This window comes from Microcoleus sp. CAWBG27 (assembly GCF_020883145.1).
Lineage (GTDB): Bacteria > Cyanobacteriota > Cyanobacteriia > Cyanobacteriales > Microcoleaceae > Microcoleus.
Window position 1 is genome coordinate 1 of sequence record NZ_JAHREU010000044.1, and the last position, 57,671, is coordinate 57,671.

A 57,671-nucleotide genomic window follows, 5' to 3' on the forward strand; every position below is an offset into this window, starting at 1 on the left:
GACTCTTTGTTATTCTAAATGTGAGGAAATGCTCAAGCATTCTATTAAATTATTAATACATTACTTGAAGTTTGACGATATTCCCATTCCTGGAGCATTCATACCTTGATTCAGCAACGCCAAAAAAAAGTAGCAAGATACCATCAACATATCAGTGACAGTAGGAAGGATTTCCATTTCAAAACCGCCCATCATCTCTGTAATCAAGCAGGAATGATATTTGCTGAAGATTTGAATGTCAAAGCAATGGCAAAAGAGATGCTCTGCAAGCACACTCTAGATGGGGGATTTGGACAATTTCTATCTATTCTGGAATATGTTTGTTTCAAGAAAGATGTATTTTTCTTAAAGGTAGATAAAAATGGTACATCTCAAACCTGCCCTCAGTGCCAGACTCATACAGGAAAGAAGCCTTTGAGCTTAAGAATTCATCAATGTCCTGAGTGTGGATATGAAGCAGATAGAGATGTAGCAGCAGCGCAGGTAGTAGTCCAGCGTGGGCTTGCAGCGGTAGGGCATACCGTCAAGATGCTTTCAGAGGGTAAAGCTACTAGGCTCCCTGTGATGAAAGAATCCCCGTCTCTTTAGAGCGGAGAGTGTCAACTTCTAGAGCCTTTGAGTGCTTTTGTAAAGTTTTGACGGTAAGGCTTATTAAAAATTAACGCGGGCCACAGCAGCGACAGTTTCAGCCTATTTGCAAAACTTTTCTCGAAGTTAGTGCGATCGAAACCATTCCAAAATTTCCAAATACCGCCGCCGTAAGCGACTAGCAACACTAATCCAATTAACGGTTCCATTAAATAACCCCCTAAGCGAGTGATTGGATTTTTCGTCAGCGAGCCTGTATCGCTATTCTTAATCTATCATTTTTCAACTGCTCTGGTGCAGAGATACGCCCTTGTAATTCTACCTTCAGCTAGAGACTTGAAAATCCCCGATCGCCACAGACTGAAAAATATAGCAGAAGGAAGAAGGAAGAAGGAAGAAGGAAGAAGGAAGAAGGAAGAAGGAAGAAGGAAGAAGGCAGAAGGCAGAAGGCAGAAGGCAGAAGGAGGAAGGAAAAAACAAGAAGCAATATTCAGCAAGGGTTTTAGCAATTAAGAACGCTTCAGTCGTCGGGTGCGGTTGCTATAAAAGCCAAGAAGATACCTTTCAGGGTGCAAGATGGAGGATTTACGCAACATTCCCTACAAATCGGAGTTCGATCGCGCTATTTCTCAGATCCCGCCCAAAAGTTGAAATCGCTGGCTGTTGGGGGACGGCTTCCCTTTCTTGGATTTCTGAGACGTGGGATAACTCAAAGATAATTAACACTGATAGTTAGTACCCCACAGGTTACAGCAGGCAAGCTTTTTCTAGCGGACAATAACGGTAGAGAGGTTTCTAAGTAAGGAGGATTGTTTATGCGTGCTGTGCTGATGGCTGGGGGGTCGGGAACGAGGCTCAGACCCCTGACGTGCGATTTACCCAAACCGATGGTGCCGATTCTGAATCGCCCGATCGCAGAACACATTATCAATTTGCTAAAAAGGCATAATATTACGGAAATTATTGCGACGCTGCACTACCTTCCCGATGTCATGCGCGAATATTTTACCGACGGGACAGACTTTGGCGTTCAAATGACCTACGCTGTGGAGGAAGACCAACCGCTGGGTACGGCTGGTTGTGTCAAAAATATTGCGGAATTGCTCGATCGAACTTTTCTGGTCATCAGCGGCGATAGCATCACAGACTTCGACTTGACAGAAGCTATCAAATTTCACCGCAGCAATAAATCTAAAGCTACGTTAATTTTAACTCGCGTTCCCAACCCAATGGAATTCGGGGTAGTAATTACGGAAGAAAATCACCGGATCAGTCGCTTTCTGGAAAAGCCTTCTAGCAGCGAAATTTTCTCCGATACCGTCAATACCGGCACTTACATTTTAGAACCGGAAGTATTGGACTACCTGCCCGCAAATCAAGAGTGCGACTTCTCGAAAGACTTGTTTCCGCTGCTGTTGGAAAAAAACGAGCCGATGTACGGTTACATCGCGGAGGGTTACTGGTGCGATGTGGGCCAGTTGGATGTTTACCGGGAAGCTCAGTACGACGCGCTGCGGGGAAAGGTCAATCTGGATCTGAGTTACTACGACGAAGTTCGATCGGGACTTTGGGTAGGTCAAAATACTTTTATTGACGATAGCGCGATCGTCGAAGTACCTGCCATGATCGGCAACAATTGCCGAATTGGAGCCCGAGTCAAAATTAACGCCGGTTCAGTCATCGGAGATAATGTGACCGTCGGGGCTGACGCTAACATCAAACGTCCGATCGTCTGGAATGGAGCAATTATCGGCGAAGATGCTCATCTCAGGGCCTGCGTGATTTGCCGCAGTACCCGCGTAGACAGGCGCGCCCACGTCCTCGAAGGTGCTGTAGTCGGTTCGATGTCCATTGTCGGAGAAGAGGCGCAAATCGGCCCTTCCGTGCGAGTCTGGCCGAGCAAAAATATTGAATCCGGCGCTCTGTTGAATCAAAATTTAATTTGGGGAGAACAAGCTAAACGGAATTTGTTCGGCCAGCGGGGCGTTCAAGGACTGGCCAATGTGGATATTACCCCGGAATTTGCCGTGAAATTGGGCGCGGCTTACGGCTCAACATTGAAACCAGGGGCTTCGGTATCGGTTTCTCGGGATCAGCGCAGTATTTCGCGGATGGTTTCGAGATCTTTGATTGCGGGTTTGATGTCGGTGGGAATTAATGTGGTCAATTTGGAATCGACGGCAATTCCGATCGCGCGGACGGTTTCGTCTACGATCTCAATTGCTGGTGGCATTCACGTTCGGATTTCGCCCGATCGCTCCGACCACATTTTAATTGAATTCTTCGATATCAAAGGCATCAATATCACTAAAGCTGCGGAGAAAAAAATCGAGGGCGCTTATTTTAAGGAAGATTTGCGTAGGGCTCTGATTCCTGAAATTGGAGATATGTCGTACTTTAACCAAGCACTCGACGTTTACAACCGGATGTTTGAGCGGCAGATGAATGTTGAGGCAATTCGCTACAGCAATTCTAAGGTAGTGATCGATTACGTTTATGCGGTTTCCGGAGCAATTCTGCCGCAAATGCTCGCCAAATTCGGCTGTGATGCGGTGGTACTCAATGCCAGTCTCAAGCAGACTTCTCTGAGCAACGGAGAACGGGAATATTTGCTCGACCAACTCGGCCGGGTGGTAAAAGCACTCAGCGCTAATTTTGGCGTGCAGGTGTCGGCGAACGGCGAACAGCTCATTTTGGTAGACGAGTCGGGAATAGCGATTCGTGGGGAAATGCTGACGGCGCTGATGGTAAATTTGATGCTGACTTCCCATCCCAGAGGTACAGTAGTAGTACCGGTGAATGCGTCTTCTGCGGTGGAGGCGATCGCCCGTCGCTATCAAAGCAAGGTAATCCGCACTAAGGCAAACCCAACTGCATTGATGGAAGCCTCTAACAGGAACCCGAATGTGGTTTTGGGCGGTAGTGGCAATATGGGTTTTATTTTCCCGCAATTGCATCCGGGGTTTGACGGAATGTTCTGCATTGCTAAAGTGATAGAAATGATGACGATTCAGGAGCGATCGCTCGGACAGATCAAAGCGGAACTTCCCCGCGTCACCCACCGCAGTTACAGCGTCCGCTGTCCTTGGACGGTAAAAGGTTCGCTCATGCGGCATTTGGTAGAAACTCATTCGCCCGATCGTTTAGAATTAATAGATGGAGTGAAGATTTTTAACTACAGCGACGACAATTGGGTATTAGTTTTGCCCGATGCTAGCGAACCCACCGTTCATATCTTCGCCAACAGCGAGGACAGAGATTGGGTATCCGAAACTTTGAAAGAGTACCGCGCCCTCGTTCACGATTTTGTGACCCAAAGCGAGGCGGCGGTTCGACAAGATAAATTTGGGAATAGTTAATTGGTTATTTGTTGGTTGTTATTGGTTACTGGTTATTGGTTATTGGTTATGGAATTGGTTATTACTAATCGGTGATTAATTATTATAATCAATAACCAAAAACTAACAACTAACAACTAATAACTAACAACTAACAACTAACAACTAACAACTAATAACCAATGCCCAATGCCCAATTCCCAATGCCCAATGCCCTGTTTGGCCAATGCCCAATTCCCAATGCCCAATTCCCATTTAAGTTATGAATAGCTGCATTTTAATGGCGGAAATAATTCAACCACCGCAACTCCGTTATACTCCAGACAATCAAGTTCCAATTGCTGAGATGCTGGTGCAGTTTCCAGGGTCGAGACCTGAAGATCCGCCAGAACATTTGAAAGTGATAGGATGGGGCAATTTAGCTCAAGAAATTCACGAAAAATATCGCGAGGGCGATCGCGTGATTATTGAAGGGCGGCTGGGTATGAATACGATCGACAGAGATGGTATGAAAGAAAAGCGCGCTGAACTGACAGCCCAAAGAATTTACACTCTCGGCGCCGATGCGATGAGCGCTGCACCCGCAGCTAGAACCGCCCCCGAACCCGCTCAAATTCGCGACAGCGCCCCGGCTAATGTGCCGAGCAATGTGGTTCCCATGAGTTCCCGAGGTCGCAGTTCTAACAACGCTCCAGCCCCTGCTAACCGCCCGTCTAGTTCTGATTGGAACTCGCATCAGTCTTCTGAGTCCGATCGCAAGCCTGGTTCCTCAACCGAAGCTGACAATCCAGATTACGATCCGATTCCGTTTTAAGAGCCGACGGCGAATAGAGCCGACGGCGAATAGAGCCGACGGCGAATAGAGCCGCGTCTACACAGGCAAAACCCGCCTCCGCGGGTTGAAAAACGGGTGGTTAAATTTACGTTCTTTTCTTCAGTCTGCGGAGGCAGACTTCGTTTTTGTAGACGCGGTTTCAACCGCCGTCCTCGTTTTTGTAGACGCGGTTTCAACCGCCGTCCTCGTTTTTGTAGACGCGGTTTCAACCGCCGTTTGATCCGATCGCACAATTTCCCGATCCGATCGCACAATTTCCACCCCAAAAACGCGAGCAAACTCAGCAACAACGATCGCCCTAACTCTATCGAGTTCAATTCCCGGTATAAATTGCTCTAAACTGCCAACCGGTCGATCGGGAATCCCGCAAGGTACAATTTGCCCAAAACCTGACAGATCCGGGCAAACATTCAAAGCAAAACCGTGCATAGTAATCCAGCGACTGACTTTAATCCCGATCGCACCCACCTTGCACCCATCCACCCAAACCCCAGTCATTCCCGGAACCCGCGAACCCTTCAGCCCGAAAACTTCCAACACACTCAACAGCACTTCCTCCAACTGTCGCAAATACCAGTGCAAATCCTGCTGGTGGCGGCGCAAATTTAAAATCGGATAGCCCACCAACTGGCCCGGACAATGATAAGTCACCTCGCCGCCCCGCTCAACTCGGTGCAACTCCGCATGAGTTTGGCTTGGATCGAACTTCAGAAATTCCAACTTCGATCCCAGCCCCAAAGTGTAAACAGGCGGATGTTCCAGCAAAATCAGCACATCAGGCAAATCAGGATTGTCCCGGCGTTCTTGCACCAGTTTTTGCTGGACTTCCCAAGCTTGGGAGTAGGGTACTTGTCCCCAATCGAAGAGCAAGCACGGTTCAGGGATCAGAGGTTTATGGCTGAGAGGGGAAAGCATGAAAAAAATCAAGAGTGTTTTTACGGAATATTTACGCAGTTAAAATCAAGAATTGTCAACAGATAAAAAAAGATTTGTAAGATGAGTGTTTTCTAGAATACATAGTGCTATTGTATAAACTATACCCACGTTAGAGAAGGGAGGGAGCTCTATGAAGCTTGTTATCCAGGGTAAAAATATAGAAATCACCGATGCGATTCGCGAGTACGTAAATCAAAAGGTTGAAAAGGCAGTCAGCCATTTTCAAACTTTGACGACGGAAGTGGATATCCATCTATCGGTGGCTCGTAACCCCAGGATCAATCCTAAGCAGACTGCTGAGGTGACTATTTATGCTAACGGCAGCGTGATTCGGGCTGAGGAAAGCACGGAAAGCCTGTATGCTAGCATCGATTTGGTAGCAGACAAGATAGCTCGTCAACTGCGGAAATTTAAGGAAAAACGCCACGACAACAAGACCCAGAGTAGTGTCAAAACAGTTACGGCAGTTGAAGAACATCCTGTAGTAGCAGATTTGATTGGCGATCGAACTCCCGAACTTCCAGCCGAGGTAGTCAGGACAAAGTATTTTGCCATGCCTCCGATGACTGTGCAAGAAGCCTTGGAACAATTAGAGATTATCGATCACGATTTCTATATGTTCCGTAATGCGGAAACAGGCGAAATTAACGTACTCTACCAACGCAAGACTCACGGCGGCTATGGAGTTATCCAACCACGAAATGCCAACGGTAACGGGCATAGCAAAAATGGCAAAACTGCCGAAAGCGCAGCACCTGAAAAATCAGTTGCTGCAAAAGGTTAGATAATTGCTATCAGCAATAGAGGACTAAAGTCCTTACTACAAACCAAAGGTTCGTAGTGAGGACTTCAGTTTTTGCTTTGTCTCTGTCTCACTCTTCCTCTGTGTTCTCTGCGCTCTCTGTGGTTAAATCATTCCGATCCAATCATATCTAACTTTTAATACTTTCCAAAGTTTTGAGAGATTCCGAAACGTGCGCCTTAAAATCCAACATCGAGTCAAAAATATGCTTGACAACACCTTGCTTATCAATGACATAAGTCACTCTACCGGGCATAATCCACATGGTAGCTGGAACCCCGTACAATTGCCGAACTTTATTGCCTGTATCGCTCAACAATGTGAAAGGTAATTGATATTTGGTGGCGAATTTTTGGTGAGACTGCTGCGAATCATCGCTAATCCCAATTACTTCTGCACCTGCATCTTTGAAAACTTCATAACTATCACGAAAAGCGCAAGCTTCCGCAGTACATCCGGGCGTGTCATCTTTGGGGTAAAAGTAGACGATGACATTTTTTTTGCCTTTAAAATCCTTGAGACTGACTGATGAGCCAGTTTGAGATGATAAGCTAAAATCCGGTGCGATGTCTCCTACTTTGACAGTCATATTTATTTAACTGAGTTTTTTGCTTTTTAGTTATTGTACAGTAGTTAGCGGAAGAGGATTTTCAACGGCAGATGGGTTAATTGACATTTTTTGATAAAATTAAGTTGAGCACGTTTAACTCGTTGGAACTCAACAGGTACTTATCTGTGAACATCTTAGCTCGACTTTGCTCTAAACTGTAGCTTCTAAACACGATAAACGGGAATTCGCGATACTTATGCCCGATCGGCATTACACTGTCTATAGGATAGGTCGATCGCACATAAGCCGACAGAATATCCCGAAACATCCGATCCTCCGGTTCCTCCAGCCTCGTGCCTGCAAAATACTCCTGCATCTGGTCCCCGCTGACAAAAGCAAACAAAGGTATAGCATAATAGCGATCGAACTGCTGACTCTGTTGCTGGAAATACTGAGTTTTCTGCAAATCGTCGTTCAGAAACTGCAAAAGCTCGATCGCACCACCCCTAATAGCCGATTTTACATTCTCAGGAGAAGATTTGCTATCCCTAACCATCTCCATTTTTTTCAGCAACTGATTCTCCAAACATTTCCTAATTTCCCCATTCAGTCGCATCTGATAGTTTTCATCTAAACTTGTATCAGCCAAAGGAACTAATAACAAACTCCCCAAAACATGACCAATCTCTAGATTCCCATAACCCAGCAAACCCTCAAGAGGATTGCACATCTGCAAAAAATAACGATTAAACTCCTCCCGCATTTCCAGGTAAGAATTGCCTTTTTCACGAGACTTATCAGATTTTTTAAGAACAAACTCCCCACGGCTCAAAAGCTCCTCCAGCCCCTCATAAACCTCCTTAAAAAATACATTTCCTGGGCGGCTGCGATGTTCACTTTTCAATGCTTTAATCAGACTAGAAATCTTACTACTAAAAGTATCGCCCACAGCCGAAATCGACTTTCCACCAATCGGAATCATCAAAAATTTTTCCCTACCCAAATATCCATATCCCAAAATCCGCGTCATCACCGCCGTCTTCAGAATTAGCAGCAAATTCAACAAACTCAACTTGCTTTCCTGTAGCGAAAGTTCCGCATCATCAGCATAGTAAACTGCTGTATCAGATAAGTAAAAAACCAACTCCTTAGCTTCACCATCCAGCGTATTACCATCATCATCTTCCCCACGCCCCCGATAAATAACTTGGATCGCCTCCATCAGATTTTTCTCAATCTGAAAGCGGGGAATATCTACTAAAATATGCTTAGTTTTCGGGAAAGACAAGCCGCGACTTCCCGATGCAGTCATGAAGATTACTTTAACTTTATTTTTGCACTTTTGTATTTGCTCTTTTTCCTCTTCCGAGATATTCGCGTGGACTTCCAGATAATCGGTATAGCGATTAAATTCTCGCTCATTTTGGATTTTATCAATCAACTGCGCCAATCTTTGCTTATCCTGAATGTAGACGATAATTTGTTCAACTCCCGGTATTTCTAACCGCTGATTGATATCCTCAATTATTTGAGATTGTACCCGTTTTTGTAAATCATAATTTAGTTTTAAAGAAATATCTTCAGTGAATTTGACAGCCTCTACAAACACCTTGTAAGTTATCTCTAAACTGCTGGCGGGATAGGAGTTAGTATTAATGACTTTAGCAGCTAACCGTTGGAATTCAAAAGGAGTAACCTGTAGTGGCGGGATTGTATCAGAATATTTTGGTAGCTTTTTGAAATAAATTTTATCCGGTTCCGGTGACGTGTCATTGAGGTGTTGTTTAATCACATCCGAGTCAACAATCGAAGCATCTGCTACAATAATTTTAGTGTTAAAACCATGTTTTGAGTTGTGCAACTTATATTTGTTAAGCAGCCTACGAATTCCATTCAGAAACTCAACGCCGCCGTCGTCTCCGGTAATTTCATCGATCATAATAAAAATGTGTTTGATGCGGCTGGATATTTCTTGCATTTTAGGAGGAATGACTGCTTTTTCCCCCTTGTTGTAAGCATCTTGAAATATTTTATCTAAATGCTGAAGGGTATTTTTTCCTGTTTCTGTCACCTTCAAAGACTGAATGGAAACGGTAGCCACGATATTGTTCGATGTCTTCTGATTGATGAGCGAATATATTCCCTCACAAACGCTATTTAGCACTCCATTCGTTTTACCAACCTTAGGTTTAATTACGGTTTCTCCTTTCCTTTCGAGTTGGGGATTGTGGTATTTCTTCCGCTGAAATTCTGCGCTGTCGTTGATGAAGTGGACAGTTTTTTGGTAAAAATTTTCGTGATAGTTATTGGCTGCGTAGTTGACGGTACAGTGTCCAGAATTGCTGTTGATGATATCGGCGTTGCTGTTGATACAAAACAATCTATCGTCGCACAACAAACCAGTTTTTTTATCTATGAATTTTTCGATGATATCTAAGTTGACTTGCTTGCGGGGACTGACGTAAAAGAACAAGAAACCGTCGTTTATATGGGTTTTGAGGAAATTTGCGATCGCAGTTGTTTTCCCAATTCCCGGATTCCCAGTCAAAAATAGGTAAGTTTCGTCAGATTCTAGTGCTTTGACAATTAATTGAGCGTGAGCATTTCTGAGGTGTAATCCGCGATCGATTTGCAAATCATCTGCCAATTTATCTGATATAATATCAACGGAATTGACAAAGTTATCGATCCGCTCTGTATGACAGACAGTTGTAGCAGTTTTACCAATCGTCAACAAATCGCTGACAAACTTTTTGCCATTTTGAAAACTGCGAGTCGCGTTGAGTTGGATCGCATCTAAAACTTCACCGCGAGCAGCGTTAATTTCTTTATCTTTCGCTTCCTGCTGGTAGATTTTGGCACAATTCGCCAAGATGTCAATTTTATCATTGCGGAGGGAAATTGCGCTAATTGTGCGATCGCTATAACCGACAACATTCAACAAAACCTCAGCACCATCAGGAATCATAGCAGTTGTTTGCAGAAAACCGTAGAAGCTGTGAGCATAGCTACCAGCCTGAATCAACTTAGCGCTTTCCTTATCCTTATACTTAAAAGCCGTAAAATAGCGTTTTAAATCCTCCGAAAAATCAACACCTAATGTGCTCGTATCGATTCGCAGATTAGAAAAAACACTTTTCGATCGCAAATAGCTAATTTCTCTGAGCAAAGACTTCCGCATCACCTCTATTTCATCCAAATTTACCGCCTCCGAAGCTAACGGAGGAGTAAACACAGACAAATCAACGCAGAGAATTCTAAAATCCTGACCATTTTGCAACAAAATCAGGGTATCAGCTTGCAAAAACTCGCCTTTTTTCTTGTAGCGGCGGATGTAGGAGTTAATCTCATCGTCTGATAAATTTGGTTTCGCAATTTTAAACTGAGATAATAGCTCCTTAAACGCGGTGTCATCAGTCTTATCGTAGGTTCTGATACTGTTAGCATAACTAAAACTGCACTGACAATACAGAATTTTTAGCAGATGCAAATTTTCGCCTGTAGATTTGACGTACTCCCGGAAGAAATTCAACCCGCTAAAAAAGCCTTTTTGGACAAAAAACAGACTCCATTTCTCAACAATTTTAGCATCCAAACTACCGAGCAGATTAGCTTCCCTGATTATTTCGGCTGTCATTTTTGGCAATTGGAGGTTCTGCAAATCCCAACGGTAACAATCCCCGAAATTGTGAGCTATATTTTGCCGCTGAATATATGCCAGAATCCCGATATTGAATCCCACCTCAAACAACCGTCCAAAATCTTCACCAATCATGATTGGTACCTCCTTCACCGACAGTCAATACTTCTCTTACCTTATTCAAAAAAGCCAGAGAATTAAAATCCGCGCTACCGCCAGCATGACTAAATACCGACAAAGCACCAACCGACTCATCACCGATAATCCGCTCGTAAGGGTCAAGTTTTAAACTAATATTGTGACGGGCTTCATACCGAGAAAAATGGAATATAGTTAAATAGTGCAGTATGGTATCTTTAATTGCACCGTCATAAATTAAGCCTTGGTGAATGTCTTGGTCATCCAGAATGCCTTCGTATATATGCAATAGCGTCGAGTAGGAAATCACGCCGTTGTAAAAATTCTTTTCCTCCTTAACTTTTATCCCGTTAAACAAGTTGAAAAACATCACAGCTTGCTGGCTGGTATCTGAAAACAAGTTTTCCAGCTCCATCGCATCGTGAATATAAAAGGATTTTCCTTTATCGCCTAGGAAGCTACGCACATAGTATTTGTCAAAAAATATCGGATAAATCTTGATATCTCGCCTCTCTCCCTTCAAAGTTCGGAGCAGTTTTTTGGACATGAAGGACAATTCCTCATCTTCCTCTGTCTGAGTAATATGCAGCGTACTCATGTAAGGTGCTTGCGAAATATATGCAAAATTCCGATATCCTTGCTGATAAAGCTGACTCATTGCATCTTCAAGGATTAACGGCTCAGAATAAAGACGGCTGACACTGTAATTTTCGGAAAGTGTTTTCAGCATTTCGACTTGCATTGTGCTGTCGTCTAGGCGATTGATTCCGACAACTTCTCCGATTAAGCTGGCTTGTCTTTGAAAGCGGTTTTGATTGCTTCTTTTCGCATCACTATCTCGGCTGGAAACCACAATAATTGCTAGCTTGTCTAACTCGGGAGCTAGCTGTACATTGTCGTGGAAGCGAAACTTTTTAGGAAGGATTGAATACAGGGAACTCAAGCCGTTACGAATTGTGTAACCATTAGGCGTTTTTTTAATCCGAAATCCTTGAGAAGTTGAGCGTTGTTTTTCACTCAAAATATGAGACAATGTTTTAGAAAGATTTGCCATAAACACTTCTGACGGCGAAGGATTTTTTTTGTCACCTTCGTGAAGTCTCACCATCGGAATAAATAAGTTGTCCGCAGTATTTTCGAGCAATATCCTCAGACAGATATAGGAGAGCAGTACCATGGTAAACTTATAGACAAAAATTGCCGCAGGTTGTAAACCTTTATCACCGCCATCTAGTCGTCTGTCGTCATAGGGAAATACAACTAATTTTGTCTGAAAATGTTTCTCGTAGATGGCTCTAGAACGAGGGGCTTTAGGCGCAGAAAGTACAGGCAAAATATCAACGTCTTTGATATTATATTCCATGCTGAAATTTTGGCGTTCATCAGTCGGGAAATACCGGACATCTTCGATGCTGATATTGACTGGTAGCTGACAAATAGATTTTTCATCGACACTAGGTTCTTTGACGGTAATATAATGGAGCGTTTGCTTATAATTTCGCTCCATAATCTCGTTGAAAAATTTACCATACTTCAAAATATTGTCAATATCTTCTACCAGACCTATTTTGAGGTTTACGTGTCGCGTTTCTGTGCGGCTTGGCAAAATTGTCTGTCGCTCCAGAAAGCCTCTCAGCATTTTTCTCAAATGCGTAATTTTGTGTTTTATATTAAACTGATTAAGCCCTTTAATAAAGTTGCGAAAAAGCTCTTTTTTTGCCTCATCATTAGAACCTTCCAAAACTGGCAATACTCTTTGTTCAAATATGGCTCTTGGCTGATGATTTAGTTCAGATTCCGGGTTGTAATTTTGAGCTAGTGGGTCATTGCGGGAAGCAAGCACAAAATAGTAGAGCAATGCTATTTTTAACAGTTTGCGGACGAAGGTTTCGGGATTATAATCCTCAGCAAATTCTGCTTGATGTTCTTCACTATCTGGATTTAGGAGATTTAGATTATATTCAAATACGTCCTTTCCACCCCGCGCTTGCACTGAGTTATCAAATTTGATTTTGAGCCCAAAGATAAACTTGCGTTCGTTACGAGAATTATCTGTACTTTCTCCCAAGTAACCTGCTACAATCGGAATAATTGGCAGTGCATCTAAAAATTCGGATCGGGCAAATATCTCGCGGTAATTAACTCGGACACCACCATAATTAACTTCGTAGTTGCCATCGGATTTATTTGGGTCGTTGATGTATTCTTCTATCAATCTGAGGCGGCGAATCAAGTCTTCTAAATAGATGATGCCTACAGTATCTGTACTGCTAGCGCGGATGTGTTCTAGCAGGTATTCCAAGTAAGTAATCTTGGCTTCTTTTTGGATTTTTCCGATCGTTTCTTTGTCTACCAGTCGGATTAATTTGTGGAAATCAGAGTCAGGATTTTTAACCATCTCATCAAGACGATGGTTTAGTTCTTGCTGGTCGTCGTTACTCTCGGCATTTTCATTGATATAATTTTGCAAACCCTGCTTGAGTTCTTGTGCAAAAATATCAGTATTGCGGACGGTAACGGTCAATTTATGCAATTTTAAAGCTGCATTGCTTCCAGCACCTCGGCTTTCTAAAGTTAGCCTTTCTTTTTCTAAAGAAGGGTGGCGGGTGCCAAAATCGTATTTAAAGCCTAATTCTTGGCCGTTTCCCCGAAAAGATGGTGAGTCTAAGGGGCTAATCAAATTAGCGACAAAGCTTTCGATAGAAGTGTTTGAAGGCAGTTTTAATTCTAAATGTTGCCGCAAACACTCTCTAATATGTCTGACTTGACTGCCAAAATTCTCTTCAATTTCCGGCGGTAAGTTAACAGTGGCAGAATCTGCTTGACGTTCTAAAGAACCCAAGGGTTGCCGCACTTGCTTGCGGGAAACATCCGCAGCAATAGCATCAATATCAATTAGCAAGCGGCGGCGGTCTTCTGATACGCTAAACGGGTTTTGAGTCTGCAAAACTTCTAAAATTTTGTCCAGCAAATCGCCGTAGTCTAGTGGAACTAAATCGTCGTCGCCTAGTCTTAAGATGTTCACCCTGTTAACTCCTTTAAAAAGCTTGAATCCACTCTTTAATATCGTATTCTGTCCAAACCCCATTTACCCAATAAGGATCGGTTTCAACTAATTCTCGCACAGCCGCCTCACTTTCTGCTTCGTATATTGCAAAAACTTTGGTTAAGTCTTTGGTTGGCCCGATCGCACTTAATACTCCCGATTCCTTCTGCTTAGCTAATCCGGCTAAATGAGCATCTCGAAATGGAGCACGTTTTTCGAGGACGTTTTCGCAGTAGCTTCCCCACATTACATATTTGGTCACGGTTTTGAGCCTTGGATGAATTTGTTTAAAATTTATTGTACAATAAGTGTAGCAGGATTTGATGATTTTTTTTAGGATAAGATTTTTTAACCGCAGAGACCGCAGAGGGCGCAGAGGAAGAGGGGAAAGAGAGGGGTTTGTTGGCTTGTCTGTAGGTTATAATACTAGGATATTACTAAATTCATAGAGGAGCAAGCTATGACTTTATTAGACGTTCGCCTGTTGACGGTTCAAGAATATCACCTAATGGCGGAAATTGGGATTCTTGATGAAGATGAACGAGTAGAATTGTTAGGAGGACAGATAGTTAATAAGGCTGTCAAAAGTCCACCACATTGTGCAGTATTGAAACGAACAGTAGAACTAATAAAAAAAATTTTTGGGTTCTTTGGTATTAATCTGCCTCAATAATCCTGTTCGGTTAAATGATAACTCGGAACCGGAACCAGATCTTGCTCTGGTTGTACCAGATCCACTTTATTATGAAGAGTGTCATCCAACTCCGTCTGAAGTTTATCTGATTATTGAGGTTGCGGATACTACGCTAAGAACTGATTTGGGGATAAAAGCGACAATTTACGCTCTGTCAGGAATTGCAGATTATTGGGTATTAGATGTTTGCGATCGCCAACTTCATGTATTTCGAGAACCGAGTCAAGATGGTTACCAAAGTATAGCAGTTCTTGGGGATGATGCGAGTATTTCTCCTTTGCAATTTCCTGATGTTTCATTTATGGTTCGGGATATGTTGCGGCCTTTAGTGACGAATTGAGTTTCCCGGCGGTTGGAAACCGCGTCTACACAAACAAAACCCACCTTCGTGGGTTGAAGAAAGTTCCCAGGTATAGCCGTAGGGTGCGTCGCCATCAAAAATCCCTCACTAAATATCGAAAATCTCATGGCTACGCACCCTACAATTAGCTTCTCAAACTAACGCCGAATTTCTCGACTAAAACATCGCGCACTTTTTGTTGTGCTGGTTCGACATCGGTTTCGCTTAATGTTCGATCGCCCGATCGATAAATCAACCGAAATGCTAAACTACGTTGTCCCGCCGGTACGTTTTCCCCGCGATACTCGTCGAAGAGTTCCACGGAATCGAGCAAGCTACCCGCCGCCTGCTTCATCGCGCCCTGCATCTCAACTACTGGAACTTCCACGGGTGCGAAAAATGCGATGTCTCTGTCAGAAGCCGGGAAACTCGAATAACCTGCGAATTTGCGAGTCGAGTTGTTCGATCGACCTAATTCATCCAACAACACTGCTAAATCTAATTGAAACACGTAAACCTGTTCCGGCAAATCCTTTTCTTGCTGCAATTGCGGGTGTAACTGTCCGAAAACTCCCAACCGCTTTTTTTCCCCCTTTTCTAAGGGGGGGTAGGGGGGGATCGATAGCGCGGCGGTGCGGCCCGGATGCAGGCGCGGATTAGATGAATCGCTTGCATATTCTACAGCCAAACTCAACTGCTGAAATACACTTTCTAGGACACCTTTCGCTTCAAACCAAGTCAAAGGTCGATCGCGCCCGGATTGCTGCCATTTCCACACTGTCGGGTCGCCGCCAATAATCCCTGCTACGGCATCTGATTCTTTCTTGGCATCCCCTTCTTTCCAAAAAATGCGTCCGACCTCAAAACCATTGAGCGCGCCGTTTCCTTGCTCCAAATTGTACTGGAAAGCATCGATCAAACCTGACAGCATTTCTGTTCGCAATGCCGAATACTCGACAAACAGCGGATTTGCTAGCACTACTTGATTGTCTCCCTCGGTTTTTACTAAGGAATAGTGCATCAACTCTGTCAAACCGGCCGCCCGAAAAGCCGATCGCACATTCCGCAATTGCGCGTATTCTGGAGATAGATAGCCCGGTTCTGTTTCGCTAGGCAAAGTATCGCAGAAATTGTCGTAACCGTGGAGTCTCGCGACTTCTTCGATTAAATCGATTTCCCTTTCTAAATCCCGGTAGCGGTAAGGCGGAACAGTTATCGCAAATACTCGTTCTTTTCCAGCCGGAACAACTTCGCAGCCCAGGGCTGTGAGGATATTTTTTACTTCCTCGGGTTCCAGATAGGGAGAACCGCCGGTTGCTCCTCTTTTTAACTGTCCTAACACCAAGTTTATGCGATCGAGACGCAATTCGAGCGATCGCGAAAAACTCAAATCTCCCCCCGAACTCGCCGTTTTCTGCACCGTCGCATTCCCGCCAGCCAACTCCAAAATTAGGGCAATAGCGCGATCGCACGCCGTCGTTAAAGCTGCCTGATTCACACCCCGTTCGTAGCGGATAGATGCCTCGCTCCGCAGGCCTTGAGCGCGGGCAGAACGGCGAATTGTTGCTTGGTCAAAAATCGCTGCTTCTAAGACTAAATTTTCCGTGCCTTCGTGAACTTCCGTATCTTCGCCACCCATTACCCCAGCTAAGGCTACGGGTTTGTCGCTAGCAGTAATCAATAGATTTTGTGCTTGCAAATTGCGGTTTTGTCCGTCCAAGGTTTTGAAGGATTCGCCTGGTTTGGCAAAGCGGACACCGATGTTGATATCTTGATTGCCGGTGAAAGATTGTAGGCGATCGCGATCGAAAGCGTGCAGCGGTTGTCCCCACTCCAGTAAAATGTAATTGGTTACATCAACCACATTACTAATCGGTCGCACTCCCGCCGCCTGCAATCGCTGCTGCAACCAAGCCGGAGACGGTGCAATTTTCACTCCTGAGATTTCCGTGCCAATGTAAATCGGGCATCCTTGCGGTTCCGATATTTCTACTGCTAAATTGGGACTTTCTTCGCCATGAATCGCCACATCATTAGTTGTCGGAATTCTCAAACTTGCGCCAGTTAATGCCGCCACTTCCCGGGCTACACCCACCATGCTTAAAGCATCTGCACGGTTCGCAGTTGCTGTCAAGTCTAGAATCACATCATCTAAACCTAAAAGCGGGCGAATATCGCGACCCAATTCGGGATTTTCAAGTTCAAAAATATGAATTCCTGCTGATTCCTTCGACAATCCCAATTCGGCGAGAGAGCAAATCATTCCTTCCGAAGGAACGCCGCGCAATTTAGCAGGTTTAATTTTCAGATCTATCGTGGATAAAAAAGTACCGACAACGGCTACAGGTACATAAATATCTGCCCTCGCATTGGGTGCGCCGCACACAATATTTAAGGCTTCAGGTTTGCCGACATCAACTTGACAAACTCTCAATTTGTCAGCGTTGGGATGTTGTTCGCAGGCGACTATTTTGCCCAATACTACGCCGTCAGCCCATGCACGCCTGTCTTCGATTTCTTCGACTTCAAATCCTGCCATTGTCAGGGTTTCGGCTAATTCTTCCGGGGAACTCGTCACATCGACCAATTCCCGCAGCCAGTTTAGAGAAATACGCATAATTTTGTCAGTAGTTAGTTGTCCGTGCTCGGTAGTTAGTTGTCAGTGCTCGATAAGCTGTACTGCATTTAAATTGTATATTTCAATGCCGTAGGAAAACTCATCAAAACCTCTCCCTCTCTCGCTCTCTGCCTTTGATTAGTCTACGCCGGCGGGCTTCGACTGTGCAGTCCGAGAATTTATTCGAGAAAACTGTTCATACCATACAAATTAAAATTTGTCAAGACGATTGTGGTAGATATCAGCAAAAACGAGCGATCGCGCACTCATGTCCGTGACTGCGGTCGGATGAGTAACATTCTCAATCAGAGAATGAGGTATGCTAGAAACATCTAACAGCGCAAAAAGCACTTAAGTTTAGAAAGACTTTACACAAAAAAGGACAACTTTAGCAAGTCTTTAAACTATCTTCAAGGATAATCTACCGCAAAAACTCACAGCAACGAGATAATTAAAATAGGGAAAAGATATCGGCCTAAAAGACTTAGGTGCAATTCCAATTCGCAACCGGATGCACGACCCGCCGGCAACTGATAGAGCTGTATTTCTAGCAGATGCGGTTTAAGGGAATTTGTGCAGTCGAGCGATCGCCAGAGCAAAATCAGAAAAATATAGGCAAACTCAATCAACATGAGCTACTGCGTAAATCCGGGCTGTCCACATCCTCAAAACCCTCCTGACTCTATTCTCCAGTGTCAGACCTGTGGTGCGCGGTTATTGCTGCGCGCTCGCTACCAAGTCATTGAACCTTTAGGACAAGGAGGTTTTGGAGCTACATTTCTGGCAAAAGACATCTCTTTGCCTGGTCAACCGAGTTGCGTGGTCAAGCAACTCCGACCCAGTAGTTCGTCGCCGCGAGTTTTAGAAATGGCGCGGGAATTATTCAAGCGAGAAGCGAAAACTCTCGGTCAACTCGGCGACCACCCGCAAGTGCCGAGGCTGTTAGATTATTTTGAAACCGAACAGCAATTTTACTTAGTTCAAGAGTATGTTAAAGGATCGACTTTGAAACAAGAAGTCAAACAATCAGGGCGTTTCAATGAATCAGATGTTAAAAATTTTCTATTAGAAATTCTCTCGGTAGTGCAATACGTCCACAGCCAAGGAGTAATTCACAGAGACATTAAACCCGCAAATATTATTCGCCGCGCTCAAGACAATCACTTGGTTCTGATTGATTTCGGAGCGGTTAAAGACCAAGTTAGCCAAACAATATTATTAGACCCCGCCGACCAAAGCGCCAACACGAAATTTTCAGTTGGTACGTTTAGTTTTGCTCCCCCCGAACAAATGGCGCTGCGGCCGATATTTGCCAGCGACATCTACGCCTTGGGCATGACTTGTTTGTATTTGCTGACAGCAAAGTCTCCCAAAGATTTAGATTTTGATGCGGTAACTGGCGAAATTGTTTGGCAGCCCCACGTTCAGGTGAGCCCAAATTTTGCGCGGATTCTTGAGAAAATGCTCAAGCCCATGGTCGGCCATCGCTTTCAATCGACAGGAGATGTCGTCAAAGCTCTGAATGGCGAATTTGAAGACGCAGATCTTTGCAACGGCTTGACAACTCAATTCAACGCAGGTGGCCGCACGGTTGAAGAACCAACGATATTTAATAGTGATGCTACTTCGTTGCCTTCGCCCCAGATGAAAAACGATCGAGATTTGCGATCGAAGCAAAGCATCCGCACTAGAACTTCCTTCAGTCAATCGGGAAATACAGGGATGCAGCCGAGAGTTTCCCGGACTTTGGCTGAGTCTGGCAGAACTTTCGGAACTGCGGCCTTGTCCAATGGCAATTTAGCAGGACAAAAGGTAACGAAAGCGGTTGTGAAGTGGGAAAGTAGCAGCTTGCGAGCGGCATATTTTAAAGGTAAACGTGATTTTGCTGACTGCGAACTGTCGGGTTTGCAATTGCCAAAAGCGCAGTTGGCGGGGGGAAATTTTTATCAGGCTAGGTTGGTGAAGGCAAATTTGCAAGCAGCGGATTTGTCGGGGGCGAATTTGGGCCACGCGAGGTTAATTAAGGCAAATTTGCGATCGGCAAATTTGACTGAAGCTTATTGCAGCACTGCTAATTTTGAAGGTGCGGATTTTCGAGGTGCTGATTTGACGGGCGCTTATTTGAGTAAGGCGAATTTGCGGGGTGCGAATTTGTGCGGCGCGAATCTAACTGACGCTACAGTTACTGAGGAACAACTCGCAAGTGCAAAGACAAATTGGTTGACTACTAAGCCCGATGGTAAGCGGGGTTTTGGATTTTAATTGAAGGAAGAAGGAAGAAGGAAGAAGGAAGAAGGAAGAAGGAAGAAGGAAGAAGGAAGAAGGAAAGAAAGAAAGAAAGAAAGAAGAAGGAATATTTCCTAATCTCCCCAATCTCCCCCAATCTCCCCCAATCTCCCCCAATCTCCCCCAATCTCCCAATCTCCCCCAACTGTCAACTGTCAACTGTCAACTGTCAACTGTTGAACCTCTCCCCCAACTGTCAACTGTCAACTGTCAACTGTCAACTGTTGAACCCTTCCCCCAGTCAGGTGATTCCTCTGGAGGAAGCTCGATCGCCCAAATTCGCCTAAATTAAAAAATAGCAATGGAGGATTCGATCGCACAAAAATGAAACTGCTCAACCGCCGGACTCGACCCCTTCTGCACGCCAGCATCCTGGCCCTGGCCTACTTTGTCACCGGAAAACTCGCAGCGTCCGTACTGGGACTGGTGAAAGCCGAAGCCTCCCCCGTGTGGCCACCCGCAGGTATTGCTCTGGCGGCAGTGCTGCTACAAGGGCGACAGATGTGGCCGGGAATTGCCCTCGGTTCGGTACTGTTAAACTCTACCTTCGCCGCGGGTATACCCTCCCCCGTGATTGTGACATCCGCTTTTAGCGTCACCCTGCAAGCACTGGCTGGGGAGGCTGTGCTCGCGCGGATCGGATTTTGTACTAAGCTCGATCGACTGCGAGATGTTCTGGGTTTGGTGGCGGGCGCTGTCATCGGGTCTACTTTGCTCGGTTCTGCACTCGGCAACTTGGGTACGTGCTTTTTTGGTTGGGCTCAGTGGAGCAATTTCTCTCGCAACTGGTGGACTACGTGGCTCGGAGACGGCATGGGAATTTTAATTGTCACGCCAGTGTTGCTGACTTTACACCACGCTATTAAAAGTTTTAAATCTCCCATAAATCCTCCGATTATTACTGACTTTTTATCATTGTTTAACTGGCTAAAGTGCCAATTGCCAGTTGCCAATTATGAATCATCAATTGCTAATTATCAATCGTTAACTGCTCATTATTTAACCGTATCAAATAAACCCCAAACTCGCCATAAAATTATATTTTTAATTGCTGATTATTTAGAAGCACTCATTCTATTTACTCTGCTTTTGAGCGTGAGTTGGTTGGTTTTTTGTTGTAAAACAAAGGGGGCGAGTGCTCTTTATCCGCTCGAATATTTGCCTTTTCCTCTCATAGTTTGGGCTGCCCTGCGGTTTCAACAGCAGGGAGCAATTTTTGCTTATTCGATCGTCTCTTGCATCGCAATTTTGGGAGCTGTGCAGGGAGCCGGCCCGTTTCTGGTTAAAAGCGAAAATTTGCAACAGGCGGTTTTATTTTTACAAGCTTTTACTGCTACGATCGCCATTGTCGCCCTGATGTTGGCTGCTGCTGTCGCTGAACGCCAGCAAGCTCTGGTTGAGGTACACCGAACCGCGGCCATGTTGCGCGACGCTCACGCTAGTTTAGCTAACGCTCAGCGCATCGCTCAATTGGGTAATTGGGATTTAAATTTAAATTGCGCCGCCGTCACCACAACTACCAACTGTGCAGAATTAGCAGCACATCATATATCCAATATCGAATTGCGGTGGTCGGATGAACTTTATCGCCTCTTGGGTTTGGCTCCGGGAACTGTGAAACCAACACCAGAAGTTTTTTTGCAGGCGGTACATCCAGATGATAGAGAATTGGTGGCGCGATCGCAATGTCAAGCGATATTTGAGCGCAAATCCTATTGCATTAACTACCGAATTTTACTAGCCGACGGCTCTGAGCGCACTGTCTGCGAACAGTCGGCAATTAATTCTAATGTCATCGCCGCCACAGTCCAAGACGTTACGGATCGCCACCGCACAGAAGCTGCTTTGCGAACATCCTCGGAGCGCGATCGGTTGCTCTCAGAAATGGCCCTGAGAATTCGCCACTCCCTCGATCTCGAAGCAATTCTCAACACTACTGTTGCCGAAGTCCGGCAATTTTTCAAGGCAGACCGGGTGTTCATCGGTATTATGGACGGAGGCGGGGCAAATTTGGCCAGCCCGGTGCGCGGTAAAGTTGTTGCTGAGTCTGTCGCTGTGGAATGTCCTTCTCTTCTCGGATGGGTGCTCGCTGACGAAAGTTTTATCGAAAAGCAGAAAGCTTTTTATGCTAACAACCTCATTCGAGTTGTCTCCGATACTGCTACGGTGCAAGTCAGCAACATCATTGCCAAATTGTACAGCGACTATCAAATTCGGGCGACCTTAAGTGTGCCGATCTTTCTGGGGGAACAATTGTTCGGGATTTTGGCCGTCAACCAGTGTTCTGGGCCCCGCCAGTGGCAAGAATTTGAAATTGATTTGTTAGAAAAACTGGCTACCCAAGTCGCGATCGCCCTCCAGCAAGCCAAACTTTTGCAGCAAGTAAAAGATCTCAATGCCAACTTGGAATCTCAAGTGGAGGAACGCACCCGCCAATTGCAGCAAAAAATGCACGAACTGCAAGAAAGCAATCGCCTGAAAGATTTATTTTTGCACGCAGTTTCTCACAATCTCCGCACTCCAGTTATGGGAATGTTAATCCTGCTGAAAAATTTGCTCAACAAATCGGCCTCTGACTCTCTAGAGCATATTGCGGTTTCGCGATCGATCTTGAAGCGGATCGTTGAAGCTAGCGAACACCAGTTGAGAATGGTTAATGCCTTACTCGACGCTCACGCTAGCGAAGTTCAAGGTATTGTCCTAAATACAGTACCGCTGCATTTGCAGTCTTTAACTTCCGCAATTGTTGCTGATTTAGAACCAATGCTGGCAAAAAATCAAGCAACTTTTACTTTGGAAATACCCGCAGATTTGCCACAAGTCAATGCCGACAGCAAACACTTGCAGCGAGTTCTAGAAAATCTCCTAACCAATGCTATCAAGCACAATCATCCGGGAGTCAATATAACTTTTAAAGCCGAGGTAATTGAAGTAGAAAAAGCACTAATTTTTGCAGAAAATACACAGGTTTTCACGTCCCGAAATAATTTCGTCGCCCGCTGTATCCCTAACCTGTCATCTGCTGCGGGCGATCGCACGGGGATGTTCGACACCCCAAAAAATCAAGAAACCCGGGCCAAATTTCACCTCGATGGCAGTTGCCAACTGCCCCGCTATCAGGGTCAACTTGGCAATAACAGCAGCAAATTGCCGGATGTTACCGTAAAAATGGTTCGCTGCACTGTAACAGACAATGGAGTGGGAATCAGCGCTAGACAGCGGGAATCTCTGTTTGAACTTTACGTTCAAGACCCCAATAGCCGACAATTAACAGGGCTGGGTTTGGGGCTTTACCTCTCCAAGCAAATTATCAAAGCTCACGGCGGCTTCATCGGCGTCGAAAGCACCCCCGGAGGTGGCTCGACTTTCTGGTTTACGCTACCGACTGTCAGTCGATTTTAGATTTGAGATTTGAGATTTGAGATTTACTTCACAGATGAATGTGGTACCAATTTTTGATGAGGCTGCACATATCTCGATCGCCCTGGCACCCCCCCTTGATAAGCAGGGCGGTTTTATTGTCGTCAGACAAATTAGGTACGTAGTTGCGCTTGGGCGCTCTTTACAAATATTGGGAAAGAGCGCTGAAGCGCAACTACGTACCTTAGCCCAAGTGCGAGCCCTTAAATTGGTATGGGAGGTTTAACTCTGAGTCTAAAATTTTGACACGACAACAGTCGGGCGCTTGTATCCGTTTGAGGGCAAATTCAACTCAGACAATCGCTATTAACCCAATTATTCAATCTTCAATTATTCAGTCTTAAATCTTCAAATCTTCAATGCTTCAATCCAAAATCCAAAATCCAAAATCCTACAGCGATTCTCAAAAAAAGTGAGGTATGCGGGCAATACCTATGCCCTATGCCCTATGCCCTATGCCCTATGCCCCATGCCCTATGCCCTATGCCCCATGCCCTATTCGTACCTCATGTTAGTGAGAAAGGCTATATGTTCTATCCTGGCCATGAAAAATCAGTTCAGGCGTTAACGGTTTACGAGGTGTGGCGCGATCGCTTCCTGCGAGATCGGCTGAGCCCTGCTGTCCGAATTGCCATCTTTTTTGCCTTCACAATAATTGTCTATCTTCTGGGCGAAGCAATCTTCGCTCCCCGGGAATTTAAAATTGTTTATTTGTACACTAGCGCTGCTGTACAATTTGGCTTGCTGACTTGTTTGGTGTTGCAAAAAACCTCGATCGGACAACGCTATCCCGGTTTACTATTTTTAGGTTTTTCCTGGTCGTTAACAGTCGTTGTACAGCTTGGATTGGCCGCAGCAAAAATCGGAGACTTACCACTTTTAACTTGGAGTTTAGCGTTTCTCACCCAAGCGACACTGATGCCCGTCCGCTGGCGCCTTCACCTCATTTCTCAGCTCGGCGTTTTGTTCTGCCACGTTGGCATAAATTTAATTTTAAATCTAAGTTTTGCGAAATATACTGCTTTTCGGCTGAGCGGGTTTTACTTATATTTGTTTTGGTTTTGTTTGATCTGCGATTTGTCGGTTTATTGGTACGAATGCCTGCAACGGAAAGAGTTTAGTACCAGGCGCGAGTTGCAATCAGCTTACCAGCAGTTGGAAGTGGCTGAGGCGAAGTACCGCAGCATTTTTGAGAATGCGGGCGAGGGAATTTTTCAAAGCACTCCCGAGGGGCGCTACATTACGGCTAATCCAGCTTTGGCGCGGATTTACGGCTGCGATTCCCCGGAAGAAGTGACGGCAAAGTTTACTGATATTGAGCGACAGTTGTATGTCGATCCGGCACGCAGAAATCAGTTTTTGCGATCGATCGAGGAAAGCAACACAGTATCGGATTTTGAGTCGCAAATTTATCGCTCAGACGGCAGTATTGTCTGGATCTCCGAAAAAGCGCGGGTGGTACGGGATAGCAGCGGCTCCGTGCTTTATTATGAGGGTTTAATTGAGGATATCACGCAGCGCAAACAGGCCCAAGAATCGCAGCGGCTGTTTATTCATGCTCTTTCACACGACTTGCGAAATCCGGTAGCGGGAATGTTAATGGTGCTGAAAAATTGGCAGACAAAAACGGGGAATTCGATCGCAATTCCCCGTTCTGTTTTGGAGCGGATGATTCAAGGTAGCGAGCAGCAGTTGCGGTTAATAAATTCGCTTTTGGAAGTTCATGCTGGGGAATTGCGCGGTTTAGTTCTGCACTGCAATGCGGTAGATTTGAGAGCGCTAGTCAAAGCTGCGGCGGCAGATTTGGAGCCTTTAATCAATGATGCTCAAGCTACTTTTACAAATTTAGTGCCAGATGATTTGCCAGCAGTGAATGCTGACTATACTCAGTTGTGGCGCGTTTTTTCTAATTTAATTTCCAATGCTTTGAAACACAATCGACCCGGACTAAAATTAAAAATTTCAGCTCAACTAATTAGTTCACCAGAAAATACAATAAATTTAATTTCAACTAAACAAACAAGAGAAAAATTACCAACTCCCAATTCCCAATTTCCAATTGCCAATTACCCAAATAGTATGATTTACTGTAGCGTTGAAGATGACGGAGTGGGAATATTGCCGGAACAGTGCGAACATCTTTTTGACCTTTACGTTAGGGGCAATCAATCCAGACACTCCGTCGGTTTGGGTTTGGGCTTATACCTGTGCAGGCAAATTATTGGCGCTCACGGCGGGCAAATTGGGGTAATTAGCAGTCACGGTACAGGGGCAATTTTTTGGTTTACTTTGCCCCTAGCTGAAAATAGCCGATAATTTTTTTGTATTCTTAACTACATTGGAGCGCGGATAATCTTTTTGTATTCTTAACTACATTTCATTGCTGGGTTTGATTGTATTATATCCGTTTAGCTCGGGTGCAGAAAAATCTGTCGATCGCACTATTGATGTTAATTTCAAACAGTGGTACAATCGCCGGCATATTTTCCAATTTTTTTTGATCGATCTTCATATTTTATTTATAAACATCATTTAATATAGAAAATCCCTAAAACTAGAGAACAGAACTGCTATTTATGTTTGCCGAGAACAGCTCAGAAAATACAGATCAAAACGATCCAGCGAGGTACGACTCAGCCAAATATAACGAGCGGTCGTTCTCAACTTTAGTTCGGGCTATCCGTCTTTCTCAAGGTTACTTTTCTTTCGTTTTAGTCCACTGCAACTCCCTGGCTTTGCGGCAGCAAATAGTCGATCGCCTCCAAGCAACTTGCACCCAGAAACCGCAGCAACTGTTTGTGCCAAAATCGGCGACATCTCTCTACGCGACAATCGCAGCAGAAGTAGACGGTGCAAAGCCTCCAGCTTTAATGATCCTCGGTTTGGAGTCGGTAGAGCCGATCGATCGATTGCTAAGTTCTACCAACCTAGTATGCAGCGAGTTCAGTAAAAAATTTTCCTTTCCCATCATCTTTTGGGTAACAGATGAACTTCTCAGAAAAATCATTCGCACCGCCCCAGATTTATACAATCGGATGACAACAATTAGATTCATTAGTTATTAATAAGCAGTCGGCAATAAGTAAGGTTCGTAGTGTGGACTTTAGTCCGCAGTATGTTGCGGACTAAAGTCCACACTACGAACGGTTTTTGTTATGGTAATCGACCGGACGTGATATCATTAGTCATTTGTTCGCCAACTATCAACTGTCAACTGTCAACTGTCAACTGTCAACTAAGAGGGCAGGCCCGCACCATCCACTGCCCCTACAACTGTCAACTGTCAACTGTCAACTGTCAACTGTCAACTGTCAACTGTCAACTGTCAACTTTTAAATTCCGCTTCCCAAATCCCGACTAATTTTCGCGCCGCCTCAGTACCCTCAGCCGGAAAATCGGGCAAAAAGTCTTTATCCGCCGCCACCTCATAGGGCCCTTCCTTGAACTCCAAAATCACAGTATCCGCAGCCAAAGCTACCAACGTGTGAATAGTGCCCTCTGGAAGTTCCACAGCCCGAGTTGGCCCGATCGCGCTAACTCGGAACGATCGCAAAATTTGACCGTTTTCGTTCAAAATCAGAATACCCACTTCTCCTTGAATCACCACAAAAAACTCAAAACCGTTAACTTCCGGGGCGCGCAGGTGCCGGTGAGGGCGCACGTAAGTACCCATTTGCAGCACGTTGACAAACCGCTGCACCTTTTCTGACAAATCGTGGAAATTGTAGTTTTGTCGCCCGCGGGGATTGCTGCGAGACGAAGCTGCAACTTCGTCTAGCAATTCTTGCGTCAAACACTTAATCGGAGAAGGCTGCACAACAGATATCCTGTATTTAATAGTTTTTGAACAAATCGGCTAGGCTGAGATCATCTTTACCAGCATTTCTTGACATATGAAAATCGCAAATCAGGTGCGTATCACTAAGGCAATGCGTTTGTCAAGTATTTTTAGAACAACTCTTAGCCCGATCGCCCTTTTGACTATTTTACTCTGCGCCAGTACCGTTTCTGCATCCCAAGCGAGGGCTGGGGGACTTTTAATTCAGCAGGAATTGCCCCAGCAGCAACTCAAAGACGAAATTCGCGATCGAGTTCAAGAAGAAGTGGACATTGCTTTTGGGCGCACGGGCCTGCTGCTGAATGGGTTGGTAATTGCCTTAACTTTGTTTCCGACAGCAGCCGGAGTCATTGTTTGGTTTTTGTTGGGCAAATTGTCCAAGCAGACAACAATTGCTCGCCAAGAAATCGAAAGTCTCCACTACGATACCATCTCTCAATTAAAACTATTAATTTCCGATGCTGAAAGTATCTTAGGTGAAATTCAACACCAAAGTCACCCAGCCGATGCAGACACAGATTTGTTATTCCCGGATGCTCAAATTCAAGAATTTGCTCCGGTTAACTACGGCAATTATCAACAGTTATTGACGGCGGCAGACTATTCAAAACAGGGAGATGCTTGTTTCTTTGAAAACCGCTATGAAGATGCGATCGCAGCTTACAATCAAGCACTGCAAATTCAGCCGGATTTAGCCGATACTTGGAACAATCGGGGAGTTGTGCTGACTCGAATGCAGCGGTATCCAGAGGCGATCGCATCCTACGAACAAGCTACCACAATTCGCCCGACCTATCCCGACGCTTGGAACAACCGAGGTGTGGTATTGTTGGAGTTGCAGAAGTACCCGGAGGCGATCGGCTGTTACGAACAAGCCATCCAAGCTAAACCCGATTACGCCGACGCTTGGAACAACCGAGGCGTTGCCTTTTCCAAAATGCAGGAGTACGAACAAGCAGTAATTTCGTACAATCAAGCTCTACAAGTCAAAAAAGATTATACTGACGCTTGGAACAATCGAGGCGTGGCACTGTCCAAATTGCAAAAGTACGAAGCGGCGATCGAGTCCTACGACAATGCTGCTAAAATTCGACCTGACTTTTACAGAATATGGTACAATAAATCCCGATGTTATGCGCTCCAAGGTAAAATAGATTTAGCAATTGAAAATTTAAAGCGCGCCCTGAATCTCAATCCGAATTTGTGTAAAGAGTTGGCAAAAACTGAAGCTGATTTAGAGAATATTCGCGAACATGATGCCTTTAAGCAGTTGATCGGTTAATAATTGTAATTGTCTAAAAAAAGGTACGTTGTTGCGCTTGGGCGCTAAATCCGGCGCCCAAGCGCAACAACGTACCTCAACTTGTGTCTAGGACTAATTAGATTGCAACTACAAATATTTCTGCAATAGCAAACCCATTTTCTCCTTAGTTGCGGGAGGTACTTTGTCTAGTGGAGTCAGAATTGCATATTTCAAAGCGGAATGTGCGTCAGAAACGGGGGGATTTTCTGTTAGTCTGCGGACTGTTTCTTGAATTACTTTTTGGGCATTTTCGGCATTGCGGTGCAAGTTAGCGATTACCATTTCTACAGTTACGCTATCGTGTTCTTCATGCCAGCAGTCATAATCGGTAACTAATGCTAAAGTTGCGTAGGCAATCTCTGCTTCTCTGGCTAATTTTGCTTCCGGCAAATTTGTCATCCCGATGACTGTCGCATCCCAACTGCGGTAAAGATTTGATTCTGCTTTGGTGGAAAATGCGGGGCCTTCCATGCAGACGTAGGTGCCGCCGCGATGCAGGGAAACGTCGGCGAGGTTTAAGGATTCGATCGCACTTACTAACACTTTAGCCAATTCGCCACAAATCGGCTCGCCGAATGTGATGTGACCGACTATTCCTTCTCCGAAAAATGTAGAAGCTCGATTTTTTGTGCGATCGATAAACTGATCTGGCACTACCATATCTAAAGGTTTGGCCTCTGTTTTTAGGGAACCAACCGCCGAAGCTGAGATTAAATACTCCACTCCCAGACTCTTCATGGCATAAATATTTGCCCGATACGGCACTTCCGAGGGCAAATAAGTGTGATTGCGGCCGTGTCTGGCCATAAATGCAACGGGCGTACCGTCTAAGGTTCCCACAATGGCTGCATCAGATGGCGCGCCAAAAGGTGTATCAATTTTTACCTCTTCAACATCCTTGAGGGCCTCCATTTTATACAAACCGCTGCCGCCGATAATGCCGATTTTTGCCTGTGCCATTTTACTCTCTGCCTCAGTTTTACAACATTGATTCTATCGAGCTATTGTTAAGTTTGCGTTAAAATAATTTAATTTTTATAGCGATTGCAATCGTTTATACACTGTTTTGTCACAAGATATGTATGATCTTAATCACAATGTATCTTTACAAAATCTTTAAAAATAAAGGTACAGGGTTCTGTTATCTATTTTCAGGGTGTTAAAAAAATGACAGTCAGTTCTGCTAGCGTACCTAAAATCGCGATCGAGGCGATCGTCCAACGAATCTTTGCTTTCCGCCAAATTACGCCTCTCGACAGGCGGCTGCTGAAGTCTGCAATGCTTTCGACAAACCGTCTCAACGAAAAGGATCGGTGTCAGATTAACCGAGTGCATCAGGGCATCCAAGATGGATTGATTCTGGTTGTGGAATAGATAGACTTTTAAACAGGATGCTTCAGTCTGTATCTGGTTGCTCTTGTTGCGGGTCATAATCTGATTTTGGCGATCGAATTTTGAAACAAAAAATAAGATAATCTCCGATAGTTTCATTTGTCCGCAGCTAGAAAGGGCGATCGTTTTTTTTTACAGTCTGACTGGCTGCGGATGTCCAGGATTCGGCATTAACTATTACAAGTTAAAATTCAGCAGCCAAAAGTGTTTGTAGGGTGTGTCGCCATGAATAATCCCTAAAAAAGATTCAAAATCTCGTAGCGACGCACCGACAAGATTTGAGGAAACAACCTCTCATTGCGATCGGGTGCGTCGCTCTCTTGATTGTCGGTAGGTAGTTAGGGATTTTGGGTGGCGACACACCCTACGATTATTTGGTAAACTGTACTGCGAGTCTTCTGTCTAACGATTAAGGCTAGATCCCCCCTAGCCCCCCTTAAAAAGGGGGGGACAAGAAGCACTCAAAGTCCCTAAAAGGAGATTCATCAAATCTAGCAATCGTATCTTTCCTTAAGAAGGGGGATGAGAAACACTCAAAGTCCCCCTTCTTAAGGGGGATTTAGGGGGATCTAGACTCAGGGATAAACGAGATCTCTTAGGGTTTCAACCTTAAATTGACACTGCGAAAGGCAATGCCGTTTCCCTACAGATTTAGGATTGGTATTATTAATTAAAATTTAGCAGCCAAAAGCCTGTATAAGTCATGCCGCTATCATCTGGCTGGACTAAGAGGAAATGCAATCCTTTACTCGATTGTTTGCGCTGTTGGTAAGTTTCGGCGGCGGCTTTTACTTCGCTATCTTCAAAGGTGGCGACAACCCATCTATCGGCTAATCCAGCTTCCAATATCAATCCGTCGGGAGCTCCGGCGATATAGTTCAAGGCGAAGGGTTTGGCTTCCTGAATCCATCTAGCTAGGCGCATTGACTGTCGCCCGCCGTCAATTACGACTCCGGGGACGGGTACTGTTGAGGCTAAACCCAAGTTCAGGGGTAATAGCAATTCGGGCATTTCTAAGATGGGGATGGGACGCCCTTGGAAAGCTTCTAGGATGTCGCCGGCGGGTAGGGATGCAAAACGCCAGCGATCGCCCCAGAGATTTTCGGGTAGGGGAATTGGTGGAGGTGTTTCTAGGTCGATCGCCCGATAAGCTTCATTAGTATAATTAGGCAGACTGGAATATTCTTGGGCGCGTTGTTGCAGCAGGGTTTTGAGGGCGGCGGTGCGCCGAGTTGCTTCTACTTTGACGCCCAAAACTTTGCCCGCTGCTTCGATTAAACTGAGAGACTGAGGTCTAAATACTTGGATTGTGTCGGGCAATTTCTGGTTTTGAACTTGCTGGAATTGGGCGGCTAGCCAATTGGAGTTGGCTTCCGACTGCCGGCAAAGGGCGCTAAATTGAAATGTTTGTGTCGAGTCGCAGATGAGGAGTTCCCACAATGGTTTGCCGGTTTCGTCTCGGAGAGGGCGGCGGTAGAAATCGGCTTGCCAAATACGCATGGGAATTAAAAAATCAAGTCAAGTTGACTCGATTATTTTAATCTGATTTGGATTGGCGATCGGGATTTTGCGGTTTTCTGGCGGGGGCTTAGGTTTTACCGTCGTTTCAATCCCTAGACAGGGATTTATGGGTTTTCCGGCTGGGGCGAATGTTCGGAGGATGAAAGAATTCTCTATGTTTCAATCCCTGATAGGGATTTATGGGTTTTCCGGCTCGGGGGCGGCTGGGACACCGGGAGCGCAAACCGAGTTTCAATCCCTGATAGGGATTTATGGGTTTTCCGGCACTGCATGGACTAGCAATAATGCCGGGGCAGTAGGGTTTCAATCCCTGATAGGGATTTATGGGTTTTCCGGCTCTACTACCCGATCGCGCGAAAAGATAAATCCACAGTTTCAATCCCTGATAGGGATTTATGGGTTTTCCGGCATTCTTTGGGATAAGTCAAAATATTTCATGGTTGTGTTTCAATCCCTGATAGGGATTTATGGGTTTTCCGGCTCGCTGAACCAAGCGTGGGAAAGCGAATCAATGATAATGTTTCAATCCCTGATAGGGATTTATGGGTTTTCCGGCTAAGCCGATTTTCTGGTGGTTCGACTCCACCCCCCGTTTCAATCCCTGATAGGGATTTATGGGTTTTCCGGCTTTAAAATTTCATCCTTTAATTGTTCTTTTTTTAAAGTTTCAATCCCTGATAGGGATTTATGGGTTTTCCGGCACTTCTGATGCTGAAATCAGGCTCAATTCCTGCGTTTCAATCCCTGATAGGGATTTATGGGTTTTCCGGCATCAGGGGAATTCAGCAATTGCAAGTATTCCCGGTTTCAATCCCTGATAGGGATTTATGGGTTTTCCGGCCTGCTGCTCTCCTTTGAAGCCTAGATAATTCAAGTTTCAATCCCTGATAGGGATTTATGGGTTTTCCGGCTTGCACTCAGTACGGGCGCAATACCAACCAATTAGTTTCAATCCCTGATAGGGATTTATGGGTTTTCCGGCCCCGCGAGAAGAATCAACAAACACACTATTAGGCGGTGTTTCAATCCCTGATAGGGATTTATGGGTTTTCCGGCGCGATATCCTTCCTGAGGGATGGCAAGCCAGCCGAGCTCGAAGGTTTCAATCCCTGATAGGGATTTATGGGTTTTCCGGCGATATCGCCCGCACGGCGAGATCGGAGTATTCGGGTTTCAATCCCTGATAGGGATTTATGGGTTTTCCGGCGAAATCGCCGCATTTTTGGGGTGGAAGGCTTACCAAGGTTTCAATCCCTGATAGGGATTTATGGGTTTTCCGGCTCGGTATCAGCGCGGCTGTTTCATATTCATCCGCGTTTCAATCCCTGATAGGGATTTATGGGTTTTCCGGCACTCGGTTGGTTAGACGAAACTGAAGTGGAGTCGATCCGTTTCAATCCCTGATAGGGATTTATGGGTTTTCCGGCTTTCCACCATATCCAGAAATATGTCGCGGTTCGGGTTGTTTCAATCCCTGATAGGGATTTATGGGTTTTCCGGCCGAATAATTTTGGCGGCCGCCAGATGCCGGAACGGGTTTCAATCCCTGATAGGGATTTATGGGTTTTCCGGCGATTGAGGGGATTACCAACCTTCAAATTGCCGCAATTGTTTCAATCCCTGATAGGGATTTATGGGTTTTCCGGCAACTCATTGAAGCAATTGCCCGACACATTGCAGCGTTTCAATCCCTGATAGGGATTTATGGGTTTTCCGGCGCATCGAAAGTACCCAAATCAATTTACGATCGCCTAGTTTCAATCCCTGATAGGGATTTATGGGTTTTCCGGCATTAGCGATGTCAAGCCCCTAGCATCTTTGACTAATTTGTTTCAATCCCTGATAGGGATTTATGGGTTTTCCGGCCAAATGCAGATTGATTACAAGGATGCGGATCTGGTTTCAATCCCTGATAGGGATTTATGGGTTTTCCGGCTACGGAGCTTCGTATAATGCTAGCAAACTGCTATCCAGTTTCAATCCCTGATAGGGATTTATGGGTTTTCCGGCCGCGGGTGTTTTAAACCCTTGCTGTATTTGGTTTTCAAGGTTCGTTTGCGTCTGATAGAACAAAAATATCATTTCAGCCTCCAGGTGTCAATACCCAAATTTTGACTTGTGCCTTGAAACTCTTATCCAATCAAGGGTTCAGCATTTGCGTCTGACTTTCTTGACCGCCAGAAGCATCAAACCCTGACAGCAGTTGGATTACAGCCCCAAAATTTAACCCCTCGATTTTTACACCCACCAACAGACGCATTTTCCGAACTTATTTATGTAGCCCTTGCTCAAAAACAGATCCTGCGATCGCCTCCTTCCTCTCTTTTGACAGAAATACCCGATCGCCCGATCGAACCAACAGCATCAATCCTATCCTGACACCGATCGCACAAAAGCTATCATAAATAAACCATCAACCTCTATCATCCTCACCGCATCATGAACCCTGCCCTCACACAATTTGGCACTCAAATGTCCCAACTCACAGGAGTTCGGGCAATTATGAAAGATATTATTGAAACACTCAGGGCCGGCCACGGGCAGGAATTTATCAACTTAAGCGCCGGAAATCCCGTGATATTGCCGGAAGTCGAGCAGTTGTGGCGCGATTGCACAGCGGAACTTTTATCGAGCCCCGAATACGGCGAAGTCGTTTGTCGCTACGGTTCCAGCCAAGGTTATCAGCCGTTTATCGATGCAGTATTGGCCGATTTTAACCAGCGTTACAACCTCAGTTTGACCGATCGCAACATCCTAATTACTCCGGGAAGCCAATCAATCTACTTCTACGCAGCCAACGCTTTCGGAGGCTACACCGCACCAGTCGCCGACACTTCCGATCCGAAATCTCAAATCCGCAACCTAAAGTCGATCGTCCTTCCGTTAAGTCCAGACTACACCGGTTACGGCGGCGTGAGCCTAATTCCCGAAGCAGTCATCGCCTGCAAACCCACCCTAGATATTGATGCAGCCGCCCACAGATTCAAATATCGCCCGGATTTCAGTCAACTTTCGATCGATGAAACCAGCGGTTGCGTCATCTTTTCCCGTCCCTGCAACCCCACGGGAAACGTCCTCACCGACGACGAAGTGCAGAAAATAGCAGATTTAGCAGCCGCTTTCGACGTGCCGGTGTTAGTCGATTCCGCCTACGGGCCTCCTTTCCCCGCCTTGAACTTTACTGAAATGAAGCCGATTTTCGGCGGCAATATCGTCCACTGCATGAGTTTGTCGAAGGCCGGATTACCGGGTGAAAGAATCGGAATTGCGATCGGCGATGAAGGCATCATTAAAACCTTAGAATCTTTTCAGACCAATATGTGCATTCACTCGCCGAGATACGGACAGGCGATCGCAACTAGGGCCATTAAGTCCGGCGCCCTAGCCGACATTTCTCTCAACGTAATTCGCCCGTACTATCAAAGCAAATTTGCAGTTGTTGAAAGCACCTTAGAACACGCAATGCCGAAGGATTTGCCCTGGTTCTTGCACCGAGGTGAAGGAGCAATCTTTGCCTGGTTGTGGCTCAAAGATTTGCCAATGACTGATTGGGAAATGTATCAAGAATTGAAAAAAGTCGGCGTAATAGTTGTGCCGGGAAGTTCTTTCTTCCCGGGTTTGCGGGAAGATTGGCAGCACAAGCACGAGTGTTTGCGGATTAGTTTGACTGCGACAAATGATGAAATTGAAACTGCAATGAAACGTTTGGCTCAACTGGTGGAAAAGGTTTATCAATCTTAATTTGTTTTTATTAGCGGACTGAAGTCCGCACTACGAACCTTTTGAATCGGAATGATTTAACCACAGAGGGCGCAGAGGACACAGAGAGAGAAGAAAGAAAAGAGAGATTAATACAGGATGATGAAAAGTAGATTTGATATTGAACCAGAAGCGCCTTCTTCCTTCTTCCTTCTTCCTTCTTCCTTCTTCCTTCTTCCTTCTTCCTTCTTCCTTCTTCACTCTTCCCTCTTCGATCGACTAGAATGTAATCAATATAATTAGAGGCACGGTAGTTATGGCAGTGCAATTAATCAAAAGATTACTCACTGTGGAAGAATATCATTTAATGGGTAAAGCTGGTATTTTTTCCCAGGGCGATCGCGTAGAATTGATTGAAGGAGAACTTGTACAAATGGCAGCCATTGGAACTCGCCACGCCGGATGTGTCAACCGCCTCAACAGACTCTCGGCTGAAATTCCCGAAACAAGAGCGATTGTTGCTATCCAAAATCCTGTTCAGTTGAGCGATCGCACTGAACCTCAACCTGATGTAGTATTCCTACAACCCCGTGCTGATTACTATTCAACGGCACATCCTACACCATCAGAAGTTTTGCTGTTGATAGAAGTCTCTGACAGTACGGTGGATTACGATCGAGATGTGAAAGTTCCCATTTACGCGCGATCGCAAATTGCAGAGGTTTGGCTGGTAGATTTAGAAGCACAATGCTTGGAAGTATACCGCCAGCCCACACCCAACGGTTACAGTTTAATCCAAAAGTTTTGGCGCGGTCAACAAGTTTCGCCTCTAGCATTTCCTGATTGGGAAGTCAATATCGATTTCATACTCGGATAGTTGCGGTTTTTTCAGGAGTCGTAAAGTTTTTTACCCCACCCCAACCCTCCCCTTATTAAGGGGAGGGAGTAAGAAATGTACAAATGATATCCAATCCGGTAGTATCGGAATTATATAGTGCGAGCGTCCCCGCTCGCGTATTGTACAATACGCGAGCGGGGACGCTCGCACTCAAAGAAAAAATGCTTTTTCCAAAAATGAGATGCTCCCTGATTTAGGATTGCTATAGTTGCAGAAAATATCCCCAATTCCCCAAACTAAACCACCCGATAAACAAAACTTAAAGTCGCCCAAACATTCACATCCAAAGCCAAATTATCCGTCGGTATCCCCAGTTTCTGCACGCCGGGAATGCTAGCTGCGTGCAAATCTTCCAACACAGCCCGCGCCACATTTAAAGGATTCAACAACATCACCGGCAAAGTATCCCTTGTTTGCTGCATTTCCGTTGCTATTGCCGCCAAAGTGCGATCGAACGATTTCTCACTAACTATAATAAAAGTTTCCGCCAAACCTAAAGCCCCAGACACGGCTAAGCCCAAAGCCCCAGCCACCGGGACACTCAAATTATCCCCAGGGGCGATCGCCATTGACATCGCACCAGCATTACTTTCAGGCTGATAATTCATCGCCAACAACCTTCCGGCAGTATCCGAGGAAAACACCGCAGCATAAACCGGGCGATCGCTCTCGTTATACAATCTGTACTGAACTCGGGTGCCGATCGGCAAACTTAGTATACCCAAGTTACTCGATTTCTCGCTGGGAGCGCTCAGAGGTTCCAAGCGATAATCACCACTCGCCCGCACCGACTCCCGCTGCACCATCACCAGGGCTTGCGGCGCCAGAGTTGCTAAAACCCCTCGCACTTTCAGTCGCGAAGATGTCTCATTGACAGTCAGCCGCAGCAACTTCGCCGCCTGTAAAGCTTTCAACTGCGGAATCAACCGCTGCACCGCCACCTTAACCGCTTCTCCACCGTCGCCCTGGGTGTCGGGAATCGGCATTTGGCCGACAGAAAACAAACCGTAGCGCCCTTGATACAAAGCAGGCTCGTAAGCCCCAGGAGTTTGAGCGACAATGGTTTCGGGGACTCTCCCGAACCGAAAGTCAGCAGGTTGCTCGCTCCCTACGGCTGAAACTTGCGGCACTGTCGCGAAAGCACTGGTAGCATCCACCCGCTCGATTCGTTCCAAACCTGAGTCTAAAGCTACTGTTAAACCGATGTTTCGCGGCAATACCCGAATTTCTTCCCTGACTAAATCGCCGGCTGTTAATTGCCCTTTTGTACGATCGAGCTTATCTAATATTTGAGCTTTGGCAGACAAACCGGTGCGCGATCGCAGCAACAGTCGTGAAGTATAGTTGCTATCCTCTAGGGAATCGCTGTCGATCGACTTAACCGACGAATCCACCGCAAACACCGAACCCTCGCAGCACTCCAAAACCCCCGCCGACAACCCGCCCAGCCACAACTGCACCGTTTTGCCGCCATCTTCCACCGCCGTCACAGCCCCATCAGCAGCAGCGGAATTTAACATTAAACTTGTGGCAAAATTCAGCGCCGGCGCGGTTGTTAAATTGTCAGGGCGAATTTGCGGTTGCTGCGATAATCCCGCGATTTGCTCGACTGTGCCCGCCGCCCGACTAAAACTGACGCTGAAACTGCTAGCCGGAGTCGCTAACCACAGACTTTGGGTGAGGGCGTAGGTAAACAAACCCGCAGTAAATCCGTTCCACTCTTGTTCCCCGGCGATTTGGGAATTGGCGGCCGCACTCAGTAGGGCGATCGCAGAACCGTTGTTTTTGCCTGACTGGAGACCTTCGGCAAACGTTAATTCTGCGAGGCTTGGTTGCCCGATGGTGGGGCGCGGACGGGAACGGATGCGAAAGTTGCCGTTTTTGAGGAAACCTGGATAGGTGTGACTGGTGTCGAGGATGGCGATCGCATTTTCTGTGGCGAGCGATCGCAGCAATTGCAGCAGCGTTTCCTCTAAAATATCGTTGACCGATCCGTTTGGTAATAGCGGTACCACATCATCGGCCGGCACCAAACTGTTTTGCATTTTTCCCGGAGAGTCCCCAAAACTAACTCGACTACCGCAGCCGCTAAAGTGAAAAACCACCACATCACCCGGTTTTGCTTGTTCCCTCAAATGAGTTACAAAAGCCGTCTCGATATTTTCCCTGGTAGCGCCAGCATCAGTCAAAGTCAGAATATCCGACGGCGCAAACCCGAACCGATATACCAGCAATTCACGCTGCAATTCCACATCCGTCACGCAGCCGTGCAGCGGCGACTCTGAATATTGATCGATTCCCACCAACAAAGCCAATTTACGCGCTGTTGGCTGGGCCAAAGCTTCCAAGTAGCGCGAGCCCAACCGCAACCATCCAGCCTCGCTGATTCCGATGGCGGCCAACACCCGGCCAGCTTGCTGCAAAAATTCCCGGCGCTTGAGTCCCATTTTTAAAGAGTTTTGAATTTTATGTTTTCAATTTCAAGTTAAATACCGCTCAATCCTCATCTTAAGGGATTTCAATTAGATTGGGATCCTTAATTCTTAAGATAATTTTTAAGTTTTAACTTTTGATTTTTGGGTACATCTGTGGGCAAGCAAATATGTGTGTAGGGGCGAAGCATGACCTCGGTCAATATGAGATTATTCAGTAATAACTTATATAGCAATCCTAAATCATTCATGAAGATTTGTAGGGCTAGTGGATGGTGCGTGCCTACCCCAGCACTATCCGGGCAACCACGGGGGGATTGCCCCTACAACAACAATTATGGAAATTATTTAGGATTGCTATATGCGGTCATGCTTAGCCCTCTTCAAAAATCAGATGCACCCTGAGTTTCAAGCTTAAATTTTACAATTTAAAACTCAAAACCCCAAACTCAAAACTATTCAGAATGCCACCAATACCAAAGTTCAAGACTTAAATCTCGTAACTAAAAATATTCATAGCCTTCGCTAATTCGGCGGCGACTTCTGGTCGAGAAAACTGCGGGGGCGGCAATTTTCCAGCGCGCAGCATCTCGCGCACTTTCGTACCCGACAAATGCACCCGCTGTTCGGGAGTGCTCGGACTTGTTTTAGTTGTACCCATTTGTTCCGTCACCTTGCAATAGAAAGCGTGCTCGAATTTCATCGGCACAATTCCCAATTCAGAGGGCTCAAATTCGTCAAAAATGTGTTGGGCGTCGAAGGTGCCGTAATAATTGCCAACTCCAGCGTGATCGCGCCCGACAATAAAGTGAGTGCAGCCGTAGTTTTTGCGAATTAAAGCGTGAAAAATTGCTTCTCTGGGGCCGGCGTAGCGCATGGCCGCCGGATTAATTGCCAAAATTACGCGATCTTTTGGATAGTATTTATCTAGCAGAATTTCGTAGCAGCGCATCCGCACGTCAGCAGGGATATCATCATCTTTAGTTGTCCCGACTAACGGGTGCAAAAATAATCCGTCTACTGTTTCTAAGGCGCATTTTTGGATGTATTCGTGGGCCCGGTGGATGGGGTTTCGGGTTTGGAAACCAACTATGGTTTTCCATCCTTTTTCTTTGAACAGTATTCTGGATTTCGCCGGGTCAATTTGGTATTGCGGAAACCGCGCATCTAGTTCGCGTTCCAGCAGCCAAACTTCGCCTGCGAGGTTAACTGGCCCGGATTGGTCTACTACTTGGACGCCCGGGTGTTTGAGGTCGTCGGTACGGTAGACGTTGAGGGCTTCTTCTTCTTTGCTGTAGCGGTATTTTTCTGAGAGTTCCAAGATACCGGCAAATTCGCCAGCCGGGGAGTCGAGGCGGACTAGGTTGCCTTCGGTGAGGGTGTCGGCGACGGCCTCGCTGACGGAAAGGGTGATGGGAATCGACCACGGGAGACCGTTGGAGAGGCGCATTTCTTTGACTACCGATCGATAATCAGCTTCTCCCATGAACCCTTTGAGAGGACTCAGGGCGCCAATTGCGATCATTTGCAAGTCAGAGATCGATCGATCTGAAAGCTGGACTCGCGGCAGGGACTCTGCTTTGTCGAAAAATTCTTGTCTTTGGTCTAGTGTAGCAATGCGGTTGACCAGGATGCCGCCGTGAGGGGCAATGCGGTCTGAATGCTGGCTCATGTCTATTTGAAGTTGGTGGTTTTAGCTGCCAGAATACATAGTACCAAGCCCAGGCAGTAAATCTACATTATTTTGTGAACGAACCTGACGGTCAACGGAGTACCGTTGGACCGCAGGCTTCTTTTTCCTTTTTTGCAAAGGCTTTTTTGAGTGACGGAGTTCCCCCGCCACTTTGATAACTCAGACCAACCTTTCTAATAAGTTTAGCTGAGTTTTCGTCTCGATCGAAAGATTCTCCGCACTGGCAAGAATGCCATCGGTCTGACAATTCTTTCGGCACTTTGTTGAGGCAATTCCAACAATACTGGGAAGTTCCTTTTGGATCGACGAACAAAACATTTTTACCCGATTTCCAAGCGACATACTTAAGAACACTAGCAAATTGACCGTGAGCAGCATCAAGCATTGATTTATTCAAGCCACTTTTAGCTGATTGGCCATTCGGCAAGTAAACTAAATTGCCATCCTCGATATCGGTTTTAGGTTTGGCACGTCTAGTTAGATTTTTGACACTCAAGTCTTCAACCACCAAAACATCGCATTTGCCAAACAGCTCATGTGCAACTTTGAATTGAAAGTCAAGTCTCGCCCTTGCTACAAATTGATGCAGCCTAGAAATCTTACTTTTAATAACTTGCCAAGGTTTAGAACCTTTAACTCTCGACGCTAGTTTCGCCTGAAGATGAGCTAATTTCTCCGCAGATTTCCTCAAAAATCTAGGATTTTCTACTCTTTCCCCATTGGAAAGATAGACGTAATTTGTTATCCCCAAGTCAATACCAAGAGTGTTTTTATCAGTCGGTTGAATTTCTGCAACCGTCACGGGAACCGCCTTGTCTTCGAGCGTCAGGGAGATGTACCACCCGTCTGCTTCTCTGACGACTGTCCCCGTCTTAACCGTGAATCCGGTTGGTATTGGACGATGGAATACCATCGGTACTTGACCTATTTTGGCTAGGTTCACACAAATTCTATTTTGCTCATCCTTGATGATATCTAAATTATGTAATTGCGGATAAGTGAAAGATTTGTAGTAGTGAAATCCTTTGAACTTAGGCTTACCTCTACGATTGCCATTTTTGTCAGGCGTGGTGAAATTTGAAAAGGAAGTTTCCACTCGGTTGACTACATCCTGCAAAACCTGAGAACTTAAAGCTTTGTAATCAGGGAATAGCTTTTTAGTATTTTTCAGGTCGGCTAACTGAATGGTTTGCCATTGTACATATCCACCTTCAATATTTGAGAAAATGTCCCCTTTTCTAGTGAAAGGATTGCCTGATTCATCTTTTTTTCTACCATCCCTAGTTTGCACCCTCCTTAAAGGAATATTTTGATAAATCTCTTCAACAGAAACTATAGAAGCAGTTAAGGGACAGGCATTGACGAATGTTCTCGTGGACTCCCACCATCTAAATCTTTCGCCGAGTCGGTAGTTGTATTGTCGGCGACAGAGTTCTAGATGATTTGAAATCGTTGCTAACTGGGCTTTTGTGGGTTTAAGGCGGTATTTGTACGTTAGTTGCATAGAAACTTCCTTTTTTCGACCTGACCACAATATATTTGGTGTATCCCAAAAACGCAACACCTACAATAGCAATTTGCCGACTGAAGTCCGCACTACGAACGGCATTAATCGATCGCACCCGATATCAAGTTTGCACGCTAAATTCTTCGGGTGCTATTCCCCAATTTACCCAGCTAATTGCTTCTTTCGCCGTTAGCACTTTTGGCGGCACTCGCAAAGCGTGAATGTGTCCCGTACTCGGACAAGTCATCTTCAACAAAAATATGGGTTCTATGTCAACATCATTCTCGATTTTCAACAAAGTATATTCTTGCCAAGTATCCAATTCTATTGCTTGCAATTCTTGACAAATCCTCGGATAGCCGATCGCCCCAATCAACACTCGCCGCACTTCCGCATTCTTTTCTCTTAGCAGCCATGAAGGCTCCCAAGACTCCGGCGCAACTTGACCGATGCTTTCGGGTAACAGCACGCCACGATAGGAGTATACCTTGAATTTGTCAGCAAATTCGATGGCGGGCTGACCTTCTGCGTGGAGCAAATATTCGCTATCAAAATTAATTTTTCGCGGGCGATCGCACACCAAGCACTTTTTCTCAAACGGGTAAATCCAGCCGCAGTTTTCGACTAAGGATTTAAAGGCTGAGTACAAAGAGCGATCGCACTCCAATCCTAAGACCTCAATACAAAAATCTACCCAACTTCCGTGACAGGCGGAAAGTTCGGATAAGATCCAGTTATTATTATAGGTTATATTGACAAAAAATTGGTGAAATCTGCTGCCCAACTTCTTTGCTAATTTGGCATAAACTTCGTCTTTAATATGAATTTGGAATTGACTTATCAGTTGAGCGTACAGCGGGTTATAGAGTTGGCTGTAAATCTGATTTTCCAGTTTCCGGTTGAGTTGACTTCTTAGTGTATCGTACAATTCATTATGAATTTTGTCTCGAATTTCGCTACCAGTTTCCAAACCAGAATCGCGTATCCTTAGCCGTTCAAGAGCTTCCAAAGCTATGTAAGGGCTGTCACAGAAAATAATTTCCGGTTCGCCCAAGCCGATGATGTTGTAGGCGGTGTTGATAGCCGCTGTCGCGATCGCGCGATCGAGTGGTGCGATCGACAGTCCAATTTGCCGCCACTTTTCGCGATAGATGGGAGTTAGCGCTGCTTGTTCGGGAGTTAGTGCGATCGTTGGTACATTCATATTATTTAATTTCCAGTCAAAAAATTAATTAAGTGCGATCGTTCCGCCTGCATCTGGTTTTTCCAAAATATGTTTGTAGGGGCGAAGCATGACCGGAGTCAATATGGAATTATAACTAATAACTTATATGCGGTCATGCGAGAGCCCTCTTCTTCGCTTCATTCCTCAAAAATAGAGAAGGACTGAAGTCCTCACTACAAACCTATTTTAGGATAGTAATTATAGCGGTTCTCAAAAAAGTGAGGTATGCCTGCGATGCCTATGCCCCATGCCCCATGCCCCATGCCCCATGCCCCATGCCCCATGCCCCATGCCCCATGCCCCATGCCCCATGCTCCATCCGTACCTCATGTTAGTGAGAAAGGCTATAGATTATTTGTATAAATTAACAATTTTTTGCAAAACCCCTAAAATTACAGGAAGATTATCGAGATAATAAACATCATCATCAATAATTAAATTATTTCCTTTTAATTTAAGAAACCGCCAGACTACCCCCGAAGTTACACAGCCAAATACGGCAGGAATTGAATTTTGTTGGCGTTCGTTAAATAGCTGAGCCGCCACCATTTGTGCAGCACACTGCGGCAGACAAGATTCTATTTCTCCGCTTTTTGTTTCTCTAAGTGCAAAAAACGGAACTTTAATTTCAAAATTCAACGGTGTCCCAGACAGTATAAAGTCGCATTCTCCATGCAATCCCTGAGAAACATCTACATCAAATGCCCAACCGGAAAAAATAGAAAATTGTCTGTGATTTTTTTCTCTAAATTCTAACAATATAGGAGAAATAATCCGTTCCGAACGTTCTTTTGCTGTTGTTATAGCAGTGTTAGAACTAATTTCGAGAGCTCTCCAAAGCCATTGGGATGGTTCTAAAGGAATAATTTTGGCACTCAAAATTGGACTGAGTGACATCTCCAATCCAAACCGCTCTTGTAATTGTTGGAAAGTGAAGGTTCTGTAGGACATATTTATCAGATAACTCGTTCAACAGTTGACAGTTTGAGAGCGATCTCTAACTAGAAGGAAGAGGATTGGAGTAATGAATAGTATGATTTTAATTTTTCCCTCAAAGGAAGTGGATTTCAACCAAGTCTTTCTGGTGAAAATAAACATCACTTTGAGATAGAAATTGAGTTGAAAAATGATAAACTAGCTTAAATAGCAAGGGAGCATCTCATTTTTATAAAGAGCATTTTTTTATGTGAGTGCTGTCCCCCCTCGCACGGGTTACACAAAGCCAGGGCGATCGGGGACAGCACTATAAAGACAAAACTGAGAGGCTCTCAATAGCAATCCTTGAGGAATTTGTGAACCTCTCTCTTTTTTCTATCTCGCGACGATAAGTAAATCCTGATTTTTATTCCTTCTTTTTATCCTGAGCGACTTGTCAGCCAGCGTAGCCGAAGCGAGCCTTCTTCTCTCTGGCATCTTTCCAGGAAGCATCGAGCGTGCAAAGCATTTGTAGTGCTCTTCTCAGCTCGCAAATCGTAGTAAAACATACTTTTTGCCAGCTCCGCAGATATGCTCCCTGACAGTTGACAGTTGACAGTTGACAGTTGACTGTTTACCGACTGAATGCCCAATGCCCAATGCCCAATGCCCAATGCCCAATAATTAATGACAAAAAAGAGATGCTCCCTATTTTCTCTTCCTTCTAAACATTTAACCACTGAATGAGTATCTTGGGCGCTGGCAACAAAATAATTAACAAAAGCCCGATCGCTAGCAACCCCAAAAAATCTCGCCTATCGTCCAATTCGCTGACATCATTCAACGCAGGTTCGTCGTTGAGAGGCGTCAAAAACAAAATAATTGCCCACAACAGCAAACCTTGTTCCAAAAAAGAAAGCAGTAGCATACAAATTCTGGCAAATTGCCCGATCGCCATACTAGCCCGCTGGCCAAACATTGCGTGTACAATATGCCCGCCGTCGAGTTGTCCCACAGGCATCAAATTAAACGCTGTCACGATCAAACCCAAATAACCCGCCACCGCTACCGGATGCAAATGAATCGCAGTTTCCGCATTGAAAGCGCCGCCCAAGGTTAACTTGCTCAACAAAGTCATCAGCAGCGAAAATTTCGGACTAAAAGAGTCAAAATTTAACATTCCCGACTTGTCAGACAGCGGTACAATTGTCGAATGCTCCAAACCCCAAATCAACAACGGCACTGTCGCGACTAAACCCGCCAGCGGGCCGGCAATACTGACATCAAATAAAGCTCGGCGGTTGGGAATTGGACTCCGCATTTGAATGAATGCGCCAAAAGTTCCCAAGAAAAAAGGAACCGGAATAAAATAAGGCAAAGTCGTGCGAATTTTGTAGAATCTGGCAGCTAAATAGTGACCGGATTCGTGAATTCCCAAAATTGTAATGAGAGCCAAGGAATAAGGCAAACCCTGAAGCAACACATACGGGTTGGACTGCAAGATTTTTTCAGTAACTCCAGCAATTTGCGAGCCGACAACTGTAGTCGTAAACACCGTAATCAGCACCAAAGCTAAGGCAAAAAACGGCCTGGTTACAGATTCAGTTTTGACCGAATTTTCTCCGGATTGGTGGCTGGGATTGGGAACTATGGCAAAAAAAGGTTGACCGCTCAAGCTATTTTGAAATATGACTAAAAAGCGATCGCCAAAATGCTTCTCGACATTCTCCCGAATCGCCTGATAAGCCGCCTCCGGGTTCGTCCGCAACTGTCCCCGACAAATGACAGCCTGCGGGCGAAATTCTAAATCTCGCAAAAAGTAAATTGACCAAGGAAAACAATCGCGCAAGCTCGCTTCTTCCTCGGAATCGATCGGGCGCAGGGGCGGTTTGGGCTCTGTCGGTTCACCATCAGAACCTGCTACCTGCTCAGTCGTGGAGGCGATAATTTGCTTGCGCCCCAACTGTACCAAAAACCAGTACAAAAAAGGGCAAACCAGAAAAGGTATAATTACCAACTCGGGCGGTACTTTTTTGCTCGCGCCGTTAACTAAAAGCCAACCAGTCCAAATCAGCGCCGGCGCCATCATTACCAGCCACAGCAGCCATACCGGAGTTCGCGTGATGCGGCTGGTGCTGCTCTGCAACAAGTAGTAAGATATCAACCCCAGTACAAGCAACCATAGTAAAAAGAACATAATATTTATTCCATGCCTCTCAATAGCTAGTAAAAGTATAGTCATTTATGACATGACATGGGAGGCATCAAGTCCCTCCCCCTTCACTTTACTTTGAGCGGATTGACCCGCCTTGGCTGAACTACGCCCACGACCTATCCCATCACTAAACGCATTTGGGATTGCTTTTCTCAAAATGTTGTAAGAAGCGTTAACATCGGAGTTAATTAATTGACCTACCGATGTCTTGTACAAGCCTCTTTTGATCCGTTTACCACTAAATAAAATATCCTTATCTATCTTTCCATAGACAGGGATTGGATCTAAGCCGAGAAAATTAGACCGAGACGTATAAGATTCTTCTTGTACGACGACCTTAATCCCCACCAATCGAGCTTTGTATTCCAACATCTCAATTAGTCGAGCATGAGGAATACTGACAAAGTTCTGATTAGTTTGCTTTCCCAAATCAATCTCAGTTTTCCATTGTGCATTTTTGCCAATTACTAACGCCCCAATTTGTTTTGCTATTAAAACGTCAACAATCAGGCGACTGGTATGATGCAAGTAATTATCAATTTTTTGGTGGCGACAGCGAGTCAATCGTTGGATGCGAGGCGAACTCTTGCGACTCCCTTTTAATTGAGTTTGTAGCCGTGCTTTACGTTTGTTGTAGAACTGATTGATTGATTTTAATGGTCGCCCGTTAATCAGGAGAGGTGTAAAACCCGGCTGATTTGAAGTTAACGCCACTAAGTTATCCAGTCCTAAATCAATACTAGCTACAAATTTATCATCGTCCAGGGTGGACTCCGACTTGTCATAAATTACCTCGATCGCATATGAATCACATTTGGGAACCAACCTAACTTGGCAGATACGAGCGGGATTTACTTTGGTTTTGATTAAAATTTCCGTACCCGAAAGCTTGATGATTCCTTTCTTCAACTGCGTGCTGCTAATTGCTTGTATCGTGTACACGAGAATGTTTCGCCCTTTGACCTTATCTTTGTACTTCGGCAGTTTTGGGCTACCAGTAAATTTAGATGGATCAGTTTTGTAAGCTTTAACCGCTTCAAAAAATGATTTCCAATTCTTGTCCAATATCATCAAGATTTGCTGACTGACTTTAGCTGGCAAAGCCTTGTATGCTTGATGAGACTTCATCAAACGATTCATTTCGTTATAATTGATGTAACTCCATCCATAAACAAAACTCTGACGAATGACGTAGTTAGCAGCATTGTAGAGATTTTTGGATTTAAAAGCTAATTCATCAATCTGGGCGAAACGGTGTTCTGTAGATTTAATGATATGCCTCTCTGCTAGTTGCATTCAGGGCCTCCATCTTTTAACGAGAGCAACATTTCCTTGTTTGACTTTCTTGACTATATGATACTACTATAGCCTTTCTCAGAAAGATGAGGTACGATTGGGCATAGGTCTCCGTGGGCATACCTCACCACGCTTGAGAACCGCTATATTGTTTATTGATGCTTACAAACTTAATGAAGTTTTATAATACTTCCTTGAAACAACAGAGTTCAGTTTCCAAACAGCCCAGGCTCGTGCTGCCAAATATTTTTGCTTTCCCACCTAACCGGGATACCCTGGGTGCGACAGCTTATTTCATTGTAGAAAACGAATCGAACATCCTGGTAGATTGTCCCGCTTGGGATGATATTAACCTAGCCTTTTTGCGGGAAAACGGCGGCGTGCGGCTGCTGTTTCTCACCCACCGCGGCGCTATCGCCAAGGCGCGGGAGATTCAGGAAGCCACGGGCTGCGATATCCTAATTCAAGAGCAGGAAGCTTATTTGCTCCCCGGATTGCAACTGACGGTTTTTGAGCGAGAATTTACTGTGAGCGATCGCATAAAAGCATTTTGGACTCCCGGCCACTCTCCTGGTTCATCTTGCCTTTATGATACTGGCAGCGGTGGAGTGTTGTTTACCGGCAGACACTTGCTCCCCAATCGAGAAGGCGCCCCGGTACCGCAGAGAACGCCCAAAACTTTTCACTGGCCGAGGCAAATTAACAGCGTGCAGTCAATTATCGATCGATTTTCGCCTTCGACTCTTCAATATATCTGCCCCGCTGCGAATACTGGTTTTTTGCGGGGAAAAGGATCGATCGATCGAGCTTTTGAGCAATTAACTAATCTAGATTTAGTTGTTTGTTTGCAGAATCAAGAAAACCGGGCGGTTGAAACCGCATCTATACAAGCAAAACCCGCCTCCGCGGGTTGAAGGAGACGGCGGTTTCAACCGCCGTCTTATCAATCGCGTATTGGATTAAAATTACCTTATTTTCTTCAGTCCACGGAGGTGGACATTGTTTGTGTAGGCGCGGTTTCAACCGCCGTTTTATCTTAATTCCGCCGATTCTTACAGCCGATTCTTATGGAAAAAACCGAAAAACAAAAAATGCTCGCCGGCGAATTGTATTTAGCTAGCGACGAACAATTAATTGCCGATCGCCAGCGAGCCCGCCGCCTCACCAGAATCTACAATTCTACCCACGAAGACGAACCAGAGAAACGGTTAGAAATACTTGCCGAATTGTTCGGTGCAATCGGCCCCAAAATAGAAATCGAGCCGCCTTTTTACTGCGACTTCGGCAGCAATATTTATGCGGGAAACGGATTGTACATGAATTTTGGCTGCGTGATTCTCGACTGCAATCGAGTTAACATCGGCGAAAATTTGCTGTGCGGCCCCAACGTGCAAATTTACACTGCTTTTCATCCCACCGATCCGGAAATCCGACTTTCTGGCCGAGATCTCGCCGCTGAAATTAATATTGGTAATAATGTTTGGATTGGTGGAGGCAGTATTATTTGTCCGGGAGTCACTATTGGAGACAATAGCACGATCGGTGCAGGCAGTGTTGTTGTCAAAGATATCCCCGCCAACGTCGTGGCTGCGGGGAATCCTTGCCGAATCATCCGGCAGTTGCCTTGATGTGGTACGATCGACTCACTGGCGCGATCGGCTTTTTGGAGCTTTACACAAAAATTTTAGAGACTAGAACCGCCAGTTTGAGATTTTTTAGGTAAAATCCCCGAAAAAATCTGCGGCAAAAATCTCAAATCTCAAATCTCAAATCGCTTAATTTCTCCCTCCCGGTTTCTCCACTACCAACCTTTTCTTATGACGACTGCAACAGTTTATCCCAACGCACCCGAACTCGGCACCGACGACTACATAGTAGTGGGTTTAGCCACCTGCTTCATCAAAGAAGAAGGCGAAGTTCATCAAGTAAAAGTAATCGAACCTATCCCTTCAGCAGCTTTGCAAGCAATTGTCAAGGGAATTCCCACATCTTATGAAATGGCTTGGGGGACGACTTTAGGATCGGTGTTAGACGGTGAATCACCCCAAAGGCTGCCGGAATTCCCCGCCGAAGCTCAGTTTAGCGAAGAATTTGGCTTTCGGGCGATCGCCGCAGCCCGCACTTACAAAATCCGCCCCGAGGCTCAAGTTCACATTCCCTTAGGAACAGTTCGCAACGACTTTACCTATTCCTTAGAACGCAAAAGAGTGCTGAACACCGAGCGCGTCATTCGCACTGAAGACAATGTGAAACAGCACGAGCACACTCACAAGGTTCTTTAAATGAATCGCCCAACAGCAGCTATTTAGCACCGCAAAAAGTTTTGAGATTTGAATTAAAGATTTAATAACAAATTTTTGGTTCATCAATAACTCAAAACTTTTAATATTTTATGATTGGGGCAACGCCATACATCTCAATGTAGGGGGCGCAGTCTGTACCTTACCTAATTGCACAAAAGCAATACATTTCAACATTACCTAACCAGTAAATCCACCTAATTAAATATAAAATATCAGTGGCTAACAAAGCTGGCTGTGTATTCCCTCTCTCTTCTTTTGACCCGCTCGCGAATCCGAAAGGCTTCTGCCTTCTCGCCTCTCTCTTCTTCCTTCTGACTGATGAAAACTGTCAACTGTCAACTGTCAACTGTCAACTGTCAACTCTTCCTTTCAACATCGGGTGCTTGTGGGCAACCTTGCCCAATTGACATAAATTATTAATAGCAGTTAACAAAACTATGAAAATTTTGAATAATTAAATTGTTGAAGAAATATTGTAGCTTCTCAAAAATATGGTAAAATCTGATTCCAGTCAGACAGGGTGAGCGGGCCGGCGGGAAAAAATTCAAAAATCCCCGCAATTATTGCTAGTAGTTTCAGACTGCTGACAGGCGGGCAAGTTCATCGCTGGTGAGCTGAGAATTTCAATCTCACAAATTGGTCAAACCATGGGAAGCTTTGCGAAAGTGAAGTGGTGGAAATTAACTCAACTATTGCCAGCGAGATTTAAGGGCGAATACGATCTGCGCTACAAAATCGCGTTGTTAATTTTGGGCGTAACAATTATGGCAGCTAGCATCGCTGGTTGTATCAGCTATCAAAGAGTTCGCCGCTTGATTGTCAACAATTTAGAGCGAAATGCTTTGTTAGAAGTTAAGGAGCGCGGTAACAAGATCGATCGCTGGATCGGCACGAGAAAGACTGAGATCGAAACCCTTGCTAACACTCCTTCGGTGCGATCGATGAATTGGTCTGTGGCAGGGCCTTATTTAAAATCCGAAGTAAATCGTCTGCAAGACTTCAAGCATTTCGCATTAATTGAACCCGACGGTTCTTATTTTACCACAAAAGTTGGCAGAGCTTTGATTAACGTTAGCGATCGCCAACACTTCAAAAAGGCAATGGCTGGGCAACTATATGTTTCAGATCCTACCATTTCTCGCACGCTCAAAAAACAAAGTATTGTTCCCATTTCGGCTCCGGTGTGGTCAAATTCTCAGGAGAATCAACCAAAAAAGCCGATCGGAGTAATGAACGGTGTCATTACTATCGACAGAATTGCGGAAGTAGTAGGAAAGCTGGAATATGAGGCAGGAACTTACGCTTTTGTACTCAATTCTCAAGGAGTGCCGATTGTCCATCCCGACACTCGGTTAATGGGAAATATTGACAAAGCGGCTCCCAGTCTTTTAGAGTCCGCAGATCCTAATTTGGCGAATGTAGTGCGGGAGATGGTTTATCAAAAAACGGGCATTGTACTGACTCAAATCAACGACGCCAGAGTTTATGTTGCCTATCTTCCTTTAGAACAAGCTGAATGGTCGATCGCCCTGGTAATTCCCAGCGACAATCTCGAAAAAGAACTGTTCGCCTTAAATAGATTAGCAGCAGCAGCCACCGGACTGTTTGGCGCAGCTACTTTAGCAGTAATTGTGGCACTCAAGCTATTTTCCCAAAAGTGCATTCGCACTCGCGCAGAAGCCCTTCTCCACCGATTGACCGGCCGCATTCGCGCTTCCTTGGAGCTCGATCGCATCCTGCAAACTACTGTAGACGAACTCGGTACCTTGCTAAAGCTCGATCGGGCAATTTTTGGCTGGTACGACCCCCGGCAAGATACTGTGGAATTTTGCTGGGAATATTGCCGGGAAGGTTTACCGGGGCGCTTGGGAATCTTCGGCGCCCAAACAGGGCCCTGTGGAGATTTAGCTGCACGGCTGCATCGGTGCGAAACCATACTTCTCCAGAAAACCTCCGCCCCCGATGCCACAGCCTCTCAGGAAGCAGTGCATCTCAAACTCACAGACAGCCACTACGCAGCAGTACCCGTACTGACTCAGACTAATCGGCTGGGATATCTGTTCGCTTGTGCGAATCGGCGGTTTGCAACTCCCGACGAAGTGGAAGTTTTGGAAGCAATTGCAGACTCGCTGGCGATCGCAATTTCCCAATCCCAACTCCACGGGCAAATTCAAGAAGAACTCAAACTTTTAGAAGAAGTATTAGCGCAACTCAGAAGAACCGAAGAGCATTTAGTACAAAGCGAAAAAATGACAATAGTCGGTCAACTCGCCGCCGGAATTGCCCAGGAAATTAACAACCCAATTAACTTTATTTACGGGCGCCTGATTCACGTCAACGATTATCTCAATAATTTGCTGAATATACTTCGCCTCTATCGCGAACAATATCCCACACCTGTGTCGCGAATTGCCCAAGAAATAGAGAGCTTCGACCTAGATTTTATCAGCGAAGACTTGCCACAAATTCTCAACTCTCTGAAAATAGGAACCGATCGCATACGCCAGAGCATCCTGGCTTTGCGGAACATTTCACTTCCAGATGAAGCCAACAAAGAACGCGCCAACCTTCACGAAAGCATCGACAATATTCTACTGTTGCTCGCTCACCGACTGGAGAAAAAAATATTAGTAATCAAGGAGTACAGTAACCTGCCACCAATTTTGTGTTATCCCGGTCAACTGAGCCAAGTATTCGCTAATATCCTCAGCAAGGCGATTGATGCTGTTAACAAGATTGACAAATTCGATCAAACTATTACAATTAAAACAGATATTGTCGAGCATTCAACAGGCAGATTTATTGCAGTATCGATCGCCCACAACGGTTCTCGAATTCCGCCGGAAATTCAAGACAGAATCTTTGACCCGTTTTACCATAGCAAATCCTTGAAAAATTATACAGGATTGGGGCTATCAGTTTGCTATAAAATTATTGTAGATTTGCACGGCGGGCGCCTGACAGTTCAATCTCCCGTGCCATCTCAAATTGAATCTCAGACTCTATCTCAAACTGAGGGTGGTGCTGAGTTTGTAGTAGAATTGCCGATCGTTTGAACTGTCTTCGCTAATAGGATTTACAAACTAATAGCGACGCACCTAATCTTCCGTAGGGTGTGTCGCTTCCACCATCTTTAATAAAGACCGACAATCTAATAGCGACGCACCTAGAAGCTTCAATGAACCTATAAGCCAATACGGTTTACTTAACGCTTTTGATGAATTTCATCTGACGATTTTTGGATTATAAAGAGGTGAAGTAGATATTAAGAAGATTTTACCGCAGAGAACACAGAGAACACAGAGAGGGGAGGGATAAAAGGTTTTTTTACGACATCCAAAACCCTCGCAATACTCTTCCCTCTGCGCCCTCTGCGGTTAAAAACTCTTGTCTTGATGGAGTCGATTGTATTTCAATACCGTTTACTTAATGCTTTTGATGAATTTCATCTGACGATTTTCTGGCAATATAGCCATTTTGGGCAAGTCAGATTTTTCTTAAGTCAACTGTATTGACCTATAAGCAAGCCGAGTTTTTTTATTGTAGCATTTTTTTATAAATGATATTACCATAAAGAATTGTTTGAAACCCCTAGTCCCGATGGGGAGAAATTAAAATCAAACGACTTATTACTCCAATTCTCTTCCTTCCATCCAGGTAGATGTAGATGTCGCTGTCAACTGTCAACTGTCAACTGTCAACCGTCAACTGTCAACCCAACTCTTACCCATTGTGACAGGTTCCTGATAATTAGAAGTGTAACCTGGTAAAACTTTTATACTCGGTTGGGCGACTCGTAACGTTAAAGAAAGACGAACTTTGCCACTTCTATTATAAATCGAACGATGTACAAGTTGATCGGTAAATAAAATAAACTCACCCGGTTTTAAAACTACCGGAATCGCCTTCTCTTCAACTTCATTGGGAACTCTAAAAAAATGATTCCCACTAAAGAAATCGGTAATTTTGACTTGACATTTTTTGAGGTCACTTTTCGAGATATATTCAAACCCGTTTGTCTCCGTTACTTCTGTTAAACCAATATAAATATTAATTGTTTTTCCCTCCCCAGTCAGTAAATTAGGATAAATATCTCGATGCCAAAAAGGAATTAATTGACGTGAGGGATAATTTACCCATAATTCCGAACGCCACAATTTTAAATTGTCCCCTAAATAAGCTGTAAGTATTTTTAATACATTCTCATCTTGACACAGTTGCAACACCACGGCAGAATCTAAATGTCTTTCCATATAAAATTGGCCTTTGTAACATTGAATCAGCAGCAACATAACTGAACCAAATTGCAACCTCAAAAGAGATTTTAATGCCTGAGTCAATAAAACTTTAACTGGCGGTTTTGGTAAAACTTCCTTAAAGATACGATCGCAAATAGTCGCGAGTTCCTCCTGATTCAACTTGAGAGTGTAAGGCCCCCATATCCCATCAGTAGCATCATAATTATTTCTCTCTTTCTGGATAACTTGAGTGCAGCCAGTCCATAATAAACTTTTTTCCCACAACTCGTGGCATAAATCATTATTTTGTGCTAAGACAGGTAATGTTATTTCTTGTCCTGTTTGACCTAAAAATTTACCTGATATCGACTCGAATTCTGGAGAAGTAGCACATAAGAGACTGCTATAAGCTCCCTTTTCTGGATTAATTCCTAAACCGAGATATTTGCTCAAACGATGACCGATGGTAATATTAGATTGGACAAAACCTGGATGAACTGCGTTAACTGTGACATTCGTTAATTTTTGAGCAAGTTGTCTTGTTAGGAGCAACAGGCAAAGTTTAGACTGGTTATATGATTCGATAAAATTTAAGGGTGTTTTTTTGACAAATAAATCCCACTTAATTTGAGTGGGTTTTAATGCTAAATCTGAGGAGACCACAATCACGCGACTTGATGCGGAATCTGGTATCTTATCTAATAATAAATAAGTCAGAAGAAAATGACCTAAATAATTGGTTCCCCAAATTAACTCAAATCCTTCTTGAGTAATTCCTCGGGCGTCGAATATTCCGGCATTATTGACGAGGATATGTAAGGGTAAATTTCGGTCTTGAAATAGTTTAACACAGTGACGCACTGACTCTAAGGATGCGAGATTTAAGGGTAAATATTCTATATTGGGATTTCCGGTAGTTTCACGGATGTAGGCGATCGCGTTTGTCGCTTTTTTCTGGAATCGGCAAGCAATAAAGACATGATGTCCTAATTTAGCTAAACCTAAAGATGTCATTAAACCAACACCGGAATTACCACCTGTAACGAGACAAACTTGCATAAATTAATTGATTTTTGATGTTGTTGGGAGTTATTATAGCCTTTGTCAGAAAGATTCGCGGACGTTGTTGGGCTTGGGCCCTTCTTAGTTTAGTGGTTTTATAAGCTGTCAGTCATACCTCATTTTTTTGAGAAAGGCTATAGCCTTTCTCAGAAATATAAAGTATAGCTGACTATAAATGGAGTTTTTGATTCGGCATTGCTTACTAGATAATAAATATAAGAGGGCTTAAGCCCAACAACATACCTCATTACCTTTACGATCACTTGTTAAATAGTTTGGTCTGTGGTGATTTTACCAGAAATAATAATGCACAATCAATGGCGGTTCTCGATTAAGAGCGATCGACAAAAGAGCGAATTTTCCGCCACCAAACAGCCGGTGAATCCTCTGGGCGGTATTTGCGATCGAACATCGATAAAATTAGGGGCCAACCTCCCACCTTCGCACTCATCAACAAGTGCATTAGCAGACAAAACACCAATACCACCCAACCAGAGAGGTGCAAATAATACCAAACCTGTGTCAAATCCCCAGCCGGCAGCCATTCTTCCTTAACCATACTGCCAGATGCGATCGCAAAAGTGAGCGCTAACAACATCAAAGTATTCACAATCCGGTGCAAACTGTACCACCAAATCGGTGTTCCCACCTGCGCCAGTTTGGCAAAAGAATCGGGCTGCACTAACCGTCTTTGACCTGCATACAAACTGTACAATGCAAAAGCAGGCATAAGTCCTAACAGCAACAGCTTGCCAAAAGTGCCGTGAATCCCGATAATGTCTGCAATCCGAGGCACGGGGACTTTCCCAAAGCGCCCGTCATAGGTGTTGTACACTATAAATGCGCTCAAAATTGATAAAAGGGCGATCGCCGCGTTAGCCCCGTGCAGTAATCTCAGTAGCAATGGTTGGTAAGGTCGAGATCGTGGCATTCTGAATTTTGCGACTTGATAAATAGTCTGCCATATAATACAGCTAATCCCGGAATTTTTCAACAGTCAATTGTGAAACAAATGTGACTTAAAAATGAATGGATTATGAAATATTGCTGTTTTACTAAAGTTTAGTGTAGACTAAAACAGTCGGTGAGAATATTTACTTATAACATCTCAGAGTTAACAAAAATGGATGCAGGCACTACCGTCTTTCTTTCCTTGGGATTAGCAGCAGATGCTTTTGCTGTTGCTGTTTCAAGTGGTATAGCAATCAAACACATGAAAGTCAATAAAGCTTTGAAAATCGCCTTATTTTTCGGTTGTTTTCAAGCTGTGATGCCCGTAATCGGATGGTTAATTGGTCTGACTTTTAGTTTCTTGATATCTGCGATCGACCATTGGATAGCTTTCGGGCTTTTGAGTTTCATTGGCGGTAGGATGATTTACCAATCGCTGCAAACCGAAGAAGGCGAGAAAAAGTTTAATCCCTTAGATACGGGGACTTTGATAATGCTATCGGTAGCGACGAGTATCGATGCCCTCGCTGTTGGCATCGGATTTGCCGTCCTGAAAGATTCTATCGCTCCGGCGGTAGCTGCGATCGGATTTATTACTTTCTTTTTAGCTTTTGCAGGCGTGTTTATCGGTCACAAGTGCGGCAACTTGTTTGCTAATAAAATTGAGATGTTGGGCGGGGCAATTTTGATTTTTATTGGCAGCAGAATCTTGTTTTTACACTTAACAGAAGTGCCATTAATTATGGGTCAGTAGTTATTGGGCATGGGGCATTGGGCATTGGGCATGGGGCATAGGGCATGGGGCATAGGGCATAGGGCATTGGGCATTGGGCATTGGGCATTAGTCATTAGTTATTAGTCATTAGTTATTAGTTATTAGTTATTAGTTATTAGTCGTTTTTTCCACCGTAACATCAGCAGTCTCAGAAGGTTCTAATTTCAAATGGCCAATTCCCAATCACCAACAGTCAACAGTCAACAGTCAACTGACAACAGTCAACAGTCAACAGTCAACAGTCAACCGACCAAAAATGCTATAACAGCAATATTGCATTTAAGGAAAAAATTTGTGTTGAAACTTTACGGCGGAGCCCGCAGCAGGGCCTCAATTGTCAAGTGGTATCTTGAAGAAATAGCGGTTCCCTACGAATTTGTCCTGCTGGATATGCAAGCAGGGGAACACTTACAGCCAGAGTTTCTCGAAATTAATCCGATCGGCAAAGTGCCTGCTATTGTGGACGGAGATTTTAAACTTTGGGAATCCGGGGCAATTTTGCTGTATTTAGCTCAAAAATATGGTAAGATGCCCGACACTGTGGAAAAACAAGCCGAAATTGTGCAGTGGGTCATCTTTGCTAACGCCACTCTCGGCCCGGGAATATTTGTCGAAGCCAGCCGCGATCGCGAAACCCCGAAATTGTTACAGCCCTTAAATCGCATTTTCGAGAAACAGCAGTTTTTAATGGGCGATGAATTCGGTGTCGCTGACGCAGCAGTCGGATCGATGTTGATTTACATTCCGATGATGCTACAGGTAGATCTCAGTCCTTACCCGGCTGTTTTAGATTACATGAAGCGGATCTCAGAAAGACCGGCATTTAAAATTGCGATGGGCGGGAGTTGAAGGAAAAGGGAAGAAGTCCGAGGGAAGTCGGAAGAAGGAAGAGGGCATTAGTGTCAACTTAACGTCTTATGTAGTGCCAGACTACTGTTTGACGCTATAGCCCAGATCCCCCCTAGCCCCCCTTGAAAAAGGGGGGGACAAGAGTATTTTCTTGCGTCCCCACAAAACTTAACAGCTAAAAGCAGGGACAATTGGTGAATTGCCCCTGTTTTTAATGAAATGAAACTTATCTGAACCCGACAGCCGCTTGCCAGACAAAAGCCAGCAGCAAGAAAAACACGGGAATCACTGGCAAAACATTAATCAAAGGATCAAAGATCGCATAAGCC

The 57,671-nt window shown here is 44.9% G+C and carries 41 protein-coding genes and 1 CRISPR repeat array (1 of these 42 running past the window's edge); of the genes, 21 read left to right on the forward strand and 20 right to left on the reverse strand.

Going from position 1 to position 57,671, the window contains the following annotated elements:
* Window positions 1–105 precede the first annotated feature (105 nt).
* A complete protein-coding gene (locus QZ938_RS21630) occupies window positions 106–588 on the forward strand; it encodes an RNA-guided endonuclease InsQ/TnpB family protein (RefSeq protein WP_367181846.1) in 483 nt (160 codons plus the stop codon).
* A gap of 11 nt (window positions 589–599) precedes the next feature.
* Here QZ938_RS21630 and QZ938_RS21635 read toward each other — a convergent pair whose 3' ends face one another.
* A complete protein-coding gene (locus QZ938_RS21635; RefSeq protein ID WP_293353184.1) occupies window positions 600–797 on the reverse strand; it encodes a hypothetical protein in 198 nt (65 codons plus the stop codon).
* 19 nt (window positions 798–816) lie between these two features.
* Here QZ938_RS21635 and QZ938_RS21640 point away from each other — a divergent pair, with 19 nt between their 5' ends.
* The 3 genes from QZ938_RS21640 to QZ938_RS21650 all read left to right on the forward strand — a co-directional run bounded on the left by QZ938_RS21640 (window position 817) and on the right by QZ938_RS21650 (window position 4,740).
* Window positions 817–1,101 carry a hypothetical protein gene (locus QZ938_RS21640; protein WP_293353186.1) on the forward strand — a complete coding sequence of 95 codons (285 nt, stop codon included), beginning with the start codon at window positions 817–819 and terminating at the stop codon, window positions 1,099–1,101.
* Window positions 1,102–1,403: 302 nt separating this feature from the next.
* On the forward strand, window positions 1,404–3,947 hold the full coding sequence (locus QZ938_RS21645; RefSeq protein WP_293149860.1) for a mannose-1-phosphate guanyltransferase: 2,544 nt from the start codon (window positions 1,404–1,406) through the stop codon (window positions 3,945–3,947).
* A 241-nt stretch (window positions 3,948–4,188) separates the two neighbouring features.
* On the forward strand, window positions 4,189–4,740 hold the full coding sequence (locus QZ938_RS21650) for a single-stranded DNA-binding protein (protein ID WP_293353188.1): 552 nt from the start codon (window positions 4,189–4,191) through the stop codon (window positions 4,738–4,740).
* A gap of 120 nt (window positions 4,741–4,860) precedes the next feature.
* On the opposite strand, the gene lipB is transcribed toward QZ938_RS21650, so the two are convergent.
* On the reverse strand, window positions 4,861–5,676 hold the full coding sequence (lipB, locus tag QZ938_RS21655; protein WP_363318873.1) for a lipoyl(octanoyl) transferase LipB: 816 nt from the start codon (window positions 5,674–5,676) through the stop codon (window positions 4,861–4,863).
* 151 nt (window positions 5,677–5,827) lie between these two features.
* Between lipB and raiA the strand changes: the two genes are divergently transcribed.
* Window positions 5,828–6,481 (forward strand): ribosome-associated translation inhibitor RaiA, encoded by a 654-nt coding sequence (gene raiA, locus QZ938_RS21660; protein WP_293149866.1) that lies wholly within the window; start codon window positions 5,828–5,830, stop codon window positions 6,479–6,481.
* 148 nt (window positions 6,482–6,629) lie between these two features.
* On the opposite strand, the gene QZ938_RS21665 is transcribed toward raiA, so the two are convergent.
* From QZ938_RS21665 to QZ938_RS21680, 4 genes are all read right to left on the reverse strand, one after another.
* Window positions 6,630–7,088: a peroxiredoxin gene (locus tag QZ938_RS21665; protein ID WP_293353189.1), complete on the reverse strand. Its 459-nt coding sequence runs from the start codon at window positions 7,086–7,088 to the stop codon at window positions 6,630–6,632.
* A 76-nt stretch (window positions 7,089–7,164) separates the two neighbouring features.
* Complete coding sequence (locus tag QZ938_RS21670) at window positions 7,165–10,824, reverse strand: helicase-related protein (RefSeq protein WP_293353190.1); 3,660 nt, start codon at window positions 10,822–10,824, stop codon at window positions 7,165–7,167.
* Window positions 10,814–13,852 carry a hypothetical protein gene (locus QZ938_RS21675; RefSeq protein WP_293353192.1) on the reverse strand — a complete coding sequence of 1,013 codons (3,039 nt, stop codon included), beginning with the start codon at window positions 13,850–13,852 and terminating at the stop codon, window positions 10,814–10,816. The genes QZ938_RS21670 and QZ938_RS21675 overlap by 11 nt, the downstream gene beginning before the upstream one ends.
* A 13-nt stretch (window positions 13,853–13,865) precedes the next feature.
* The gene (locus QZ938_RS21680) at window positions 13,866–14,135 is read right to left on the reverse strand and encodes a YciI family protein (protein WP_293353194.1); all 270 of its coding nucleotides are present in this window, start codon (window positions 14,133–14,135) and stop codon (window positions 13,866–13,868) included.
* A gap of 198 nt (window positions 14,136–14,333) precedes the next feature.
* Here QZ938_RS21680 and QZ938_RS21685 point away from each other — a divergent pair, with 198 nt between their 5' ends.
* A complete protein-coding gene (locus QZ938_RS21685) occupies window positions 14,334–14,546 on the forward strand; it encodes a hypothetical protein (RefSeq protein ID WP_293353196.1) in 213 nt (70 codons plus the stop codon).
* Window positions 14,515–14,907, forward strand: coding sequence for a Uma2 family endonuclease (locus QZ938_RS21690; RefSeq protein WP_293353198.1), 393 nt, complete (start codon window positions 14,515–14,517; stop codon window positions 14,905–14,907). The genes QZ938_RS21685 and QZ938_RS21690 overlap by 32 nt, the downstream gene beginning before the upstream one ends.
* A 145-nt stretch (window positions 14,908–15,052) precedes the next feature.
* Here QZ938_RS21690 and pheT read toward each other — a convergent pair whose 3' ends face one another.
* Window positions 15,053–17,524: a phenylalanine--tRNA ligase subunit beta gene (pheT, locus tag QZ938_RS21695; protein WP_293353200.1), complete on the reverse strand. Its 2,472-nt coding sequence runs from the start codon at window positions 17,522–17,524 to the stop codon at window positions 15,053–15,055.
* A 630-nt stretch (window positions 17,525–18,154) separates the two neighbouring features.
* Between pheT and QZ938_RS21700 the strand changes: the two genes are divergently transcribed.
* The 4 genes from QZ938_RS21700 to QZ938_RS21715 all read left to right on the forward strand — a co-directional run bounded on the left by QZ938_RS21700 (window position 18,155) and on the right by QZ938_RS21715 (window position 26,295).
* Window positions 18,155–19,786 carry a serine/threonine-protein kinase gene (locus tag QZ938_RS21700; RefSeq protein WP_293353202.1) on the forward strand — a complete coding sequence of 544 codons (1,632 nt, stop codon included), beginning with the start codon at window positions 18,155–18,157 and terminating at the stop codon, window positions 19,784–19,786.
* Window positions 19,787–20,134: 348 nt separating this feature from the next.
* Complete coding sequence (locus QZ938_RS21705; protein ID WP_293353204.1) at window positions 20,135–23,212, forward strand: MASE1 domain-containing protein; 3,078 nt, start codon at window positions 20,135–20,137, stop codon at window positions 23,210–23,212.
* A gap of 546 nt (window positions 23,213–23,758) precedes the next feature.
* A complete protein-coding gene (locus QZ938_RS21710) occupies window positions 23,759–25,546 on the forward strand; it encodes a PAS domain-containing sensor histidine kinase (protein ID WP_293353206.1) in 1,788 nt (595 codons plus the stop codon).
* Window positions 25,547–25,806: 260 nt separating this feature from the next.
* Window positions 25,807–26,295 (forward strand): hypothetical protein, encoded by a 489-nt coding sequence (locus tag QZ938_RS21715; protein WP_293353208.1) that lies wholly within the window; start codon window positions 25,807–25,809, stop codon window positions 26,293–26,295.
* Window positions 26,296–26,555: 260 nt separating this feature from the next.
* Here QZ938_RS21715 and QZ938_RS21720 read toward each other — a convergent pair whose 3' ends face one another.
* Window positions 26,556–27,047 carry a WbuC family cupin fold metalloprotein gene (locus QZ938_RS21720; protein ID WP_293353210.1) on the reverse strand — a complete coding sequence of 164 codons (492 nt, stop codon included), beginning with the start codon at window positions 27,045–27,047 and terminating at the stop codon, window positions 26,556–26,558.
* 76 nt (window positions 27,048–27,123) lie between these two features.
* On the opposite strand from QZ938_RS21720, the gene QZ938_RS21725 reads away from it, so the two are divergent.
* The gene (locus QZ938_RS21725) at window positions 27,124–28,350 is read left to right on the forward strand and encodes a tetratricopeptide repeat protein (RefSeq protein WP_293353212.1); all 1,227 of its coding nucleotides are present in this window, start codon (window positions 27,124–27,126) and stop codon (window positions 28,348–28,350) included.
* 108 nt (window positions 28,351–28,458) lie between these two features.
* Here QZ938_RS21725 and QZ938_RS21730 read toward each other — a convergent pair whose 3' ends face one another.
* Window positions 28,459–29,331: an S-methyl-5'-thioadenosine phosphorylase gene (locus tag QZ938_RS21730; RefSeq protein WP_293353214.1), complete on the reverse strand. Its 873-nt coding sequence runs from the start codon at window positions 29,329–29,331 to the stop codon at window positions 28,459–28,461.
* A 207-nt stretch (window positions 29,332–29,538) separates the two neighbouring features.
* Here QZ938_RS21730 and QZ938_RS21735 point away from each other — a divergent pair, with 207 nt between their 5' ends.
* Window positions 29,539–29,745, forward strand: a complete 207-nt coding sequence (locus QZ938_RS21735) for a hypothetical protein (protein WP_293149903.1) — start codon at window positions 29,539–29,541, stop codon at window positions 29,743–29,745.
* Window positions 29,746–30,429: 684 nt separating this feature from the next.
* Here QZ938_RS21735 and QZ938_RS21740 read toward each other — a convergent pair.
* The gene (locus QZ938_RS21740; RefSeq protein ID WP_293353216.1) at window positions 30,430–31,263 is read right to left on the reverse strand and encodes a Tab2/Atab2 family RNA-binding protein; all 834 of its coding nucleotides are present in this window, start codon (window positions 31,261–31,263) and stop codon (window positions 30,430–30,432) included.
* Window positions 31,264–31,366: 103 nt separating this feature from the next.
* Window positions 31,367–33,294: direct repeats of the CRISPR family, unit length 37 nt; unit sequence GTTTCAATCCCTGATAGGGATTTATGGGTTTTCCGGC.
* 429 nt (window positions 33,295–33,723) lie between these two features.
* Between QZ938_RS21740 and QZ938_RS21745 the strand changes: the two genes are divergently transcribed.
* A complete protein-coding gene (locus QZ938_RS21745; protein ID WP_293353218.1) occupies window positions 33,724–35,025 on the forward strand; it encodes a valine--pyruvate transaminase in 1,302 nt (433 codons plus the stop codon).
* 274 nt (window positions 35,026–35,299) lie between these two features.
* A complete protein-coding gene (locus QZ938_RS21750) occupies window positions 35,300–35,860 on the forward strand; it encodes a Uma2 family endonuclease (RefSeq protein WP_293353220.1) in 561 nt (186 codons plus the stop codon).
* Window positions 35,861–36,117: 257 nt separating this feature from the next.
* Here the strand turns inward: QZ938_RS21750 and QZ938_RS21755 are convergent, their stop codons facing one another.
* From QZ938_RS21755 to QZ938_RS21785, 7 genes are all read right to left on the reverse strand, one after another.
* Window positions 36,118–38,328 carry a caspase family protein gene (locus tag QZ938_RS21755; protein WP_293353222.1) on the reverse strand — a complete coding sequence of 737 codons (2,211 nt, stop codon included), beginning with the start codon at window positions 38,326–38,328 and terminating at the stop codon, window positions 36,118–36,120.
* A gap of 475 nt (window positions 38,329–38,803) precedes the next feature.
* Window positions 38,804–39,985 (reverse strand): sulfate adenylyltransferase, encoded by a 1,182-nt coding sequence (gene sat / locus QZ938_RS21760; RefSeq protein ID WP_293149915.1) that lies wholly within the window; start codon window positions 39,983–39,985, stop codon window positions 38,804–38,806.
* A gap of 91 nt (window positions 39,986–40,076) precedes the next feature.
* Window positions 40,077–41,510 (reverse strand): transposase, encoded by a 1,434-nt coding sequence (locus QZ938_RS21765; RefSeq protein WP_293353224.1) that lies wholly within the window; start codon window positions 41,508–41,510, stop codon window positions 40,077–40,079.
* A gap of 124 nt (window positions 41,511–41,634) precedes the next feature.
* Window positions 41,635–42,717 carry a DUF6745 domain-containing protein gene (locus tag QZ938_RS21770; RefSeq protein WP_293353226.1) on the reverse strand — a complete coding sequence of 361 codons (1,083 nt, stop codon included), beginning with the start codon at window positions 42,715–42,717 and terminating at the stop codon, window positions 41,635–41,637.
* A 372-nt stretch (window positions 42,718–43,089) separates the two neighbouring features.
* Window positions 43,090–43,617, reverse strand: coding sequence for a hypothetical protein (locus tag QZ938_RS21775; protein WP_293149921.1), 528 nt, complete (start codon window positions 43,615–43,617; stop codon window positions 43,090–43,092).
* Window positions 43,618–44,377: 760 nt separating this feature from the next.
* Entirely contained in the window at window positions 44,378–45,850 is a 1,473-nt protein-coding gene (locus tag QZ938_RS21780) for a site-2 protease family protein (RefSeq protein WP_293149924.1), read from the reverse strand.
* A gap of 45 nt (window positions 45,851–45,895) precedes the next feature.
* A complete protein-coding gene (locus tag QZ938_RS21785) occupies window positions 45,896–47,164 on the reverse strand; it encodes a transposase (RefSeq protein ID WP_293334823.1) in 1,269 nt (422 codons plus the stop codon).
* A gap of 194 nt (window positions 47,165–47,358) precedes the next feature.
* Here QZ938_RS21785 and QZ938_RS21790 point away from each other — a divergent pair, with 194 nt between their 5' ends.
* The 4 genes from QZ938_RS21790 (at window position 47,359) to QZ938_RS21805 (ending at window position 52,523) form a co-directional block, all read left to right on the forward strand.
* The gene (locus QZ938_RS21790) at window positions 47,359–48,078 is read left to right on the forward strand and encodes an MBL fold metallo-hydrolase (RefSeq protein WP_293334927.1); all 720 of its coding nucleotides are present in this window, start codon (window positions 47,359–47,361) and stop codon (window positions 48,076–48,078) included.
* A 153-nt stretch (window positions 48,079–48,231) separates the two neighbouring features.
* Window positions 48,232–48,792 (forward strand): sugar O-acetyltransferase, encoded by a 561-nt coding sequence (locus QZ938_RS21795; protein ID WP_293149930.1) that lies wholly within the window; start codon window positions 48,232–48,234, stop codon window positions 48,790–48,792.
* 189 nt (window positions 48,793–48,981) lie between these two features.
* The gene (locus tag QZ938_RS21800) at window positions 48,982–49,446 is read left to right on the forward strand and encodes a hypothetical protein (RefSeq protein ID WP_293149932.1); all 465 of its coding nucleotides are present in this window, start codon (window positions 48,982–48,984) and stop codon (window positions 49,444–49,446) included.
* Between the two features lie 686 nt (window positions 49,447–50,132).
* Window positions 50,133–52,523 carry a cache domain-containing protein gene (locus QZ938_RS21805; protein WP_293363494.1) on the forward strand — a complete coding sequence of 797 codons (2,391 nt, stop codon included), beginning with the start codon at window positions 50,133–50,135 and terminating at the stop codon, window positions 52,521–52,523.
* A gap of 648 nt (window positions 52,524–53,171) precedes the next feature.
* Here QZ938_RS21805 and QZ938_RS21810 read toward each other — a convergent pair.
* Together QZ938_RS21810 and QZ938_RS21815 are read right to left on the reverse strand one after the other, a co-directional pair.
* Window positions 53,172–54,764, reverse strand: a complete 1,593-nt coding sequence (locus QZ938_RS21810) for an SDR family NAD(P)-dependent oxidoreductase (protein WP_293353232.1) — start codon at window positions 54,762–54,764, stop codon at window positions 53,172–53,174.
* Between the two features lie 334 nt (window positions 54,765–55,098).
* Entirely contained in the window at window positions 55,099–55,698 is a 600-nt protein-coding gene (locus QZ938_RS21815) for a cytochrome b/b6 domain-containing protein (RefSeq protein WP_293149938.1), read from the reverse strand.
* Between the two features lie 192 nt (window positions 55,699–55,890).
* Here QZ938_RS21815 and QZ938_RS21820 point away from each other — a divergent pair, with 192 nt between their 5' ends.
* Together QZ938_RS21820 and QZ938_RS21825 are read left to right on the forward strand one after the other, a co-directional pair.
* Complete coding sequence (locus QZ938_RS21820; RefSeq protein ID WP_293353234.1) at window positions 55,891–56,472, forward strand: manganese efflux pump MntP family protein; 582 nt, start codon at window positions 55,891–55,893, stop codon at window positions 56,470–56,472.
* Between the two features lie 315 nt (window positions 56,473–56,787).
* Window positions 56,788–57,342, forward strand: coding sequence for a glutathione S-transferase family protein (locus QZ938_RS21825; protein ID WP_293353236.1), 555 nt, complete (start codon window positions 56,788–56,790; stop codon window positions 57,340–57,342).
* A 226-nt stretch (window positions 57,343–57,568) separates the two neighbouring features.
* Here the strand turns inward: QZ938_RS21825 and QZ938_RS21830 are convergent, their stop codons facing one another.
* Window positions 57,569–57,671 carry the 3' portion of a photosystem II reaction center protein K gene (locus QZ938_RS21830; RefSeq protein ID WP_293149949.1) on the reverse strand. 35 nt of this gene lie beyond the right edge of the window, so the window shows 103 of its 138 coding nt (coding positions 36–138); its start codon lies off the right edge, out of view; it ends in the stop codon at window positions 57,569–57,571.

Excerpts from the sequence above, each read along its gene's own strand:
- lipB (WP_363318873.1), bottom strand. The coding sequence starts at position 5,676 with ATGCTTTCCCCTCTCAGCCATAAACCTCTGATCCCTGAACCGTGCTTG.
- QZ938_RS21750 (WP_293353220.1), top strand. The coding sequence starts at position 35,300 with ATGGCAGTGCAATTAATCAAAAGATTACTCACTGTGGAAGAATATCAT.
- QZ938_RS21785 (WP_293334823.1), bottom strand. The coding sequence starts at position 47,164 with ATGCAACTAGCAGAGAGGCATATCATTAAATCTACAGAACACCGTTTC.
- QZ938_RS21815 (WP_293149938.1), bottom strand. The coding sequence starts at position 55,698 with ATGCCACGATCTCGACCTTACCAACCATTGCTACTGAGATTACTGCAC.
- sat (WP_293149915.1), bottom strand. The coding sequence starts at position 39,985 with ATGAGCCAGCATTCAGACCGCATTGCCCCTCACGGCGGCATCCTGGTC.
- QZ938_RS21725 (WP_293353212.1), top strand. The coding sequence starts at position 27,124 with ATGAAAATCGCAAATCAGGTGCGTATCACTAAGGCAATGCGTTTGTCA.
- QZ938_RS21645 (WP_293149860.1), top strand. The coding sequence starts at position 1,404 with ATGCGTGCTGTGCTGATGGCTGGGGGGTCGGGAACGAGGCTCAGACCC.
- QZ938_RS21745 (WP_293353218.1), top strand. The coding sequence starts at position 33,724 with ATGAACCCTGCCCTCACACAATTTGGCACTCAAATGTCCCAACTCACA.
- QZ938_RS21685 (WP_293353196.1), top strand. The coding sequence starts at position 14,334 with ATGACTTTATTAGACGTTCGCCTGTTGACGGTTCAAGAATATCACCTA.
- QZ938_RS21795 (WP_293149930.1), top strand. The coding sequence starts at position 48,232 with ATGGAAAAAACCGAAAAACAAAAAATGCTCGCCGGCGAATTGTATTTA.
- QZ938_RS21755 (WP_293353222.1), bottom strand. The coding sequence starts at position 38,328 with ATGGGACTCAAGCGCCGGGAATTTTTGCAGCAAGCTGGCCGGGTGTTG.
- QZ938_RS21730 (WP_293353214.1), bottom strand. The coding sequence starts at position 29,331 with ATGGCACAGGCAAAAATCGGCATTATCGGCGGCAGCGGTTTGTATAAA.
- QZ938_RS21705 (WP_293353204.1), top strand. The coding sequence starts at position 20,135 with ATGAAACTGCTCAACCGCCGGACTCGACCCCTTCTGCACGCCAGCATC.
- QZ938_RS21700 (WP_293353202.1), top strand. The coding sequence starts at position 18,155 with ATGAGCTACTGCGTAAATCCGGGCTGTCCACATCCTCAAAACCCTCCT.
- QZ938_RS21800 (WP_293149932.1), top strand. The coding sequence starts at position 48,982 with ATGACGACTGCAACAGTTTATCCCAACGCACCCGAACTCGGCACCGAC.
- QZ938_RS21665 (WP_293353189.1), bottom strand. The coding sequence starts at position 7,088 with ATGACTGTCAAAGTAGGAGACATCGCACCGGATTTTAGCTTATCATCT.
- raiA (WP_293149866.1), top strand. The coding sequence starts at position 5,828 with ATGAAGCTTGTTATCCAGGGTAAAAATATAGAAATCACCGATGCGATT.
- QZ938_RS21635 (WP_293353184.1), bottom strand. The coding sequence starts at position 797 with ATGGAACCGTTAATTGGATTAGTGTTGCTAGTCGCTTACGGCGGCGGT.
- QZ938_RS21820 (WP_293353234.1), top strand. The coding sequence starts at position 55,891 with ATGGATGCAGGCACTACCGTCTTTCTTTCCTTGGGATTAGCAGCAGAT.
- QZ938_RS21735 (WP_293149903.1), top strand. The coding sequence starts at position 29,539 with ATGACAGTCAGTTCTGCTAGCGTACCTAAAATCGCGATCGAGGCGATC.
- QZ938_RS21650 (WP_293353188.1), top strand. The coding sequence starts at position 4,189 with ATGAATAGCTGCATTTTAATGGCGGAAATAATTCAACCACCGCAACTC.
- QZ938_RS21770 (WP_293353226.1), bottom strand. The coding sequence starts at position 42,717 with ATGAATGTACCAACGATCGCACTAACTCCCGAACAAGCAGCGCTAACT.
- QZ938_RS21710 (WP_293353206.1), top strand. The coding sequence starts at position 23,759 with ATGTTCTATCCTGGCCATGAAAAATCAGTTCAGGCGTTAACGGTTTAC.
- QZ938_RS21740 (WP_293353216.1), bottom strand. The coding sequence starts at position 31,263 with ATGCGTATTTGGCAAGCCGATTTCTACCGCCGCCCTCTCCGAGACGAA.
- QZ938_RS21780 (WP_293149924.1), bottom strand. The coding sequence starts at position 45,850 with ATGTTCTTTTTACTATGGTTGCTTGTACTGGGGTTGATATCTTACTAC.
- QZ938_RS21715 (WP_293353208.1), top strand. The coding sequence starts at position 25,807 with ATGTTTGCCGAGAACAGCTCAGAAAATACAGATCAAAACGATCCAGCG.
- QZ938_RS21765 (WP_293353224.1), bottom strand. The coding sequence starts at position 41,510 with ATGCAACTAACGTACAAATACCGCCTTAAACCCACAAAAGCCCAGTTA.
- pheT (WP_293353200.1), bottom strand. The coding sequence starts at position 17,524 with ATGCGTATTTCTCTAAACTGGCTGCGGGAATTGGTCGATGTGACGAGT.
- QZ938_RS21670 (WP_293353190.1), bottom strand. The coding sequence starts at position 10,824 with ATGATTGGTGAAGATTTTGGACGGTTGTTTGAGGTGGGATTCAATATC.
- QZ938_RS21810 (WP_293353232.1), bottom strand. The coding sequence starts at position 54,764 with ATGCAAGTTTGTCTCGTTACAGGTGGTAATTCCGGTGTTGGTTTAATG.